This is a genomic window from Methanofollis aquaemaris (assembly GCF_017357525.1).
GTDB classification, from domain to species: domain Archaea; phylum Halobacteriota; class Methanomicrobia; order Methanomicrobiales; family Methanofollaceae; genus Methanofollis; species Methanofollis aquaemaris.
The window spans coordinates 458,034-512,863 of record NZ_CP036172.1; the positions used below are offsets into that span (position 1 = coordinate 458,034).

General features: G+C 61.0%; 58 protein-coding genes and 2 pseudogenes (2 of these 60 cut by a window edge). 15 read left to right on the forward strand and 45 right to left on the reverse strand.

What is annotated here, in order from left to right; genetic code table 11:
* Positions 1-562 carry the 3' portion of a cardiolipin synthase gene (cls, locus tag RJ40_RS02110; protein ID WP_265581706.1) on the forward strand. Its footprint begins 869 nt before the window's first position, so the window shows 562 of its 1,431 coding nt (coding positions 870-1,431); its start codon lies beyond the left edge, outside the window; its stop codon occupies positions 560-562.
* A 240-nt stretch (positions 563-802) separates the two neighbouring features.
* On the opposite strand, the gene RJ40_RS02115 is transcribed toward cls, so the two are convergent.
* From RJ40_RS02115 to RJ40_RS02135, 5 genes are all read right to left on the reverse strand, one after another.
* Positions 803-1,648: a PHP domain-containing protein gene (locus RJ40_RS02115; RefSeq protein ID WP_265581707.1), complete on the reverse strand. Its 846-nt coding sequence runs from the start codon at positions 1,646-1,648 to the stop codon at positions 803-805.
* 75 nt (positions 1,649-1,723) lie between these two features.
* Positions 1,724-2,902 (reverse strand): anaerobic sulfatase maturase, encoded by a 1,179-nt coding sequence (locus tag RJ40_RS02120; protein ID WP_265581708.1) that lies wholly within the window; start codon positions 2,900-2,902, stop codon positions 1,724-1,726.
* A gap of 32 nt (positions 2,903-2,934) precedes the next feature.
* Positions 2,935-3,393, reverse strand: a complete 459-nt coding sequence (locus RJ40_RS02125) for an LURP-one-related/scramblase family protein (protein WP_265581709.1) — start codon at positions 3,391-3,393, stop codon at positions 2,935-2,937.
* Positions 3,394-3,463: 70 nt separating this feature from the next.
* The gene (locus RJ40_RS02130) at positions 3,464-3,985 is read right to left on the reverse strand and encodes a DUF1269 domain-containing protein (RefSeq protein ID WP_265581710.1); all 522 of its coding nucleotides are present in this window, start codon (positions 3,983-3,985) and stop codon (positions 3,464-3,466) included.
* Positions 3,986-4,053: 68 nt separating this feature from the next.
* Positions 4,054-4,908: a bile acid:sodium symporter family protein gene (locus RJ40_RS02135; protein WP_265581711.1), complete on the reverse strand. Its 855-nt coding sequence runs from the start codon at positions 4,906-4,908 to the stop codon at positions 4,054-4,056.
* Between the two features lie 170 nt (positions 4,909-5,078).
* On the opposite strand from RJ40_RS02135, the gene RJ40_RS02140 reads away from it, so the two are divergent.
* A complete protein-coding gene (locus RJ40_RS02140) occupies positions 5,079-6,263 on the forward strand; it encodes a hypothetical protein (RefSeq protein WP_265581712.1) in 1,185 nt (394 codons plus the stop codon).
* Between the two features lie 122 nt (positions 6,264-6,385).
* Here the strand turns inward: RJ40_RS02140 and RJ40_RS02145 are convergent, their stop codons facing one another.
* From RJ40_RS02145 to RJ40_RS02155, 3 genes are all read right to left on the reverse strand, one after another.
* On the reverse strand, positions 6,386-6,982 hold the full coding sequence (locus RJ40_RS02145; RefSeq protein WP_265581713.1) for an HAAS signaling domain-containing protein: 597 nt from the start codon (positions 6,980-6,982) through the stop codon (positions 6,386-6,388).
* Positions 6,983-7,000: 18 nt separating this feature from the next.
* Positions 7,001-7,330, reverse strand: coding sequence for a PadR family transcriptional regulator (locus RJ40_RS02150; protein WP_220681877.1), 330 nt, complete (start codon positions 7,328-7,330; stop codon positions 7,001-7,003).
* Between the two features lie 264 nt (positions 7,331-7,594).
* Positions 7,595-8,143, reverse strand: coding sequence for a YIP1 family protein (locus RJ40_RS02155; RefSeq protein ID WP_265581714.1), 549 nt, complete (start codon positions 8,141-8,143; stop codon positions 7,595-7,597).
* Positions 8,144-8,430: 287 nt separating this feature from the next.
* On the opposite strand from RJ40_RS02155, the gene RJ40_RS02160 reads away from it, so the two are divergent.
* Both RJ40_RS02160 and RJ40_RS02165 read left to right on the forward strand, forming a co-directional pair.
* Positions 8,431-9,222 carry a winged helix-turn-helix transcriptional regulator gene (locus RJ40_RS02160; RefSeq protein ID WP_265581715.1) on the forward strand — a complete coding sequence of 264 codons (792 nt, stop codon included), beginning with the start codon at positions 8,431-8,433 and terminating at the stop codon, positions 9,220-9,222.
* Between the two features lie 226 nt (positions 9,223-9,448).
* Positions 9,449-9,889 (forward strand): annotated as a pseudogene (locus RJ40_RS02165) (transposase); the annotation flags it as partial.
* Here the strand turns inward: RJ40_RS02165 and RJ40_RS02170 are convergent.
* A pseudogene (locus tag RJ40_RS02170) lies at positions 9,864-10,352 on the reverse strand (IS5/IS1182 family transposase); the annotation flags it as partial. The pseudogenes RJ40_RS02165 and RJ40_RS02170 overlap by 26 nt on opposite strands.
* 275 nt (positions 10,353-10,627) lie before the next feature.
* Here RJ40_RS02170 and RJ40_RS02180 point away from each other — a divergent pair.
* Positions 10,628-11,683: a transposase gene (locus tag RJ40_RS02180; protein WP_265582593.1), complete on the forward strand. Its 1,056-nt coding sequence runs from the start codon at positions 10,628-10,630 to the stop codon at positions 11,681-11,683.
* A 324-nt stretch (positions 11,684-12,007) separates the two neighbouring features.
* Here the strand turns inward: RJ40_RS02180 and RJ40_RS02185 are convergent, their stop codons facing one another.
* The 5 genes from RJ40_RS02185 to RJ40_RS02205 form a co-directional block, all read right to left on the reverse strand.
* Positions 12,008-13,030, reverse strand: coding sequence for a cytochrome c biogenesis protein (locus tag RJ40_RS02185; protein WP_265581716.1), 1,023 nt, complete (start codon positions 13,028-13,030; stop codon positions 12,008-12,010).
* A 52-nt stretch (positions 13,031-13,082) separates the two neighbouring features.
* Positions 13,083-13,367, reverse strand: coding sequence for a hypothetical protein (locus tag RJ40_RS02190; RefSeq protein ID WP_265581717.1), 285 nt, complete (start codon positions 13,365-13,367; stop codon positions 13,083-13,085).
* A gap of 44 nt (positions 13,368-13,411) precedes the next feature.
* Complete coding sequence (locus RJ40_RS02195; protein WP_265581718.1) at positions 13,412-14,350, reverse strand: hypothetical protein; 939 nt, start codon at positions 14,348-14,350, stop codon at positions 13,412-13,414.
* Between the two features lie 477 nt (positions 14,351-14,827).
* Positions 14,828-15,457 carry a uracil phosphoribosyltransferase gene (gene upp / locus RJ40_RS02200; protein WP_265581719.1) on the reverse strand — a complete coding sequence of 210 codons (630 nt, stop codon included), beginning with the start codon at positions 15,455-15,457 and terminating at the stop codon, positions 14,828-14,830.
* Positions 15,454-16,656 carry a uracil-xanthine permease family protein gene (locus RJ40_RS02205; RefSeq protein WP_265581720.1) on the reverse strand — a complete coding sequence of 401 codons (1,203 nt, stop codon included), beginning with the start codon at positions 16,654-16,656 and terminating at the stop codon, positions 15,454-15,456. Before RJ40_RS02205 ends, upp begins: the two co-directional genes overlap by 4 nt.
* A 154-nt stretch (positions 16,657-16,810) precedes the next feature.
* On the opposite strand from RJ40_RS02205, the gene RJ40_RS02210 reads away from it, so the two are divergent.
* From RJ40_RS02210 to RJ40_RS02220, 3 genes are all read left to right on the forward strand, one after another.
* Entirely contained in the window at positions 16,811-18,166 is a 1,356-nt protein-coding gene (locus RJ40_RS02210; RefSeq protein WP_265581721.1) for a hypothetical protein, read from the forward strand.
* 72 nt (positions 18,167-18,238) lie between these two features.
* A complete protein-coding gene (gene dps, locus RJ40_RS02215; RefSeq protein ID WP_265581722.1) occupies positions 18,239-18,790 on the forward strand; it encodes a DNA protection during starvation protein in 552 nt (183 codons plus the stop codon).
* A 6-nt stretch (positions 18,791-18,796) separates the two neighbouring features.
* Complete coding sequence (locus RJ40_RS02220) at positions 18,797-19,609, forward strand: ZIP family metal transporter (protein ID WP_265581723.1); 813 nt, start codon at positions 18,797-18,799, stop codon at positions 19,607-19,609.
* Between the two features lie 294 nt (positions 19,610-19,903).
* On the opposite strand, the gene RJ40_RS02225 is transcribed toward RJ40_RS02220, so the two are convergent.
* Positions 19,904-20,251 (reverse strand): DUF5518 domain-containing protein, encoded by a 348-nt coding sequence (locus RJ40_RS02225; RefSeq protein WP_265581724.1) that lies wholly within the window; start codon positions 20,249-20,251, stop codon positions 19,904-19,906.
* A gap of 116 nt (positions 20,252-20,367) precedes the next feature.
* On the opposite strand from RJ40_RS02225, the gene RJ40_RS02230 reads away from it, so the two are divergent.
* Together RJ40_RS02230 and RJ40_RS02235 are read left to right on the forward strand one after the other, a co-directional pair.
* Positions 20,368-21,018: a hypothetical protein gene (locus RJ40_RS02230; RefSeq protein WP_265581725.1), complete on the forward strand. Its 651-nt coding sequence runs from the start codon at positions 20,368-20,370 to the stop codon at positions 21,016-21,018.
* A gap of 148 nt (positions 21,019-21,166) precedes the next feature.
* Positions 21,167-21,337, forward strand: coding sequence for a CxxC-x17-CxxC domain-containing protein (locus RJ40_RS02235; protein ID WP_265582594.1), 171 nt, complete (start codon positions 21,167-21,169; stop codon positions 21,335-21,337).
* A gap of 106 nt (positions 21,338-21,443) precedes the next feature.
* Here the strand turns inward: RJ40_RS02235 and RJ40_RS02240 are convergent, their stop codons facing one another.
* Positions 21,444-22,247 (reverse strand): 4Fe-4S binding protein, encoded by an 804-nt coding sequence (locus RJ40_RS02240; protein ID WP_265581726.1) that lies wholly within the window; start codon positions 22,245-22,247, stop codon positions 21,444-21,446.
* A 105-nt stretch (positions 22,248-22,352) separates the two neighbouring features.
* On the opposite strand from RJ40_RS02240, the gene RJ40_RS02245 reads away from it, so the two are divergent.
* Complete coding sequence (locus tag RJ40_RS02245) at positions 22,353-23,798, forward strand: GNAT family N-acetyltransferase (protein WP_265581727.1); 1,446 nt, start codon at positions 22,353-22,355, stop codon at positions 23,796-23,798.
* Between the two features lie 330 nt (positions 23,799-24,128).
* A complete protein-coding gene (locus RJ40_RS02250; protein ID WP_265581728.1) occupies positions 24,129-25,544 on the forward strand; it encodes an MATE family efflux transporter in 1,416 nt (471 codons plus the stop codon).
* Between the two features lie 9 nt (positions 25,545-25,553).
* Here the strand turns inward: RJ40_RS02250 and RJ40_RS02255 are convergent, their stop codons facing one another.
* The 13 genes from RJ40_RS02255 to RJ40_RS02315 all read right to left on the reverse strand — a co-directional run bounded on the left by RJ40_RS02255 (position 25,554) and on the right by RJ40_RS02315 (position 38,401).
* Positions 25,554-25,892 (reverse strand): cupin domain-containing protein, encoded by a 339-nt coding sequence (locus RJ40_RS02255; protein WP_265581729.1) that lies wholly within the window; start codon positions 25,890-25,892, stop codon positions 25,554-25,556.
* A 16-nt stretch (positions 25,893-25,908) separates the two neighbouring features.
* Positions 25,909-27,813: an anaerobic carbon-monoxide dehydrogenase catalytic subunit gene (cooS, locus tag RJ40_RS02260; protein WP_265581730.1), complete on the reverse strand. Its 1,905-nt coding sequence runs from the start codon at positions 27,811-27,813 to the stop codon at positions 25,909-25,911.
* An 81-nt stretch (positions 27,814-27,894) separates the two neighbouring features.
* Positions 27,895-29,268 carry a DUF1254 domain-containing protein gene (locus tag RJ40_RS02265; RefSeq protein WP_265581731.1) on the reverse strand — a complete coding sequence of 458 codons (1,374 nt, stop codon included), beginning with the start codon at positions 29,266-29,268 and terminating at the stop codon, positions 27,895-27,897.
* Between the two features lie 92 nt (positions 29,269-29,360).
* Positions 29,361-30,053 (reverse strand): PIN domain-containing protein, encoded by a 693-nt coding sequence (locus RJ40_RS02270; protein ID WP_265581732.1) that lies wholly within the window; start codon positions 30,051-30,053, stop codon positions 29,361-29,363.
* A 93-nt stretch (positions 30,054-30,146) separates the two neighbouring features.
* The gene (locus RJ40_RS02275; protein WP_265581733.1) at positions 30,147-31,694 is read right to left on the reverse strand and encodes an MFS transporter; all 1,548 of its coding nucleotides are present in this window, start codon (positions 31,692-31,694) and stop codon (positions 30,147-30,149) included.
* Positions 31,695-31,723: 29 nt separating this feature from the next.
* A complete protein-coding gene (locus RJ40_RS02280) occupies positions 31,724-32,281 on the reverse strand; it encodes a DUF1269 domain-containing protein (protein WP_265581734.1) in 558 nt (185 codons plus the stop codon).
* Positions 32,282-32,315: 34 nt separating this feature from the next.
* Entirely contained in the window at positions 32,316-34,667 is a 2,352-nt protein-coding gene (locus tag RJ40_RS02285; RefSeq protein WP_265581735.1) for an arylsulfatase, read from the reverse strand.
* A gap of 50 nt (positions 34,668-34,717) precedes the next feature.
* Positions 34,718-35,254: an HdeD family acid-resistance protein gene (locus RJ40_RS02290; protein WP_265581736.1), complete on the reverse strand. Its 537-nt coding sequence runs from the start codon at positions 35,252-35,254 to the stop codon at positions 34,718-34,720.
* 155 nt (positions 35,255-35,409) lie between these two features.
* Positions 35,410-35,943, reverse strand: coding sequence for a small multi-drug export protein (locus tag RJ40_RS02295; RefSeq protein WP_265581737.1), 534 nt, complete (start codon positions 35,941-35,943; stop codon positions 35,410-35,412).
* Between the two features lie 138 nt (positions 35,944-36,081).
* Positions 36,082-36,516, reverse strand: a complete 435-nt coding sequence (locus tag RJ40_RS02300) for a hypothetical protein (protein WP_265581738.1) — start codon at positions 36,514-36,516, stop codon at positions 36,082-36,084.
* 106 nt (positions 36,517-36,622) lie between these two features.
* Positions 36,623-37,498 carry a pirin family protein gene (locus RJ40_RS02305; protein ID WP_265581739.1) on the reverse strand — a complete coding sequence of 292 codons (876 nt, stop codon included), beginning with the start codon at positions 37,496-37,498 and terminating at the stop codon, positions 36,623-36,625.
* Positions 37,499-37,526: 28 nt separating this feature from the next.
* Positions 37,527-37,796 carry a hypothetical protein gene (locus tag RJ40_RS02310; RefSeq protein WP_265581740.1) on the reverse strand — a complete coding sequence of 90 codons (270 nt, stop codon included), beginning with the start codon at positions 37,794-37,796 and terminating at the stop codon, positions 37,527-37,529.
* A gap of 53 nt (positions 37,797-37,849) precedes the next feature.
* Entirely contained in the window at positions 37,850-38,401 is a 552-nt protein-coding gene (locus tag RJ40_RS02315; protein ID WP_265581741.1) for a TVP38/TMEM64 family protein, read from the reverse strand.
* A 191-nt stretch (positions 38,402-38,592) separates the two neighbouring features.
* On the opposite strand from RJ40_RS02315, the gene RJ40_RS02320 reads away from it, so the two are divergent.
* Positions 38,593-40,398 (forward strand): hypothetical protein, encoded by a 1,806-nt coding sequence (locus tag RJ40_RS02320; RefSeq protein ID WP_265581742.1) that lies wholly within the window; start codon positions 38,593-38,595, stop codon positions 40,396-40,398.
* 8 nt (positions 40,399-40,406) lie between these two features.
* Here the strand turns inward: RJ40_RS02320 and RJ40_RS02325 are convergent, their stop codons facing one another.
* The 5 genes from RJ40_RS02325 to RJ40_RS02345 all read right to left on the reverse strand — a co-directional run bounded on the left by RJ40_RS02325 (position 40,407) and on the right by RJ40_RS02345 (position 46,405).
* Entirely contained in the window at positions 40,407-41,843 is a 1,437-nt protein-coding gene (locus tag RJ40_RS02325; RefSeq protein ID WP_265581743.1) for an aspartate ammonia-lyase, read from the reverse strand.
* Positions 41,836-42,606: a succinate dehydrogenase/fumarate reductase iron-sulfur subunit gene (locus tag RJ40_RS02330; protein WP_265581744.1), complete on the reverse strand. Its 771-nt coding sequence runs from the start codon at positions 42,604-42,606 to the stop codon at positions 41,836-41,838. Before RJ40_RS02330 ends, RJ40_RS02325 begins: the two co-directional genes overlap by 8 nt.
* On the reverse strand, positions 42,606-44,318 hold the full coding sequence (locus tag RJ40_RS02335) for an FAD-dependent oxidoreductase (RefSeq protein ID WP_265581745.1): 1,713 nt from the start codon (positions 44,316-44,318) through the stop codon (positions 42,606-42,608). Before RJ40_RS02335 ends, RJ40_RS02330 begins: the two co-directional genes overlap by 1 nt.
* A 26-nt stretch (positions 44,319-44,344) precedes the next feature.
* Complete coding sequence (locus RJ40_RS02340) at positions 44,345-45,562, reverse strand: NAD(P)-dependent malic enzyme (RefSeq protein WP_265581746.1); 1,218 nt, start codon at positions 45,560-45,562, stop codon at positions 44,345-44,347.
* Positions 45,563-45,652: 90 nt separating this feature from the next.
* On the reverse strand, positions 45,653-46,405 hold the full coding sequence (locus RJ40_RS02345; RefSeq protein WP_265581747.1) for a glycerophosphodiester phosphodiesterase: 753 nt from the start codon (positions 46,403-46,405) through the stop codon (positions 45,653-45,655).
* A 110-nt stretch (positions 46,406-46,515) separates the two neighbouring features.
* Here RJ40_RS02345 and RJ40_RS02350 point away from each other — a divergent pair, with 110 nt between their 5' ends.
* Both RJ40_RS02350 and RJ40_RS02355 read left to right on the forward strand, forming a co-directional pair.
* Positions 46,516-46,920, forward strand: a complete 405-nt coding sequence (locus RJ40_RS02350) for an NAD(P)/FAD-dependent oxidoreductase (RefSeq protein WP_265581748.1) — start codon at positions 46,516-46,518, stop codon at positions 46,918-46,920.
* A complete protein-coding gene (locus RJ40_RS02355; RefSeq protein WP_265581749.1) occupies positions 46,857-47,939 on the forward strand; it encodes an FAD-dependent oxidoreductase in 1,083 nt (360 codons plus the stop codon). The genes RJ40_RS02350 and RJ40_RS02355 overlap by 64 nt, the downstream gene beginning before the upstream one ends.
* Positions 47,940-48,047: 108 nt before the next feature.
* Here the strand turns inward: RJ40_RS02355 and RJ40_RS02360 are convergent, their stop codons facing one another.
* From RJ40_RS02360 to RJ40_RS02410, 11 genes are all read right to left on the reverse strand, one after another.
* Positions 48,048-49,247, reverse strand: coding sequence for a GntT/GntP/DsdX family permease (locus tag RJ40_RS02360; RefSeq protein ID WP_265581750.1), 1,200 nt, complete (start codon positions 49,245-49,247; stop codon positions 48,048-48,050).
* Between the two features lie 60 nt (positions 49,248-49,307).
* Positions 49,308-49,574 (reverse strand): DUF504 domain-containing protein, encoded by a 267-nt coding sequence (locus RJ40_RS02365; RefSeq protein WP_265581751.1) that lies wholly within the window; start codon positions 49,572-49,574, stop codon positions 49,308-49,310.
* 117 nt (positions 49,575-49,691) lie between these two features.
* On the reverse strand, positions 49,692-49,838 hold the full coding sequence (locus RJ40_RS02370; RefSeq protein ID WP_265581752.1) for a hypothetical protein: 147 nt from the start codon (positions 49,836-49,838) through the stop codon (positions 49,692-49,694).
* Positions 49,835-50,830 (reverse strand): hypothetical protein, encoded by a 996-nt coding sequence (locus RJ40_RS02375; protein ID WP_265581753.1) that lies wholly within the window; start codon positions 50,828-50,830, stop codon positions 49,835-49,837. The genes RJ40_RS02370 and RJ40_RS02375 overlap by 4 nt, the downstream gene beginning before the upstream one ends.
* Positions 50,803-51,000, reverse strand: a complete 198-nt coding sequence (locus tag RJ40_RS02380; RefSeq protein WP_265581754.1) for a hypothetical protein — start codon at positions 50,998-51,000, stop codon at positions 50,803-50,805. Before RJ40_RS02380 ends, RJ40_RS02375 begins: the two co-directional genes overlap by 28 nt.
* Entirely contained in the window at positions 50,997-51,410 is a 414-nt protein-coding gene (locus RJ40_RS02385) for a hypothetical protein (RefSeq protein WP_265581755.1), read from the reverse strand. The genes RJ40_RS02380 and RJ40_RS02385 overlap by 4 nt, the downstream gene beginning before the upstream one ends.
* Entirely contained in the window at positions 51,407-51,787 is a 381-nt protein-coding gene (locus tag RJ40_RS02390) for a hypothetical protein (protein WP_265581756.1), read from the reverse strand. The genes RJ40_RS02385 and RJ40_RS02390 overlap by 4 nt, the downstream gene beginning before the upstream one ends.
* 4 nt (positions 51,788-51,791) lie before the next feature.
* A complete protein-coding gene (locus tag RJ40_RS02395) occupies positions 51,792-52,196 on the reverse strand; it encodes a hypothetical protein (protein ID WP_265581757.1) in 405 nt (134 codons plus the stop codon).
* Positions 52,193-52,330: a hypothetical protein gene (locus tag RJ40_RS02400; RefSeq protein WP_265581758.1), complete on the reverse strand. Its 138-nt coding sequence runs from the start codon at positions 52,328-52,330 to the stop codon at positions 52,193-52,195. Before RJ40_RS02400 ends, RJ40_RS02395 begins: the two co-directional genes overlap by 4 nt.
* A gap of 9 nt (positions 52,331-52,339) precedes the next feature.
* Complete coding sequence (locus tag RJ40_RS02405; protein ID WP_265581760.1) at positions 52,340-53,230, reverse strand: hypothetical protein; 891 nt, start codon at positions 53,228-53,230, stop codon at positions 52,340-52,342.
* Positions 53,227-54,830: the 3' portion of a hypothetical protein gene (locus RJ40_RS02410; RefSeq protein WP_265581761.1), read on the reverse strand. 388 nt of this gene lie beyond the right edge of the window; only the last 1,604 of its 1,992 coding nucleotides appear in the window; its start codon lies off the right edge, out of view; its stop codon occupies positions 53,227-53,229. The genes RJ40_RS02405 and RJ40_RS02410 overlap by 4 nt, the downstream gene beginning before the upstream one ends.

The window sequence follows — 54,830 nt, forward strand, 5'->3', positions numbered from 1 at the left end:
CGACGTCGCCGGCACCGTCCCGGTCCAGATCGTCTCGGGCGGCCCCGACACCAGGTGGAGCCCGATCAAGGAGGGCTACATCAAGCTGATCAACTCGGCCAGGTCGTCGGTGTACATCCAGAGCCCGTACTTCATCCCTGACGAGAGCGTCACCGACGCCCTCCGCCTCGCGGCGCTCTCGGGCGTCGACGTGCGGGTGATGATCCCCTGCAAGCCCGACCATCCGTTCGTCTACTGGGCCAGCCTCTCCTTTGTCGCCGACCTCCTCGACGCCGGGGTGCGGGCCTACACCTACGACAACGGGTTCATCCACGCCAAGACCATCGTCGTCGACGGGACGGCGGGTTCGGTGGGGAGCGCCAACTGGGATGTGCGGAGTTTCAAGTTGAACTTCGAGGCGAACGCCTTCTTCTACGACGCAAACGTCGGGGGCGAGATGAAGAAGCGGTTTGTCCGCGACCTGGAGGTCTGCACCGAGATCACGCCCGAGCGGTATGCCGCCCGGTCCAGGTGGGTGAGGATGAAGGAGTCGGTCTCCCGTCTCTTCTCGCCGCTGGGGTAGGGGTTTGGGGTGAAAAAGATCTGGACGAATCTTTGTGCGGAGGGGGGCAGCGCCCCCGGCACGAAGATGGGGGAAAGCACGCCGTTCACATTCGCATCGAGAAGAATCAGTGAGACCGAACGGGCCGCCCTCAATTGTAGAATTTTCCCCGTCATCTCGTGCCGGGGGGCTTTGCCCCCCGGAACCCCCCACGACGAAGATAGCCGAGGGGCGGCAACACCCTCCTCCCGGAGATCCCCTCTACCTCCCCATCCCCTCAAAAAACGTCTCCCTGATCCGCGTCCTGAGAATCGGCAGGGCGTACGGGAGGTGGTGGGGCAGGACCGCCGCCCCCATCATCGCCTTCTCGGCGAGATTGCGTTCCCGCCCGACCACGACGCTCTCGCGGCGCACGATGGCATCCAGAAACTCTTCCACGCTCTCTGCCCTGGCACAGGTGACGACGCCGCCGAGTTCGCGGAGAAGGTGGGCGTCGGTCCCGCCGGTCCGGCCGAGATCGTGGCTCCGGGCGAGGTCGGCGGCGACGAGGTTGTGGGTGCGGCCCATCCCGCCGCAGATCACTTCGAGGGCGTCGAGACGATCGAAGGTCTCGGCCTCGATGCATCCTCGTTCGATTCCCTGCTGCATCCCTCGGTTCAGGAAGGCGTAGCCGCACGGGTGCGCCTCGACGGCGACGCAGTGGTAGCCCTCGCGGGCGTCCAGGATCTCCGCCGCGGTCATCTTTATCGCGAGGCACGGGCCGTCCCTCTTCTTCTTCTCGATGTGGCGACGATAAAAGTCGGTGAGGTCTGAGAGTGCCGGGAAGTAGAGGAGGAGATGCGGGCCGTCGTCGGCGCTCACCTCGATCCCCGGAATGACCGGGACTTCGGTGCCGGCCCGGCACGCCTCGACGGCCCCGCCGACCTGGTTGTGGTCGGTGATCGCACACCCGATCCCCTGCCTCGCGGCCGACCGCAGGACGTCGCGCACTCTGGTGGACGAGTCTGAGTGGTTGGTGTGGACGTGAAGGTCGGCGGCGATGAAGCCGGGGCGTGCGGTCTCCTCGGGGGTCGGGGTCTTGAAGAGGATCGCGGCAGGTGTGGTCATCGGTGTGGTGATCGATCTCTTCTGTCTGTTTTCGGTGCGAGAAAAAAGGTCTCATCGTACCGGTCGGAGGGGCGCTCAGGATCCGCTTTTGTGGGGAGCCGTCTCCCCCATGACCGCCGCCGCCGGCTTCCCCGCCCGGATCAGCGCCGCCATCCGGCGCATGGGCCGATCGATATGAGCGAAGTACGCCTGATACCCCTCGCAGAGATAGTTCAGGCCGGGCTCGCCCCCCGGCGTCCCGACGACCCGGTTCTTCGGGCACTCGCCATGACAGGCAGGCCGCCACCGGCACGTCAGGCAACGGGCAGGGAGGTTCTCCAGTTTCATGCGGCCGAACCGGGCCTGCCGCGCCGATGCCGCCAGGTCGGCGAGCGGTTGTTCCATGATCGAGCCGAGGCGATGGTCGGGGTCGACGAAGTGGTCGCAGGCATAGAGGTCGCCGGTGTGTTCGAGGGCGAAGGCCGTCCCGCAGGTGGGGGCGAAGATGCAGGCCGCCGGCGGGTACCCTGCCCAGGCGGCAAGGGCGGCGTCGAAGTGGCGGACAAAGACCGAACCCACGTCACGCCGCACCCACTCGTCAAAGACGCCCCGGAGAAACCGTCCCCACTGGACCGGGCGCACCGAAAACTCGGCCGCGCCTCCATGCCCGTCGGGTTCGACGACCGGGATGAACTGGATGAACCGCGCCCCGGCCTCGTCCCTGAAGAAGCGGTAGACCTCGCGGGGGTGGTCGGCGTTTGCGGCATGGACACAGGCGAGGAGGTTGTGCTCGACCCCATGACGCTGCAGGAGACGCAGGCCCGCCATCACCCGCTCGAAGGAGCCCCGGCCCTGCCGGTCCACTCGAAAGACGTCGTGATATGCCCGCGGCCCGTCGAGACTGATCCCAACGAGGACGTCATGCGCCCTGAAGAACCGGCACCACGCGTCGTCAAGGAGCGTGCCATTGGTCTGGAACGTATGCTCGACCCTCGTCCCGGGCCGGCGGTACTCCTCCACGAGTTCCATCGCACGCTCGAAGAAGGCCAACCCCATCAGGGCGGGTTCGCCCCCCTGCCAGGCGATGGTGACCGAGGGCCCTTGCTGGCTCCGGAGATACTGACCGATGAACGCCTCCAGCACCTCCTCCGACATCCTGAACCGGCCCTCAGGGTAGAGACGCGCTTTTGCAAGATAGAAACAGTACCGGCAGGAGAGGTTGCAACGCGCCCCGGTCGGTTTGACGAGGAGATGGAAGGGAGGCGACGGACGCATCGGCTCCTTCCCCCTTCTCTTCTGCGTCTCGTTCACTGCATCAGGTCCAGCGCCGCCGTGACGGCGAGAAAGAGAGCGGCGTCCTCTCCGGGTGCCACCTCAACGCCGTACGTGTCCCTGACGCGAAACCACTTCCTGGAGACCTCCGCAACCTGCTCGCGTCCTCTTTTGATCTGGTACTCGTGGTCCAGGATATTGCCCTGCACCGTCAGGTCGGGCCCGCCGGCGATCTCGACCGTCCAGCGATGGCGGAGCGGGGAGACCAGCGCTTTTTTCACCGTGGCCGCGACCTCGTCGCCCCGATAGATCTCCATCGTCTCCCGCACCCTGAGCACCTTCTCCCTGATTGTGTAGCGTTCCTCTCCCGCCACGGTGCGAAAGACCAGCGTATCCCTGAGCCTGAGGGCCTTGCCGTCCACATAAAAGGCCCTTGCACCCGCATCGTCCTCGATGAAATAGTCGTCCCCGATGGAGACGAGTTTCTCGCGCATCTTATACCGATGACTTCCCCGTGAGCGGCGCACCAGGGCGCCTCTCCCTTCCCTTCCTCTCATGTTTTGCTCACGCCGCAGGTGCTGCCACCTTCTTCTTCTCTTCGGGCGCCTCCCCGAAGGCCTCGCGGAGTTTTGCCTCGCTCTCCTCGGTCAGCGAGGTCTTGATCACCGTACCCCTGAACTCCTCCATCTCCTTGAGGAACTTGTCGGGGGTGACCTCCTTGATCAGCATGAAGACCGCCGAACCCCCCGGCTTTACGGTCTCCGAGACCTCCCTGATGAAGGCGTCGTCGATCCCGTAGTCGGTGAGGTGCCCGGCCAGCGCCCCGGTGACGGCCCCGATCGCCAGTCCAAGGAGCGGCATCAGGAAGATGATCCCGATGAGAAGTCCCCAGAAACTCCCGCTCAGCGCCCCCACCCCGGCAAGACTCATCGACTGTTTGATGTCGGCCTTCCCGTCCTGGTGGCGGACGACGACGACCAGGTCTTCGAGCCCGATGAGGTGCTCCTTGCTCATTCGGGTAAGTTTGTCCCTCACCCGGAACCCCGTCTGTTCGTCGTCGAACGCCACGACCACTAAATCACTCATGATTTACCCCTCCGGTCAACCCGGACAGGAAGCGGATCGCGCCGGCACGATATATAGGCATATGCCTCTCAGGCCCGCCTGCCCATCTCGCCGCCGACGACCATCAGGATCACGAGTCCGATCAGCCCGACTACCAGCACCATGACGATGACGTCGGGGTCGGTGAAGTTGACGGCCGCCACCGCCGTCGCCGCCGCGAGGTTTCGCTGCGCCGTCCCGACGGCAAGCACCCGCCGAATCCCACCGATCTTCCCGCCGAGGACATACCCAACGGCGCAGGAGATGAGGAGAAAGATCGCCGCGGCGAGGACGGCGGTGCTGCCGATGACTCCGAGGAGGTCGCTGAGATAGGCCACAAAGAAAGCGATCATCAGCACGACCAGGGCCAGGCCTGACGCCCGGGACATGACAGGCGCCACACCCGTTGCGATCGCCTGGTACCTGGCCCTGACGCCGAGGGCGAGAGCGAGGGGGAGGAGCATCAGGAAAACAAGTGACCGTGCGATCTCCCATGGGCTGACAGCGATTCCAGGCAATGCCAGCGGGAGGACGAGGGGGAGGTAGGCAATGGTCACCACCATCAGGAGTACCATCAGACCCACCGAGAATGCGCGGTCCCCCTTCGCCACCTCGGCGAGTTTGGGCAGGAAGGGCGCACCTGCGGCACACCCGATGAGGAGCAGACCGATGGCGAGGCCTTCGGTGAGTGGAAAGATCACCAGGAGCACCACCGCAAGGAGAGGGACCAGCACAAAGTTTGCCGCCAGGGATCTCGCCACCAGCCGCCGGTCTCTGAGCGGTTCGAGGATTTCAGGCACAGTCAGGGTGAACCCCATCGCCAGCATGCTGCAGACCACAAAGACGAGTACGGCGAGATACCCGATACTCTCAAGGAACTGGATGAAACTCACGGTTTCGACCATTCTCCCGTCACCTCGTTTTCTGGTGTTCGGTCCGCAGTGGAGGGACGGTGCATGGCCGTGCATTTATAGATATGGATGAACCGTGCGGAACATGGTGGCCCCCAAGGCTCTACAGATGCCAGGAATATTCGATCGATCCGAATAAATATCATGAAATTGTTTTCTAATCAATGCGATCGCCGGAGCGGTACTTTTCAACAGCGATTTTATCAAAGAGAAACCTATTCGCCTGCATTATCGCCTTAATCGTCCTGATATCCCCCGGAGCGGCGGACCCCTGGGAGGTCACCAGGCTCTCTCCACAAGAGGATGTCTGGGATGAGGTGGCGATCTCCGGCGACCGTCTCGTCGCACGCGCCTCGCTTCCGACCGAAGGGATCGTCCTCTGTTCCCTCTCGACCGGCGAGTGTCAGTACCTTGACCGGGAAACCGAAGGTTTCGAGAATATCACACCCAGGGAACGGTATTCCCCTGGCCCCCCCGATATCTCGGGCAACTATGCCGTCTGGCTCAGAACTCCCGGCGACGAACCGGAGAACTTCACGACCGGACGCGGCCGGGTGGTCCTCGCCGATCTCGTGAACGGCACGCAGCAGGTGATCGACGAGGGGCACCGGTATGACGGGCGGGTCAGGATCGCAGGCGACCGCGTCTGCTGGATGGAGCGCGAGCACGCGGGGGCGGCCGTCACCTCGACGCTCAGGGTGTATGGGATCCGTGAGGGCCGGGCCTGGAGCGTAAAGACCTTCAACGGTTCCGCGGTTCTCGGCAACATCGAGGGGGACCGGGCCATCTATATGAACCCTGAGCAGAAGAATGCGGTCGTGGCTCTCAATATCACAGACGGGAGCGAAGTCGTCCTCTCGGGCCCGGGTCGAAACCCGGACGATTTTTCGATCTCAGGAGTGTGCGTGCTCTGGGCGAAGAAAGACATCAACGGACGATTCAGCAAGAAACCCGGGGCGCTCCAGAAAATCTCGACAGACTCTCTCCTCTCCCTCATCTCTCTCCCGGACGGCGGCATCATTGACCTGGCGGCCGCCTCGCTCTCCGGCGAGGGCAGAGGGCCGGGAGATTTTGTGATGAACGGTGCCGATCTCGGGAGCGCCGCCATCGAGGGCGACCGTGCTGCATGGGTATTGAGAGAGTATGCGGGCCAGAACAGATCATCTGCGATCGTGGTGCGCCGGATCTCCGACGGTGCGGAGAGCAGGATCATAAGGAACGGCACGGTCAGGGCGTTGACGATCGCCGACGGGAGGCTGGTCTGGCAGGAGAGCGCGGGTCAGGTGTACCTCGCCGTCCCGACTGCTTCCCCTGACGATCCCTTTTGCAAGATGGCGATGAGGGGGTGACGCCCCCCCCTCAGATCCCGAGAAAATCGAAGAGTGTTGCGGCTGCGACGGCGGCGCAGAACACGACAAAAAGCCAGCAGATCAGACGTCGCATCCGCGGGTCGGGCTCGATCATAGCGGGATCACATCTCATTGCCGTACGCCCTCCTGACGACCGAGAGGTTCATCCCGACGTACCGGGCCATCGCCCGCACGAAGAAACGTGCCGGGTAGACGCTCCCGACGGTTACCAGCAGGCCGGAGGCGATGAGCCCGACGGCCGTCGCAATCCTGGCAAGCGGCGTCTCGAAGGGCATGACCACCGTCATGCCGGCCGGTATGATCGAGGGCACGGCCGTGACGATGAGGGCCACGATGCCGCCGAATACGAGGGAAACGCCGGTCATGAAGATCGCGAAGATGATGGAGGCGACGACGACGATCGGCGCCAGGGCGATACAGAAATTGAAGAGCCCGAGGCCGAGCGTCGCCAGTGCGGCGCGGCAGAGGGCGGAGAACGATCCGGTCCGCTCGGCGTTCTCGATATGCGAGGCGGCGAGCAGTTGTTTCCCGAGTTCGTCCGGGTCTCCGAGGGCGGCGGCGATCGCCGCCTCGGTCCGTCCGGCCTCGACGCCGGCGGCAAAGTGTTCTTCGTAATCGGCGACGATCTCTTGCACCTCGTCGTCGGGAAGACTGTTCAGGCGCGACTTCAGTCTTTCAAGAAATTCGGATTTTTCCATCTATCTCATCTCTCAGTATCACTCGAAGGTTCTCTCATCTTCATCCCCGAGAAATCGGTTGACCTCTCCGACGAAGGAGAACCACTCCTCCCGCAGGCGATGCTCGAAGGCGCTCCCGCTCTCGGTGAGGCGGTAATATTTCCTGGGCGGCCCTCCGGTCGATTCCCGGATGTACGTCTCAAGATGCCCTTCCTTCTTCAGGCGCCGCAGGAGCGGATAGATCGTACCCTCCGAGATCTCCACGGTCTCTGAGATCTCCTGGACGATCTCGTACCCGTAGCACGCTCTCCTGGAGAGGAGCGAGAGGACGCAGAGGTCGAGGACTCCTTTTTTAAACTGGACATTCATGGACTCATCTCGTGCACTCCATTGTAGTGTGTGTCACACAGTATCGTGCAATGTACAATAGCGTATGACGATGCCATATTTACCCCTTTCTCCCCTCGACCTCTCCGATTCTGCGAAGGCCGGGCCGGGGGGCGGCGAAGTGCTCGGTTCCCGGCACCCCCAAGGCCGGGAGAAGAGGAATCGAGGGTTTTAACAGAGCCGAAAAAAAGGTTTCGTCAGGATCGAATCCCGGCACTCCATCCGGCATCCCATAAAATGGCGAGCCTACACCCAGGTGACCCATCCCGGCGCAGGCCAGAAGACCATGAAGCCCGGAGTCGTTGCGAGGAGGGCGAGGAGGAGGAGCGGGATGCCGAAGACCAGTGCCAGCGCCAGCACCGCCCTTGCCTTCGAAATGTCCTGGAGTTCCTGGAGTCCGAAATACACGATGACGATAGACCAGAGGAACCCGATGAGGCCGACGCCGGGGATCCATCCCAGGAGTGCGGTCGGCGTCAGCCCGAAGATGACCACCCTGAAGGTGGCGCCGACTCCGCTCCGGCCCCCGAGCCCGTAGACAAAGAGATGGAGCCAGAACCCCCCGAGACAGACGGTCAGAAGCGATGTGATCACCATCGGGAGCATGAGTTCGGGGGTGAGTCCGCTCATCGCGGCAAGGGCGGTCATGACGAGGTTGAAGAGGACGATCACGAGGCCGTACGCAAGGACTGTCCCTGCACGCTCTTCCCTGATCTCCTGAAAAGTCCCGGTAGGATGGATGAGGGTTCGTACCGGCAGATGAAACAATTTTGCAACAAGCGTTGTGTGACCCATACATATCCCTCAGAGTGTTTCAGATTCAGATTGAAGTGTCCGGCCCCTGCGGGACACCGGTTCCGGGATCTATCGGACAAACTCTAATTCTGCGATTATATATCGCCTCCGATCGGGGTGTCTATCATTCGGAGGACAATTAGACGATCTGTCCACAAAGTTTAAGGTTCCAGTCCCATACTCAGAGTATGCCGATACCATGCAGGCCCATCGCCGCGACACCCACTGCTGCGCTCGCTCACGATACGAGGGCACGGAACGCCGATCCGATCACCAAAAGATGAGCCATGCATCATAGAAACACCGCCGCCGTTTTTGTACTCGTCCTGACGCTGCTCCTCGTCTGGAGTCCGGCGGCGGCGAAGATCGTCGTCGAACCCGGACCGTCAGAGATCCCCACCGACGGGATCAATATCGACGACGAAGAACTCGTGCCGATCTGGACCGTCCCCCCGATGCGGCTGCTCACGTATTACACCCTCATCTACTGCCCCGCCCTCGCCGTCCCGGTCGGCCTCCTCTATTCGTTCAGCACCCTTGCATTCCTCGGCTACCGTCGCGCCTCGCGTCAACGTCCATCCGAGAATACCACCAGGCGGCAGATCTTTGCGTGCATCAGGGAGAACCCGGGCATCTCCATCCCCGAGATCGCCGCTGCAATGGATGTCAGCCGCACCACCGTGAATTACCATCTTTTCCGTCTGCAAAGGAGGAATCTTGTCCACAGAAACATACAGGGAAACACCTTCGGCTACTTTGCATACACCGACGACCTCGACGCAACCGAGGAGCACCTCCTCATGCACCTCAAAAACCGGACCAAAAAGGATCTGCTCGCTCTCCTGCTGGAGGCGCCGGGGATTTCCCAGTCAGATGCCGCAGAGGCGATCGAGGTATCGAGGGCGACGGTCTCCTGGCATATGAAGCGGCTCATCAGAGACGGACTCGTCGAGGCCAGGAGAGAAGGACGGACGGTGCACTACCGGCTCACCGATGAGGGCGGGGAGGTGCTCGAAAAAGAGATGGAGAATGTCGGAGCAGAAGAAGAGATGGGCGATGCGGGGCCGGCGGCGGCCTGAAGGGGATCATACTCGCGGTGGGGCCGTGCCGGATCTCAGAAGAAAAATAGCCCCGCAGAATTCCTCTTAAGACGCGATTGAGATGAGAAGACAGGCGATCAGAGGAACCGCCCCACCAGAAGGAAATTCTCAGTTGATCTCTTCCGCCGGGGGGCGGCGAAGTGCTCGGTTCCCGGCACCCTCAAAGCCGGGAGAAGAGGAATTGAGGGTTTCAACAGAGCCACAAAAACCGGTACATGACATAAAACATGCAGAAAAACTCTTGAATCAATGTACCAGAACGAGGAGAACAGAATGTTACTGCATGGATCGGGGATATGACTCCGAAACACTCCATCAAAAGATCAGGGAAGAAATCGGAGCGTATTCACTTATCCCGGTCAGAAAATGGAAGGGAAAGATAGACTCGGGACACTATAGACAAGAGATGTTCGACGGGTTTGATCGAGAGAAATATCATTAGAGAAATAAGGTCGAAACAGCCTTTTCAGTTCTCAAAAGAAGATTCGGAGAGAGTCTGAAGGCGAGAAAATTTTACTCACAGGTCAAGGAGATCAAGATCAAAATCATACTCCACAACATCATGAAGGCTGTCCAAAATGAGATTTGTGTGATTGTGATAAAGGGATTCTACAGAGCCGTTTTTGTGAGATCTTACAGAAGATGATGATCTGCTTTGCTGTATCGACTGCAATCGAAGTCTTCAGGAAGTTTTTCCGCGTTTTTCCCGTCCTCCAGGAATAATAATGACTTGCGTACGAACTGGTGAACCCCGATGAATCGATCGCGGTTATGGGGATTATGTCTCCTCTTGAATAAAAGAGATCCAGAGTTTTCTTGAGGATTTTGGTGAAGATTATTGAGGGTACTCTCTGGCTAAATTTGTGAAGAGTCGTATAGTGTGGAACGTGATCCAGCTGAAGAATTTCTTTGATTCTATCCATCAGATCGACGAGTTGGACCGTATCGCGGTAGCCTTCTCCGATGATCTCCCGGAAGATGATGAGAGACATCAGTTGAGGTTGAGTATAGGTTTTCCTGGAGAATTTACAGGAATAGAGAGGAATATGGGCGTTTCTGATAACGTTGAGCGTAGTCTCAAGAAGGTTGATATAACTGTTCGTTGACACTGATTACTGCTCCTTGCGGTTGGTTTGGTCACTTACGCAAGAAGCAACGATTTTATCGATCTTTCGCTTTGGGAGTGATCACTCTACAGGAGGATAGCCCCCTCCAAAATCCCCCCTCCCTTTATGCCTTTACGATGCGCCAATGCTCCATCTCATTGTTGAAATATTCTCCCCCTGCAAAAGTACATCCGCAAATATTCCTATTCTTGAAAATGTACCGGATAAAATCGTAAAATTGATCGTACTCGCAGGGGAAATCATGTTTGGTGAAACAAATGAAATCCCCACTCATTGTTGATCGTGAAGATACAAAATGGCTTCTCCTTGATCAGGTTCTCTCGATGACAACTTCTCGTCGTTCCAGACAGGAGATGGCAAAACAAGGACTTATTCCTGTTCAGAATACTGGTTCGATTCAGAGAATCCTTCTGATTACTCTCTTTTTCTCGTCTGAGATCACGTATGTCATTGATGAACTCACCAACCGCAAAGAACTCCGAGCCTTTGCCCATATCGAAGAGGTTCCTTCCGCTGATGATGTGTACCGGTTCATCAGCAGGATCGATGAAAGACAATTCATCGGGTTGATCAATGCTCTTCTCCATACCAACTGCAAACCACAGAGACGAACGCATCGAACCATTATCGTAGACGGTTCGGCACTCGTCCTTGACCTCAACATCTTCAAGAAGAAGATCCGCAAAGCCGATCTGGTTGAAAAAGACTACAAATGGGGCTACTGCAACACGAAAGGATACTATCTCGGATTCAAACTCACCCTTGCGATCGATTACCCATCACTCATACCCCTAGCCTTTCTCGTCCATCCGGAATCACCTGGCGATGCGCGGTTGTTTGCCGAGATCATGGACGAACTGAAACGGCGAAAGATCATCAGAACCGGGGATACTGTGCTGTTCGACCGGGGATATTACTCATACAACAACTATGCTCTAGGAATCACGAAATACAAGATTGTTCCGCTGATCTTTCCCAGAAAAAACTTTGACCCTGAGAAGATGATGAGAAAAATGAACTGTCCTCTCTCGATATTTTCCAGTCACCAATACCGGAAAAAACAGCAGGAATACAGGGGTCTCGTCCAGGAACTCAGGGAGAAGGTGAAAAAATGGAAAGAGTATCCTCCCATTCGATCGATCATCGAGGATCTCTTCAAAGTGGCGAAAGGAGCGTTCTCACTTCATAATTTGCACCGATATTCGGGCATATCGGTCACAAAATTCGTTGCATTGAATGTACTTTTGCTGGGGGCAGTAGTTACGGCGGGCGTTAACCAGAAGATCCAATTACAGAGATTGGCAGAGGCATGAGATCTGGAGGGGGCTATACAGGAGGATTTCTACAAAGCCAATTTTTCTGTTCGTATGCTACCGTCACCTCCAGATCTCCCCGTGATCATGTATCCATTATCAACGATAGGATCAATCGCCTTGACGTGGTTCATAGGCTTCAATCCCACGGTGCGGTCCTAGGCCTGATGACCGGCCATATCAAATTTAATGAGGCGCATGTACGAAGGCCTACCGTCAGAGGCATAGGAAACTAAATACCTCCAATAGCCTCGTACTGATATATATCTGGCAAAAATCTATATTTTATTCAAAAAAAATGTTTTAAATGTACAAACGTTCTGTTCACATCAACATAATCATCCAAAATCCAAAGCCGATCAAAATAATGCCACTAATGATTTTTATAATGTCTCTGTGTTCTTTGACTCTTCTTGATGAACTATATCCCCCGATCATACCTACCCCAATAAACGGCGTGAGTAAACCAACTCCGAAAACCAACAAGAGTGATAGATCCTGTATTGTACCATCAACTAGGATTTTACTCAGCAATATGAGTATCATTGGTGCAGCACAGGGGGCCTTAACAATCGAAAACAGCACCCCCAATATAAATAAACCTGGTAGGGTAGTTGAATACTTCCATACAAATGACTGAATATAGTTGCCTGTGTCAATAGGAGATCTTAAAATTCCTATCAGATTCATTCCGACAAGTACTACGATCAACCCTGCCGCGATCGTGAGATATCGACTATAACCGTTTAATGACATTCCCACCAGAAGGACACAGCAACCCATGATAATATATGTAGCAACTAGCCCCAGGCCGAATACCAGTGAGTTCAGGACACTACTTCTCAGCCCCTCTCCAGAACCAGTGACATATACCAGTATAAATCCCAATATCGCCATTAAACATGGTGAAAAGCCAGAAAAAAGACCTAATGAGTAAGCAAGTGGAATGTTCCAGTTAATTGTTGGTAAGTTCTCCTTAGGCTCGATTCCAGAAAATGATTGCTCAATCGCTGCCCTAATCCTCTCTTCGGTGATTTCATCTTTGGGAATTTTTGTATTGCCATCCACAACCACTGCCGGGACTTCACGAAATCCATACTGTCGCCACCGATCTAGACCCTCTGGCGTGCGGACATCGATATAGGTGACTGACACAGACTCATCCAGATCGCACTCGATATCCTCTATCAAAGGCTTAACAAGGTCACAGTCGGAACATCCTTCAATAGAATAATACTCAATGGTGAGAGGAGATGCGCCAGCACAGTGAATCAAGTAGGTCAAGAACAGGATCAGGAACAATCCGGTACGAATGCTTTTGACTCCACCTCCTTCTGGTTTATTCAAGATAGATCCCTCAAGATCACCCACATCCTATAATAGATCAGTTGGTTTGCCACTACTTCTCAAGAGCTTTAAGCCGCTCTTCAATACTGGCGAGAGACGTCTGGATCGAAAGCAGCAAATCAGTGTTATTCGCAGAACCAAGTTGGTTTTTCTGTAATATCTCTAAATAATGTTTATCTCTTTCTTTTGTCCATGACTTAAGGCTGCTAACAAGACTTTCAATAACCATCAATGTAATCACAAATCCCCAGACCAGCCATAAGCCGGTAGTAACACCAATGATTGTCACCCCTATTGCTGCAAGAATATACAGAGTATTTTTTTTCTTTTCTTCCATTTTATCGAACTCCTCACCGTTAATCTAACAAAAAAGGGGAATAATTATGATGAACAGCCATCATCGATCACGGACACCCAAGCATTCTGAGAACCACCATCGTCTGTTGTTAGCCATGCATTGCAACTAACCCATCCATCCATCTGGGCACGGTTATAGAGCATCCCAATTTTTAGATGACCATCCACCTGACCCGAGGTTGAACCTGAACCCGATGATGACGAACTATATTCACACTTACTCCATGGAGTATAAACATTCCATGTGGTTTGATCAGTGATTCCAGCAACTTTTTGTCCATAATCTACGTAGAAGACTCCTTTCGTTACGAGTTTGCCTCTAACCATAAGACCATCTTTGTATTCATCAGTTCGGGTTTTTGTTACCGTATATTGATCTGCCATTGTAGTATCTGAATCAGGGGATCTGATAGGAACAGAGTAAAGACGAGTAAGTGTTTCAGTCGTGAAACAGAAATTTTCAGTATTCTTTCCTTCTATCGACACTTTTTTTGGGCTGTAAGACAGTTTTTTTTCGCCTAACAATTCTGGAATGACATCATATGTTGTTACAGAATCTCCATCATAAATTGCTTCAAGCATAGTATCTCCACGATCGATGAGAAGGATCTGATACTGATCCATATCGTAAAGCCCTATGACGGCCCCAGGATCGATATTAAACTTTGATTTTTCAATGATTTCATCTACAAGGTCTTTAGCTTCATCATATGAGCGTAAGGACACATTAAAAGACGTTTTCGGTTCGCCAATACCAAATTCCCTCAGCAAGTTGTCCTCAGATCCAGATTCGTACGAGACAAAGCCACCGGTTTCTGGAATGGAGCACGAGGTGCACTCTCTGTCCTGAACTCCGAGAATCCCTTTTCCGGAAGTAATGTCCTGTGCAACTGCTAAAGACACTACTACCGACATCATAAGAAGTAACACCAATAAGGCTACTCCTATTTTTTTCAATTTCATAGACTATTTTCCTCCAAATTGTCACATCCCCGATTAAGCAGCAGAATCACAAAGGATATCACCTATGAAAGCCAATAGTCCCACTGCCTTCGGGCACGTTATAGGAGTCTGGATCCTGTCTCCACAACTGGTCCAGACCCCTGCGGGACACCGTTCAGGCATCCACAGTAACCATACTATTTTTATTGCTATATAGTATTTGCTGCACATTTATTCATAAATTGGAGCCCAATTAGACAACCGTACCACAAAGATTAAGGTAAAGGATTTTGGTAAGGGGTATGCCGCGACCATATGGGTATATTACCGTTGCATTCCCTGCGCCTATGACCATAGCCATACTATCAAACCAGATCAACAGTATCTCTACACAGCGGGATATGCCTATGAAGAACCAATAAACTGCGAAAATCTGGTAATCACTAGAACCAGAGTAAAAGGTCAAATAAACCCCAAAAAACCTCCAGGAAAAAAAGATTATTTTGTCCCGAAGAGACGGTCGCCGGCATCGCCGAGACCGGGCATGATGTAGCCCTTCTCATTGAGGTGGTCGTCGACCACCGCCGGGATGATCTCGACGTCGGGATGGTCCGCCTTCATCCGTGCAAGTCCCTCGGGCGCCGCAAGAATGCAGAGCACCTTGATGCTCTTCACGCCCGCCTTCTTCAGCATCGAACAGACCGCGGAGGTGGTCCCGCCGGTGGCGAGCATCGGGTCGAGGACATAGTTCCTCCTGAGATGCACGTTCTCCGCCAGTTTCGCATAGTAGAGTTGCGGTTCGAGCGTGTCCTCGTCGCGGTAGTAGCCGATGTAACTGATCTTGGCGCTCGGGATGATGCTCAGGAACCCCTCCTGCATCCCGATACCGGCACGGAAGACCGGGACGATGGAAGGGTCTTCTTCCAGGAACATCTCGACCTCCATCTTCCGACCCTGCCACCCGTCGATGGTGGTCTTCTCGAGTTCGAGGTCGCGGGTCGCCTCGTAGGTCAGCAGCGACGTGACCTCGGTCACGATCTGCCTGAAGTCCTTGGGCCTTGTCCCGGCGTCACGAAGCATGTTGATCTTGTGCGTGATGACCGGGTGGGAGACTGGCCGTACGGTCATTCCGCCGCCACCCCCTCGGGTTCGGGGATCACCAGGTTGAGGACGACACCGATGATCGCCGCGAGGCCGATCCCGGCCAGTTTGAAGTCGCCGAACGGGATGAACAGCCCGCCGATCGCGGTGATCAGCACGATGGAGGCGATGACCGCGTTCTTCTGGGTCGTCAGGTCGACGTGGTTCCTGACCAGCTGGTTGATACCGAGACTTGCGATGAGCCCGAAGAGGAGGATCATCACGCCGCCCATCACCGGGATGGGGATGCTGTGCAGGGCGGCGCCGATCTTGCCGACGAAAGCAAAGCAGATCGCAAAGACTGCCGCGGCGGTCATGATGAGCGGGTTGAACTGCTTGGTCAACGCCACCGCACCGGTCACCTCGGAGTAGGTGGTGTTCGGCGGGCCGCCGATGAACGAGGCGACGAAGGTGGCGATGCCGTCGCCCAGCATGGTGCGGTGGACGCCGGGGTCTTCCAGATAGTTCTTGCCGGTGACCGACCCGATGGCCAGGATGTCGCCGAAGTGCTCGATGGCCGGGGCGATCGCGACCGGGACGATGAAGAGGATGGCTTCGAGGTTCCACTCAGGCAGGGTGAAGGCCGGGATCGCAAACCAGGCCGCGGTGATGATCTCTGAGTAGTTGACGATCCCGAGCGCGGCCGAGAGGGCGTAGCCTGCCGCAATCCCGCAGAGGATCGGGATCAGTCTGAGCCATCCCTTCGTGAAGGTGAAGACCACCAGCGTCGTCAGGAGCGAGAAACCTGAGATGAGCAGCGCCGTCTCGACCGGCACGACCTGGACCCCGCCGGCGATCCCGAGCGCCATGTTCACGGCGGCAGGGGCGAGGGAGAGACCGATCGCGCAGATGACCGGACCGACCACCACGGGCGGGAAGAGCCTGTTGATGAGGCCCACGCCGGAGACCCTGATGACAGCACTCAGCACCACATAGAACAGACCTGCCGCAGCAAGGCCGCAGAGGGTGCTGGGTATGCCCCATGCCGCGACACCATAGGTGATCGCCGGAATGAACGCAAAAGAAGAGGCAAGAAAGATCGGTACTTTCATTCGTGTAATCAACTGGAAGATCAGAGTCCCGATACCCGCCGTGAAGAGCGCGACATTCGGGTCCAACCCCGTGAGGAGCGGGACGATGACAAGCGCACCGAAGGCGACGAAAAGGATCTGAACCCCCAGGAACATTTCTTTTATACTTATAGTCACTCGTTCGTGGCCCATAGGATTACCTCAGTCTGATGAACTGTGAATAGGAACGAGTCTGCACCGGCATGACGCATCAGACGCGGTGCTCCCAAACTTCCTGCTGAAATTTTTGCGATTCGTGATGAATATACCTATGCATCTCCTTTTCCGGGCCCTCTCTGATTATCGGTCTGATCGGCGGGCCGGGACGTCGGGATGGCGCGCGCTTCTCCAGGCATGCAGGTGGATCCGACTCCGACAGAGCGCCCGGATCGGAACGGCGGCGGGGGGGGCCGGAGACCGACCCTTCACCGGAGTTCTTCTCATCCCCGCGCAGGGGCGGGAAGAACTGCGGGTCGATTTCGGAAGATATATGGTGCTGCGGGCAGAGGGCACTCTGAAGCGTATGGGTATGAGAATCAATCTTATCTGCGCCGCCTTCCTCCTGCTGGCCGGTCTGGTCGGTACTGCTGCCGCCGGCGACCTGCCTCAGGCGCCGGGCACCCTCGTCGCCCTCACCGACGGCGACGACCTCGTCGGCAGGCACTGGCCGGCGATCGACGGCGACCATGTGGTCTGGACATGGTACGACAGAGAGGACCGGACCGGCATCGCCCTCCGGACCCTCTCGACCGGCGAGGAGGTGAACTTCTCCCGGCGGTTCCGTGCGAACAACAATCCCCGCGTCTCGGGAGATTTTCTCGTCCGGATCGACGACAGCGAGCGCGAGCGCGACCCGCCGGGGCGCAGAGAGGACGTCTATCTCTATTCTATCTCGTCCGGGGAGACGACCTGCATCAGTTCAGAGACTGCCGGGCCGCGGAGTCTTGCCATCTCCGGGGATTATGTTGTCTGGGAAGACCTGCGGGACCGGCAGGGAGACATCTATCTCTACCAGATCAGCACCGGGGAGGAGCGGGCGGTCTGCACGGATTGGGCCTCGCAGAGCGGTCCCGATGTCTCAGGCGATCGGATCGTCTGGACCGACCGGCGCTGTGAGAATGACGACGTCTATCTCTATACCATCACGACCGGCGAGGAGCGGGCGCTCACCTCTGCGCCCACCGACGAGAGCGGACCCTCCATCTCAGGCGACCGGGTTGTCTGGGTATCATCGTCCGGTGAAGTGCGCTTCCACAATCTCACCACCGGCCGCGAGCGCGTGCTCGCGAATTCATCGGCCACGAAGAGCGGCCCCTCCATCTCAGGCGACCTGGTTGTCTGGACCGAGTATGTCTTCAGGGAGAGCGACGTCCCCGACGCCGACACCCATCTCTTCGACCTCATAACCGACGAAGAGATGATCGTCCATCCCTTTGGTTCTCATTCCATGAGCGACGACCCCATCTCGGGCAACCGCATCGTCTGGGAAGAAGGAAATTCTGTCATGCTCTTCACCTATGAGCGCGACGGGACGCCGCCGCCGGCGCCGACGACGGAGTCCCCGGCCTCGCTCGCTGCGGTCCTGGCCGCGCTGGCCCTGGTCTTCGCGGCCCGGCGGTGGGATTGAGTGCCGCAACCCATATATCCGGCGGCCACCTCTCCACCTCCAGTCCTGTCAGGGACACGGGAGGGGAATCGAGTGGCAAAAGTTGCACGAGAAATGGTTGAGAAGGCGGGTATCGACGTCGACAAACTGCTGGAGATGCTGGTCAAGAACGCTGCGGCTGAACTGACCACCTTTTATTATTACACCATCCTGCGGGCCAACCTCATCGGCCTGGAGGGGGAGACGGTCAAGGAGATCGCGGAGACCGCACGGATCGAGGACAGGAACCACTTCGAGGCGCTGGTCCCGAGGATCTACGAACTCGGGGGGAAACTTCCCGACGACATGGTGGAGTTCCACAACATCTCGGCCTGCCGGCCGGCGAGGTTGCCCCCGGACCCGTCGGACATCACGGCGATGCTCACGGTGCTCGTCGAGGCCGAGCGGTGTGCGGTCCACGGGTATACCGAGATCTGCAATTACACCGCAGGCAAAGACCACCGCACCTATGACCTGGCGCTGGCGATCCTCAACGAGGAGGTGGAGCACGAGTCCTGGTTCTCCGAGTTCCTTGGCGAGGGGCCGTCGGGTCATTTTCTCAGGAGAGGGGAGACGTCGCCTTTCGTCTCGAAGTTCATGCGCTGAGATCTGATGCAGATGATGCCCCTGCTGGAGGGCCTCGGCCCGATCTGGCAGGCCTTGCTTGCCGGGTGCTTCACCTGGGGGCTCACCGCCCTCGGGGCGGCGACGGTCTTTTTCACGCGGGGGGTGGACCGACGGGGGCTCGACCTCATGCTCGGGTTTGCCGCGGGGGTGATGATCGCCGCCAGTTACTGGTCGCTCCTGGCCCCGGCGATCGAACTCTCGGCCGGTCTTCCGGTGCCGGTCTGGCTCCCGCCGGTCGCGGGGTTTCTTGCCGGGGGGCTCGCGATGTGGGGGGCCGAGGCGCTTCTCCCCTATCTGCACCTCGACGCCGTCGACGATACGGGAGGCGGTGGCCGGGGGATGCGGCGGGGCAGTCTTATGCTCATTCTTGCGGTGACCATCCACAACATCCCGGAGGGTCTGGCGGTGGGGGTGGGCTTCGGCGCCCTGGCCGCCGCCCACCCGTCGGCGACCTTCGCCGGGGCGGTGGGGCTTGCCATCGGGATCGGGCTCCAGAACTTCCCCGAGGGGATGGCCGTCTCGATGCCCCTGCGGCGCGAGGGGGTCTCGCGCCTGCGGAGTTTCTGGTACGGCCAGCTCTCCGGCGTCGTCGAACCGGTGGCTGCGGTCGTCGGAGCGGCGGCGGTCATCGTCGCCGCACCGGTCCTCCCGTACGCCCTCGCCTTTGCGGCCGGGGCGATGATCTTTGTCGTGGCGGAGGAGGTGATCCCCGGTGCGCAGGGGAGTCCGCGACTCGCGACGCTCGGGGTGCTCGCCGGGTTTGCGGTGATGATGGTGCTGGACGTGGCGCTGGGATAGTTAAAATCGGGCATATTGGACTCCGCTTTGGGAAGGAACGCACCGATCCCGATTCATATCATGGAGGTTTGAGTGCCTTACCGGTATGAAGCCTGTTTGGAAAAAATCCGCACGATCCATACTTTATCCCTGCTCCCAGACCCTCTGTAAATCCGAAGAGGATGGTTTCCTATCCCGACCCCAAAAGACAGGATAGAGAACCCCTAAAAAAACACCAGAAATCGCCCCGATCTGACGACGATCTCCCACAGAACCATCGCCACAGATCCCGAAAAAAACCAAAAAAAAGAATCCTCACCCCGCGACCGCCCCACCGATCGCCCCGCCGATGAAGGCGAGGATCCCGTTGACGATGAAGACGCTGATGATCAGGAGCGTCCCGACGGCGAACCCGGAGATGAGACCGATCCCCCCCAGGAACGCCGTCGCCCCGATGAGGATGAGGATCGCGATGATCACCGCCCCGATGATCCCGGCGACCAGCCCGGCCACGCCGCCGTTCCACAACCCCCCCTTCGCGATGTATCCGGCCGCAAACCCGCCGACCAGGGGCCCGATAACCGGGATGAAGATATTGACGATCATCATCAACACCCACCCGACGACGACACCCCACCAGAAGTTGCCCTCATTTTCTGCCATACGACACCACCTGCCCGCCGATAGGGAGAGTGGCAATATAAAAGTATGCGGGGTCGGGCACCTGCCCGGTGTTTATATGGCATGGCCGACATCCCATCCCATGAGGTGCAGATATCATGAAAGAGCGGCGGGGGGTCGTTTCGGTCATTCTCATCATCTCTCTGTTTCTGCTCAGCCCGGGGTGTGCCTGGGTCTGGGGGAGCCCCGAACAGATCGGCGGGGGGCCGCCCTCGCCGGGAGCGCTGGGGCCCGGACCGGCGGGCGGCGGGGTGGCGGCACTCTACGAACCCGACGCCCGCCCGGTCTCTGAGACCGCGGCGCGGGAGGCCCTGGAAACCTATGCGGCGGAGTTCGGTCCCACAGTGGAGGTCAGGAACTTCACAGCCTTCACGCAGAATTATTATGCCGTGCTGGTCGACCGGACCACCGGCCAGGCCGTCGGCGAGGCGATCGTCGACCGCTACACCGGCGAGGCCGGACCTGACCCTGGCCCCGCCCTGACCTGGCGGTGCTCGGTCCAAAACGGCGCGGCCCGATATGATCTGCACGCCGCGGAAGAGACCGCGGCGACCTTCCTGCGCACATTCCTGCCCGGAGCGACACTCCTTGAGAGCCGGACCTTCTCAGGCTACCACACCTTCGCGTATGGGCGCGGCGAGATGGAAGGGATGCTCAGCGTCAACGACCGGACCGGCCAGGTCTGGGTGCACACCTGGCACGGGCAATACCTCGGCGGTGAAGAGGAAGGCGGGCGCTCAGGGACATGAAGACGGAGAAAAGACTGCCAGGACTCGTCTCATATGATGAGCCCCGTCCTCGCGGCCTCCGGTGCCATGCTCTGATCCCGATGCACACCTTCATATCCTCAGCGTGCAATTATTCATGTGCAGCGCACACGTCTGCATGAGTAACCGTATGAACGGAAGAGACAATTTTGGTGGGCGGAGAGACTTCGGCCCCCGTGAGATGCACAAGACAGTCTGCTCTGACTGTGGCAAAGAGTGCGAAGTTCCATTCAAGCCCACCGACGGAAGGCCAGTCTACTGCAACGACTGCTTCCCGAAGCACAGAAAGCCCAGGTACTAATCTGAAATCCTCTGATTTCAGAGATCTTTAAGATGGAGCGGTCCCCCGGATCGCTTCTCGATTTTGATCCGCACGTTTTTATCACACTGCCATAGATGACAGTGCGTCACTTCCCACCATAGGAGCGCACATGCTCCCAGGCGCGGTGCAGGTCTGGCCGGCGTTCACTTCTTGCATAGACCGAAGCGTCCTCTCTGCCGTAGAACACCCGGTCCTTCCCGATCGGGCAGACCTTGATGCAGATCCCACACGGGGCAAGACGCCGCTTCTCCAATTCGGCACTGTTTCTCGCGCAGGCCCCCCGATCGGTCAGGCCCGCGGGATAGTCCTCGCGGTCGAGGGCGCTGGCCGGGCACATCTCCACGCACCGCATGCAGTGATTGCAGACCTCTTCGGTCATCACGGGGTCGGGCGGGAGGGGAGCGGCGGTGAGGATCGAACCGAAGCGTACCCGCGGGCCGTACTCCGGAGTGAGGAGCATGTTGTTCACCCCGAACGTCCCGAGCCCTGCGAAGTATGCGGCGTGGCGGTGGGAGAAGAACGCCACTGGTTTTTTTATGAGCGCCCCGATACCCCCGTACCCGTCCCGCGGCACAAAGACCGAGGGATACCCCTCTTCGTTGAGATATTCGGCCAGACGATAGGTGTACTGGTCCAGGAGAGCGTTCACCGTCAGGTAGGTCTCGCGGTACCAGATCGATGGAGCGCTCTCCAGGGCCGGGAGGTGGACCGGGAGACCGATCACGATCACCGACCGCGCCTCAGGGAAGATGCGCTGCGGGTAGAACTCCTCCGGCATCCAGGGCCGGAAGGGCGGGTTCTCCCACCGTTCGACATCCGCCACCCCGACAAGAGGTATCTCCATCGCCCGGCACCGCCGGAGGAGGGCGGCCTTCAGATCGCTGCTCATGCTGATCCGATATCTTCTCCGGAGCATGAAAGATATTGTGCTCAGACGCGATTGAGACCAAACACTCAAGAACCCCCATGCCATAGAAGAGCAGAAGGTGGTCGTGTGCCTGAGCGGTGTATATTCAGTATCCCCAACGATATCTCACATCTGCCGCTGGTCGGATCCGCCGTCGCTCACATCTCCTCTCTCGCCGGGTGCTCGGGGGAAGAGGCGCACCACATCGGCCGCTGTGTCGAGGATGTCGTCGCCCATATCATCGGCCATGCCTTCCCGGCCGGCGAGGAGGACATCATCACGCTCACCGGTGAATGGACGGATGAGAGGCTTGAGATCTCCATCAGGGAGAAAGGAACACCCTACGACCCTGGAGTCGAAGCATGCCCCGACAAACTCCAGGGGTGGAAGGGCGTGCTGGACGGCGTCTCATTCCACAATCTCGGCGCCGCGGGGAAAGAGACGCGGCTGTGGAAACGCCCCTCCTCATCAGGAGAAATGGAGGCTGACCCTGCTCCAGAGACCGGGGATGCACCCCCACCCAGTCTCGACCGGCCGTTCGCCTGCGAGATCAGACCGACCCGCATCGACGAGGCCGTGGAGATCACCCGGCGCGCCTACACCTGCTACGGTTACTCGTACGGTTACGAGGAGGTCTATTATCCTGACCGGCTCAAAGAACTCATCAGGAGCGGGCGGCTCAGTTCGTTCGTCGCCGTGCACGACGGTGCGGTGATCGGCCATGCCGGTCTGCTCTTCGGGGACGACCCCGGCATTGCAGAGTTGTCGCTCGGGTTTGTGGACCCCCCTTTCCGCAAGCACGGGATCTTCAAGAGACTGATGGCGACAACCGTGCAGGAGGCCGAGCGGCGGGGCCTCATCGGGGTGAAAGGGCAGGGCGTCTGCACACATCCGTACTCGCAGAAATCTGTCGCCTTCCTCGGGATGAGCGAGTGCGCTCTCCTCCTCTCCCATTATCCGGTGATGCAGTTTACCGGGATCGCCACCGGGAACCAGGTCAGGGAGAGTGTCGTTGTCCTGTATCGATATCTGAGAAGACCGGAGCCGCGGACGTTTTTTGTGCCCGAACACCACGAAGGGGCGGTCAGAGCGATCTACCGGCGCCTCGGGGACGTGCCCCTCTTCGGGACGGCATGGGAGTGCCCGGCGCCCGGAAGCGATGCCGGGGCCGGCCTTGCCGTGGAGACCGAACCGTACGGCTCGGCCAGGATCCGCGTCCATTCCTATGGTGCCGATACCCTCCCCTCGCTCAGGACCGCCCTTCGAGACCTCTGCACCCGACGCCTGGAAGTCGTCTACCTCTCGCTCCCGCTCACCGACCCGATCACCAGGTGGATCACCGGCACGATCGAGGAGATGGGCTTCTTCTTCGCCGGGGTGGAACCCTCGTCCACCGGCGACGACCGTCTCCTCCTCCAGTACCTCAACAATCAGGTCATCGACTATGACCGGGTGTTCATCGGTTCTGCGTTCGGAGAAGAGGTGAAGGAATATGTGTGCCGGTGCGATCCCGGACAGGAGAGGGATGCATGATCCGCCTCATTTTCTCATCGATCTGATCTGATAGAGAAATCCACAATTACTATATTGGTTCGGCCACAAATATAGTGACGGACATCGGCCAATAGTTTTGTCTGGTGGCACAGGCTCAGTCTATTTGACGTCCGTGAATCTCCCGGCACCCAATAGAACATTCAAAATATCATCGACGATATTTTTCGGACCCCACCGGGACGGTCATTCTGTCCTGATCGTTCCCATTCTGCGATATACGCCTGTCCGTGCTGTCGGTTATAAATAATCCTTAAAAAGAGGGATACCAGGAACAGAGAAAAAAACCAGGAAAATTACGAGACAAATGGTGTGGCTCTCCTGAAAGGAGACCCCAGAACCGCAATCCGGAGACTCTCGGGTCCGTTGATCGTCTCCATGCTCCTCCTCTCGGCCTTCAACATCGTGGACGCCATCTGGGTGGCAGGTCTCGGTGAGGAGGCCCTTGCCGCCGTCGGACTCGCCTTCCCGCTCTATATGATCATGGTCGGGTGCGGCGAAGGTCTGGGCGCCGGCGTCGGGACGGCGATAGCCAGGCGGATCGGCAGGAGCGATAGAGTCGGAGCCGAGGGTGTTGCGGCGCAGGGTATGATCCTTGCGGCCCTTCTTGCCGTAGTCTTCACGATCTCGATGCTCCTCTTCTCCGACACGATCTTCGGACTCTTCGGGGAGGGCGAGGCCGCCACCCTTGCCGCGACATATGGGACGATCATCTTCGGGGCCTCGACGATCGTCTTCTTCTCCGAACTTGCCTATGGCGTGTTGAAAGGCGAAGGGGACACTAAAAGAGTGATGAAAGTCATCGTCGCCGCCGAGGTGATCAACTTCGTCCTCGATCCGGTGCTCATCTATGGCGCCGGGATGGGGGTCGCCGGGGCGGCGTGGGCGACGGTGATCTCCCTGGTCGTCGAATTCCTGGTGATGGTCTTCTGGTTTGTCGTCAGAAAAGACACCTATGTCCCCCTCCGGGTCAGACGGACTCCGGTCAGGTGGCCGGTCGTCTCCGAGATCGTCAGGGTCAGCATCCCCAACACCCTCGGATGTTTCCTGGTCTCAGGCGTCGTCATCGTGATCAACGCCATCCTCACTTCCATCGCCGGGGATACGGCCATCGCGGTCTACACCTCAGGGTGGCGGGTCGTCACCTTCGCGCTGGTCCCGCTCTTTGCGCTCTCCTCGGCCGTGATGATGGTCGCCGGCGCCGCGATCGGGGCAAGGCTGTATCAGCGACTGGAAGAAGTCTTCAGGTACGCCGTACGCCTGGGCGTGGGGATCGGTGTCCTGATGAGTGTCGTCGTCTACCTTTTCGCCCCCCAGATCACCCTGATCTTTACCTACTCTGAGGCCTGCTCGGGCATCGCCCCGGAGATCGTCGTCTTCCTCAGGACCGTCTGCCTCTTCTTCCCCGCCGTCCCGCTGGGAGTCATGGCCGGAGCGTTCTTCATGGCCTCAGGCCGGGGGACCGCCTCCCTCATCGTCACCTCTCTGGGGGTCGGCATGGTGGGCTGTCTCGCCTACCTCTTCGGGAATGTCATGGGCCTCGGCATAGACGGCGTCTGGTGGGGGATCGTCGTCGGCGAAGTGCTCGGCAATGCCGTCGGGTTCCTCTGGATGAGACACGACCTCGGCACGCTGGTGGTGAGAAGCGAGGAGCGGGAGTACGCCGCGGCCGCAGGGCGTTCATCAGCCACCAGGACCAGAGCTCCCGCTCGTCAGAGCGACCTCTGACCGCGACGTTCAGAGCAGTTTCGTCCCTTCAGTCGGGCGCGGCACCTTGACCACCAGCACCCTGAAGTCCCGGTCAGAGTCGTTGGACCACCGGTGCGGAACTCCGGCCGGACTCTCGACGAGATGGTCTCTCTCCACGCGCGCTCCTTCGTCGCCGATCTCGACGACGCCGGTCCCCTCAAGGACGTAGAAGAAGACGTCCACCGGGGTGACGTGCCGTTTCAGGGCCTCTCCCGGTTTGAGGGCGATGACGACGGCGACGGCGTCTTTTGAGTCATAAACTTTCCTGGCGTCTACTCCATGGGGGTTGGGGTGGACCGGCACCTCTGCGAGATTGACAATTTTCATCTCATTTCACCTCCTCTCATATGCCAAGTCCCTCTCTCTTCTTCTTGATGTGACCGGCGATCCCCTCGGCCGCCGCCCCGGCGTCCGTCTCAAGGGCAAGCACGCCGCCGGTGAGTCCCTGGATCTCGTCGGTGAGCAGGGCCACCAGGTTCGGCGCCCCGGTCACGGTCGGGACCGGGTTGACATAGGTGTACAGCCCGAAGGCAAGGGCGAAGATGGCGTCGACCGTCGCCTTCTGCTCCATGTACTCGGGCGCCGCCACCGCCACCGGGAGGGCGGTCACCGGCACTCCGCCGAGGGCGGCGGCGATCGTCGCGACGAGGTCGGCGCACCGCCCGGTGTCGGTGCAGGTCCCAAAGGAGAGGACCGGCGGGATGCCGAGCGCCGTGCAGATCTTTTTCAGCCCCGGCCCGGCATCCGCGGCGGCCTCAGGAGAGCAGAGGCCCGCGACCTGCATCGCCGCGTTCCCGCACCCCATCGAGAGGACGAGGATGTCGCGTGCGATCAGTTCCCTGGCCACCGCGACCGAGTGGACGTCCTGCCCGCTGTCCCGCAGGGTGGTGCAGGAGACGAGGGCGGTGACCCCCTGGATGCTCCCTCCCTTGATGGCGTCGAGGAGGGGAGTGAGACTCCCGCCGAGGGCGGCGACGATGCTCTCGGGCGAGAACCCCGCGACCGCCTCGCCCATCGGAAGGCCGGCGAGCGGTTCGACGGTGCCGTGTCGCTCTTTGAAATTCTCGATCCCCATCCGGAGCAACCCGGCCGCCTGCGCATCGGCCTGCACCGGGTCATAGTCCACCCGTTCCTCGACCCCCTCGAAGGCGACGAGTTCTGAGACCGGGACCAATTTGAAATGATACTTCTCCGCATACGCGGGGTCGAGCGGGAGCGAGCAGTTCATGTCGGCCACAAAGACGTCGACCGCCCCGGTGGCGAGCACCGCCTCCTGCATGATCCAGTTGCCGGTATACCCCCAGAAGACCTCGTCCATCCGGAGACGCTGGACCATCTCCTGCCCGGTCTCGATGTTGGCGATGACCCTCAATCCCTTCGCCCCTGCCTCCTCTGCCGCCGCCTGCCAGGCCGGATCCCTCGCACGATCCACCAGCGCGAAACCGAGGAAGGGTTCGTGGCCGTTGGGGAGGATGTTCACATAGTCGGGGTCCAGGACGCCGAGGTCGACCCGGATCGGGTGGGGTGACGGCGTCCCGAAGAGGCAGTCCTGCAGGGTTTCGAGAACGACCTGGCTCTGGTAGGCCATCGCCACCCCGAGGCGCAGCGCCTTTTTTGCGAGGGAGAGATAGGAACCGTCCACGTTCGTGAGGCACGAACTGGTGGTGCGCATCATCTCCCCATAGATTCCGCCGGGAAAGATCCCGAGGTCGCGCCAGACTTTCTTCCGTTCGGCCGGTGCAAGCCGCGTCACGATCACGCTCTCCTCCTCGGAGTGCCGGTGGAAATCTTTCTCCAGGATATCGCAGAGGCGCAGCGCCACCTCCGCATCCTCGCCGCCGGTCAGGACACCGAGTCGTCTGGCGAAAGTTACGAGTTTTTCAGGCTCCCGGATCCGGTACGGCGTCCTGCCGCGGGCCGTCTCCCGCAGGGTCCGCACCGTCTGTTCGCAGTGGTAGTGGTAGGTCGAGGCGCCCATCACGTTGCGCAGGAGCATCATCCGCATCGCCATGCCGTCGGCCGAGATCCCGCAGACCCCGCGTTTGTCCTTTGCCGCGTCGGCCCGGCATGGCCCGTTGGAGCAGAAGTCGCAGCGGACGCCGCCGGTACAGAAGGCACAGCGTTGGTCGGGGTCGCCGCCCAGTCCCTGGGCCTCGTACCGGTCCCAGACATTCGAGATGCCGTCTTTTTTCAGGCGTTCATACGCCGTCTTCACCGACGCATGATATGAGATCCGTTCAGGTTCCATTCTTGAAGTCCCCCCGTGATGGTGGAGAAGAGGCGGGGGAGATGATGGTTGTTTCGCTCCACCTGGCGGCGGGGTGCCCTCTCACCCGACCCGGCGGATCGGTGGGAGGAGGTACGACCCGTCCAGCACCGCCCGGTCAGGCTGGTACATCCGCATGATCGGCCGAAACTCTCCTTCAGGCGCCGGCAGCCAGTTCGATTCCTTCTCCGGGCCCGGCGAGTCGTGCTGGATATGGATGTCGAGCGAACCGTCGTCATGATACTGCACTCCGGGCGTCCGGTCGCCGATGGAGTAACGGCCGATGGGATTTTCGACCAGCATATAGTCGGGCGAGGAGTACATCGTCACCGACCAGAAGGCGCCGACCGGGGGGAGGCGGTCGAAGTGGAGGAGGTAACGGCGCTTGCCGGTGAGGAGTTCACCGGCGACGTCCTCGTAGGTCCAGGGATACGCCGCCTCGTAACCGTGGTTGCCGAAGAGCCCGGCCCGTGCCGCCGCCGCACGGCGCATGAAGTCCTCGGCCATCCAGGACTTCTCCTGCACTGTCCCGACCTCGAAGAAGCGGGTGTTGTAGTCCCAGAGGTGCGTGGTGTACAGCCATCCGTTCATCTTCTTGAGGGAGGTCCGGATATACGCCCTGATCGCCTTCTCGGCCGCCATCCGTCCCATGGTCAACGCCGCGGCGATCTCGGGTTCGGGGTCGAGGTACGGGCTCTCGGGATCGGTGAGCCCCAGCGGGGCGAAGCGATCGAGGTACTCGCGCTCCGCGGCAGGGGGCGGGCAGGCCTGCATCCAGACCCGCATCTCCTCCCATACCAGGAGGTCGGCCCTGACGCCCGGACGGGGTGCGGGCAGCGGCCAGTCTCCAGGGCGCCGCTCACCGGCGTCGGGGGCGGGGCCGGGCCAGGCGCGGAGCGGGGTGAGGGTATACTGCTGCTGGAGGGCACGGACCGCGGGGACGTCTTCAGCCCCGCTCACCGCCGTCCGACCGATGATGGCCAGCAGATCGGTCGGCGCCCTGACCATGGCCACGCCCTCAGGGAGACTTCCTTCCCAGTCGGGGCCGACAAAAGCATAGACCCCCTCCTCCGTCCCGGTCCCCCGCCGGCCGACATAGGCGAAGTTGTTTGTCCAGGCGTCCACGCACTGCATGACATAGTAGCGCCCATGGGTGTCGGGGACATGGAGGACCATCGGTTCGGGCCCGAGGTCGACGACGGCGGTCGAGTACAGGGTGTCGTTGTTGGGCGAGACCACCTGCCTGAACGCAGGACCGAGCAGTTGGTCGGCATGCCAGAAGGTGTTCACCGGGGCGCCCATCGCCCCCTCGGCCCCGCGGGTCATCTTCGCCAGCGTGCGGACACACTCGGTCAGCGGGTAGCCGTACAGGTAGGCCTCCCCCGCCAGGTCTACAAATTCCTCATATCTCCTCTCTTCTGCCAGTACAACTCTCACTCTACATCCCCCCGATGTGAGAGCCTTGACGCCGGAGTATATGAAAGTTCACCGACCGCGGCGGGGGGTGACGGCCAGGTCTCACTCTGTGTCTATCCCCCGCCTTCGAGCCTGAGCAGCGCCTCGGACGGTTCCCTGCCGGTCGCCAGCAGGGCCGCGGAGATCCGGTCGTCGACGATGAGGCGGTGGCCGGTCCGCAACTTGAACTCATGGATGAGAAAAGAGAGGTGGTTCTGGTAGGTCTGGTCGCGGGTGATGACAACGAGGTCGTCCTCCGCCTCGTCGAGGAGGATCTCCCAGATCACCTCGTCCCCGACGGTCTGGCCCCGCTCGTTCTTCGGGGGGTTGCCGACGAGTTTGCGGCTCTGGGCCCGGCCCAGATGTTCGCCGGTCCATCTGATCACCCGCACCCCGGAATCGGTGGCAAGGCGTTCGATGGCCGCCCAGACCGGGTCTTCCTTCTTATCGGTGATCATCGCCTCGATCTCGTCGGCGAGTGCCAGGAGAGAATGGCTGTACCGTTCGGCCGCCTCCTCGAAGGCGGCGGTCTCCGGCGAGTCCCTGAGAAAAGAGGGCGGGCTCTGGACGGCCCCGGCGGCGTTCCTCAACGCTTTTGCGTGGTGTCCGAGGAGCCGGTCCCTGTTGCGGAGGAACTCGTCGAGGACGGTCTCGGGGAGGAGCAGGTCGGGCTTCAGCCGTTCGATCTCCGCTATGACTGTCTGAAAATCCTCGCCGGCATCGTACAGCCCCAGGAACAGGTTGGTGTCGATGAAGACTCTGGTCATCCTTTTCGGGTGTCCAGTTGCACCGGGGGGTGATAAGAGTTTTGAGGGGTCTGGAGAAAACTTCTCGACCCCCTCCCGCCGACTCTCACCCCCTCACCACCCTCCCCCTCTCCTGGTCCGCGGGATCAGAAGAGATGCAAAGAAACCGATGAGGAGGAGGGCCGCGATCGCATCGAACGAAGATCGCATCGCCTGACTGATCGAGGCGTCCGCGACCCGCTCGGCCTCCGCAAGCACCGCCTCGGGGATCTCCTCAGGCGCTCCGGTCTCCATCTTCTCGACCCACCGGTCGATCTCGACCGCGATCTCCTCCTTCTCCATCCCCTCGAAGTACCCCGAGGCATCGAGACCGGCGAGCAGGCCGGAGAAGATCGAGATAAGGAGGATGACCCCGATGAGGGCGGTCCCCACCGAGGTGCCGAGTTGCTTGGTCGTGTTCAGCACACCAGAGGCGTCGGTCTGCTCCTCTTCAGGGGCGGCCGAGAGGGTGAGGTTGGTGATCTGGGAGAGGACGAGCCCCATCCCGACCCCGAAGACCAGGGAACCGGGAACGATCATGGCGGCGGTTGTGTCTATCCCGAAGACGTCCCTGAGCATCACCGTACCCCAGATCCCCAGCGCCATCCCGATGAGGACGAGGTACTTCGGGTCGATCATCGACGAGAACCTGGCACCCCCGATCGAGACGATGAAGACTGCCATCGAGATCGGGAGCAGAGCGATCCCGGTCTCGAAGGCACCGATGCCGGTGACCGACTGGAGAAAGACCGGGATGATGAAGAGGAACCCGGCGAGCACCGCGGTCTGGAGACTACCGACGATGTTGCCGACGAGAAACATCCGGTCGAAGAAGAGATCGATCTCGACGAGCGGCGTGCGCCCCATCCGTTTCAGCCGTCTCTCCCACCAGAAGAAGATCGCCAGCAGGAGGAGGCCGCCCCCGATGAAGAAGGGGATGACCCGCCACACCCCCAGGTTTTTGAGCTGGAGGATCCCGATGACGATGAGGAAGAGCCCGGCGGAGGAGAGAAGAGTTCCGACAAAGTCGAGGTTCCGGAATTTCTCGGTCGGCTTCGAGCCCGAGAGGAGGACCGAGGCGAGGAGGATGACGACGACGACCAGGAGTTCGAGCCTGAAGGCCCATCGCCAGGAATAGAAGGAGGTGAGGTACCCCCCGATGATCGGACCGAAGGCCGCCCCGGCCGCGGCCACCCCGCCCCAGACCCCGAAAGCGACGGCCCGGTCCCGCCCCGAATACGCGGCGGTGAGGAAGGTGGCCGTCGCCGGCATCATGAATACTGCCCCCACTCCCTCGAAGACCGACCACCCGACAAGCAGCACCCCGAGGTTCCAGCTCATCGAGGCGACGAAGGTGCCGATGCCGTACAGCACCACCCCGAAGAGGAAGGCGCGTTTTCGCCCCATCACGTCCTGCATCCTGCTCCCGAAGAGCATGAACGAGGCCATGATCAGGGCGTAGATCGCGATGACCGACTGGATCGCCGGGACCGTGGTGTCCAGTTCGACGACCAGGGCCGAGATGGAGACGTTCATGATGGTCGTGTCGATGACCATGATGAAGACGGCCAGGCAGACGACGACGAGGACGCCCCATTTCTGTATTCCTGTCTGCCTTTCCATCTCTCGCTCCGGCCTGTCCTGGTCTTCCCTCAGCGTGCGGCGAGCGGCACCTTCATCTTCTTCTTCTCCTCTTCCTCGGCCGCCGCCACCGCCTCGGCGAGTTCGGCGCCGACACTCATCAGGACTTCGGGCGTCAGCATCCCCTGCGTGAGGACCACGCCCCCTGCCGACCTCACCGCATCCCGCAGGTCGAGCGCCCACCTATGCTCGACGAGCATGATCGCCGCGGCGGAGTTCGACGGGATCGAGAGACTGATGTCCTCAAGGTCGTCCTCGGTAAGCCCGAGATCGCGCTCTGAGACGGCCATCGCACCCATCTTTGCGCCGGCCCGCGCCCCTTCCCGGCCGGCGGCGCCGTACCCGATGAGCCCACCGATGACGGCGCCGAATCGTGCGGCCTCCTCATCGGAAAGATCGGTCGCCTCAAAGGAGGAGATGTTCCCGTCCTCGTCCTTCCAGACAAACTGGAGATCGATGAGCCTGAGCAAACCCTCCTCCCGCACTTTTCTCAATTGTTCCAGGATCTCTCCGTGAAAGTCGGGGTTCTCAAACCCGATCACGAAGAGTTGTACCGGTCCGAATGCCATTGTTTTATTCCCCCCGTATGAGACTCCGAGCCGTTCATTCGCGGCTCATCATCGCCTCGCCTTCGGTCTCCAGGTGGACGTAGGGCTCCCCGCTCACGTCCACCAGCACCTTCCTGACCGTCCCGGTGAACTGCCAGGGGCGTTCGCCAGGATAGTCCGCGGTCACCGGACTTCCCCGCTGGAGCCCGACACTGATCCCGCCGCCGCTGAGCGAAAATTTTCCGGGCTGGGTCTTGATCTCTCCCTCACCCACCATCCTGTCGTCGATGTACAATGCAAGCCTGCCGTGGGCCGTCCCCTTCGGTTCCTCGCCGGTCTTGGTGAAGACGGCCGAGAGGATGCACGCTCCCTCGGTCACCTCGACGACGCTGCTGACCTGCTGCACGGTGCTGCCCGCAAAGTTGTAGACATAGTGGAGACGGTTCTCCCTGAGATAGAGGGCGTGCCCGCCGAAGGTGTCGCCCTGGGTAAAGAGCACGCCCTCGGCGCCGCCGTCCGGGATCTCCACATCGGCGGCGATGGCGTACGACTGGTTGCGGATGTTCACCCCCACCGCCTGGGGCACCGGGTTTGTACCCGGATAGTAGGCGAAGAGGTTTCGCCGCGGCGCTGGCTGTGGTCTGGGCGAGGTGAGCACCTCGATCGCCGGCCGGTCGTCGAGCGGAAGCCCGCCGTACCGTCCGGCCTCATGGAACCAGAGGGCCTTGAGGTGTTCGAGCATCTCTGGATTTCCTTCCGCGAGGTTCCGCACCTCCGAACGGTCGGTATCGGTATGATAGAGCTCCCAGGTGTCCTCCATGAACCGGCCCCAACCCGAGAGCGTCGGGTGGGTGGTGACCGCCTTCCAGCCCCGGTGCCAGATCCCCCGGCTCCCGAGCATCGTGTAATACTGCGTCTCTTTGCGGCTTCCGGCACCCGGTGCGTCGAAGGAGTAGCGCATGCTCATCCCTTCGAGCGGCCACTGGGTGACGCCCTTCACGGTCTCGGGCATCTTGAGCCCGATACATTCCAGGATGGTCGGGGCGATGTCGACTGCATGGTGGTACTGGTGCCTCACCTCGCCCCTCGCCCGAAACCCCTTCGGCCAGTGGATGACGAGGGGGTCGGCGATCCCGCCGGCATAGCAGTAGCGTTTCCACATCTTGAAGGGCGTGTTGAAGGCCATTGCCCATCCGTTGCAGTAGTGGTTGTAGGTCTCCGGGCCGCCGAGGAGGTCGAGCATCGTGAAGTTCTCTTCCAGGCTCTCGGGAATCCCGTTGAAGAACTTGTTCTCGTTGACCGAGCCGTACGGCCCGCCTTCGGCACTGGCCCCGTTGTCAGAGAGCAGGACGACCAGGGTGTTCTCCAGTTCCCCGGCCTCCTCCAGGTAGGAGATGAGCCGGCCGATCTGGTGGTCGGTGTGGCTGAGGAACCCGGCATAGACCTCGGCCATCCTGGAGAAGAGTCTTTTTTCCTCGGCTGAGAGCGAGTCCCAGGGGATGGTGTGGTCGGTCTCGGGGAAGGGATTCCCGTCAGGCCCCTCTCTGCTCTCAGGCGTGCCGATCGGGTTGATGGGCGGGAGTTCGGTCTCGTGCGGGACGATCCCCATCTCCTTCTGTCGCGCCAGCACCTCCTTGCGGTAGTGCTCGTAGCCCTCATCGAACTTCCCGGCGTACCGCTCGATCCATTCCTTCGGGACATGGTGCGGGGCATGGGTGGCGCCGGGAGCGTAGTACATGAAGAAGGGTTTGTGCGGATCGATCTGCCTGAGGTCGCGGATGTAGGTGATCGCCTCGTCGGTGAGATCTTCGGTGAGGTGATACCCCTCCTCAGGCGTCGCCGGTTGGTCGACCGATTGGTTGTCCGAGACGAGGGCCGGGAAATACTGGTTTGTCTCGCCGCCCAGGAAACCGTAATACCTCTCGAACCCCCGGCCGACCGGCCAGTTGCGCCGCGTCGAGGCGAGGTGCATCTCCTCTTCAGGACAGAGATGCCACTTGCCGAGCATGCAGGTGCCGTACCCCGCCTCGACGAGCACCTCGGCGAGGGTGGCGCACTCGAAGGGGATGTGCCCGTTCGAGTTCGGAAAACCGGTGGTCCCCTCGGCGATGCAGGCCATGCCGGCGGTGGTGTGGTTGCGGCCGGTGAGCAGGCAGGCGCGGGTCGGAGAGCAGAGGGCGGTGGTGTGCCACTGGGTGTACAGAAGTCCGTCTCCGGCGAGGCGGTCGATGTTCGGTGTCTCGATCAGGCCGCCGTAACAGGAGAACGCAGAGAACCCGACGTCGTCGAGGACGATCATCAGGATGTTCGGTGTATCCTTCGGCGCACGGGGGGCCTCGTAGGGGGTCCAGTCAGGGACCGAGTCCCTGATGTCCAGGTTGATCACTCCCTTGAACTGTTCAGGCATGGTCTCTCCTCCACGATCGCCTCTGCCATGCGTTCATCTCATATATCATTTCACCTCGCCTTTATCCCGGCCGCGATCGCCACGATCCCGCCGACGACGGCGAAGGCCCCGAAGACGAACGGGAGCGTCACGGCGCCGATGAGCGGGTTGATGATGAGGATTACCCCAAAGATCAGGCTCAGAAGTCCGAGGATGCCGGTTCCCACACCCCCGCCCCGCATGGCCCAGGCAAGTCTGGTGATCCCGTACACGATCCCCCAGATCCCGAGCAGGATGATCAGAAAGGTCAGGAGCACGAACGGGGCGTAGACAGGATAGAGCAGGATCACGATCCCGGCGAGGATCCCGAGGACACCTGATAGGATATTCCATCCCCTGTTTTCACGGATCGATACCGCGCCGATGAGCGCCAGGACTCCTCCGAAGAGCCACAAGATCCCGAGAAACTGGACAATCACGACCATCGTGATGCCAGGACTGGTCAGGAGGAGTATCCCGATGACGAGGGCCGCGATTCCTTCGAGCACCACGGCCCACCATGGCAGTTCAAAGCCCCCATATTCGAGAGGGGCACCAGTTTCTTCCATTTTTTCCCTCCGGCGTACCGTTCTCCAGACGAAAGGTGTGTCGGGTGCTGAAAGACGGCGGTCCGGTCGGTCGGTGATGTTCGGTGCGGTCAGGTCTGGTGATGGACGGCCTCACTGGGTCGGGCCCGTGAATAAATCTTTCCCGCCTCCCGGCCTCAGAGGAAGATACTGACGAAGCCGAGGGAGGTGAGGAGTACGGCAAGGGAGGCGAGGAACCACCCGACGAGGATGAAAAGCACCGAAAACTTCCGTTCCCATCCGAAGATCCAGGCGATGACCGGGCAGGCGTACAGTCCCAGGCCCGGGATCCACGAGATGAAGATGAGGGAGTAGACGCCGTATTTGTCCAGGATCGTGATCTTTTTCGCTTTCTCGCCGATCCCCTGGATCCACCGGTTGACCCGTTCGGACTGTTCCGAGGAGGTGTCGCAGATCTGGAAGATTGCAAGCACCATCCCCAGGGCGAAGGAGGTCATGACCAGGAGGATGAGGGCCGGGTGGAGGCCGAGCGAGACCCCGACGGCGGCCGCGGCCGCCTGAAAAATAAGACTCGAAGTGACCAGGCCGAGCAGCGGAGCGCCCTGGAGACCCAGCACCAGGTCAAGAAGAATAGGGATGCCAAGAGAGAAGACGAGGACATAGGAGAGTGCTCTGGAGACCTGGACCAGCAGGGTGATGAGACGGTGCATCGGACTCGCCGGTTCATGGGAAGTGCCGATGGCATAAAAGGATTGGGTGGGGAGAGGGGCGGCGATTGAGTGGTGTTCCCGCCCGCTACTCTGTCATGAGAAAAAGTGATCAAGGGTTTTCGGACAGCCGAAAATAAGTTAGAAGGCCCTGGTCGCGATCCCGTTCAACTCGTCGATGAGTTCGGCCAGTGCCGGGGGGACCGCCCCGTCCTCTGCACGGACCGTCTTTCCTGCGGCCGTCACCTCATACGAGAAGAGGTCATAGCCCCGGGATGCCGGGCGATACTCCGGCCCGAGACTCAGGTAGGCCTCGGAGGCGATGATCCCGGTGATATTGTCCATGGTCCCCTGCTCAAGGGGGACGAGGGTCTCTTCGCCGTGCCTGGAGACGACAGCGGTGTTGTTTGCATAGACGACGACGGTCTCGTTGGCGCCCATGATCCCGCCGCTGAGGTGGTACTCGACGAGCGTCCCGTCTACATTCTCGGGGGCGCCGGCCGCTGAGGTGCACCCGGCCGCGAGGAGGGCGAGGAGGAGGCAGCCCGAGATGAGGATAGTGTGGATCGTTTTCATACTCTGAGTATGATCCGACGTCCTCTCCGATAACCAATCCTGTGACTGCGATATTTTTCGCAGTTATCAGGGGAGTGCCCGTGAAGCCCTCTCAGAAGATCCCGGATCAGGTTCCGACCGCCTTACCTCCGTTCCCCCCCTTCACAAACGTCCCTTCCCGGTACTCCCTGAACGCCTCCCGCACCTCCTCCAGAGTGTTCATCACGATGGGCCCCACCCAAGCGACCGGTTCCCCGATGGGCCGGCCCGAGAGGAAGAGGAACCTGAGAGGAAGATCATGAGCGCTGACGGCCACCTCGTCGCCGTCGCCGTAGAGGACCACCTGACGGTTGTGCGCCTCCCTCTCTCCGTCGTCGAAACTCCCCTCCCCGTCGATGACATAGGCAAAGACCGTGTAGCCCTCCTTCACCGGATGGACGAACATGGCGCCCGGCCCGACCGTCACGTCGAGGTACACCGGGTCGACGACGATCTCTTGCACCGGCCCGACGGCCCCGGCACAGTCGCCGGCGATCACCCTGACGGTCACGCCGGGGCCGGAAGAGACCGCCGGGATCTCGGCGGCCCGCACCTCCTGGTAGCGCGGGGCCATCATCTTCTGCGCCCGCGGGAGGTTCACCCAGAGCTGGAACCCTCCCATCGCCCCGTCGACCGGCCCCGGCATCTCCTGGTGGACGATCCCGGAACCCGCGGTCATCCACTGGACGTCCCCGGCACCGATCGTCCCGGCATTCCCGATGCTGTCCCCGTGCTCCACCCGCCCCGCGAGCATGTACGTGACGGTCTCGATCCCCCGGTGCGGGTGCCAGGGGAAACCGGCGAGATAGTCCTCGGGCCGATCGGCTCGGAAGTCGTCGAGCATCAGGAACGGGTCGAAGAGCGGCACCTCCCTCGCCCCGAACGCCCGGTGCAGTCTCACCCCCGCGCCCTCGACGGTCTCGTGCGCCTCCAGCACGCGCACGACCTCTCGTCTATGGTTCATAGTCGGGAAAACGAGAAACGTGGACCCCTTACCACCTGAACCGCTCCTGTTTCTTCTTCAACTCCCCGAAGGGGACCAACTTGTAACTGTGAAGTTTGCCCTCCCTGTCAAGGGAAAGTTCGAGGTACAACCCCTGCCCGGTGTGTTCCATCGCCACCGTTGCCGGGTCGCCGCCCTGCTGAACAAAACCCATCCTGATCAGTTCGTCCTCGAAGAGCCGGATCGGCGTCCCCCCGTAGCGGTCGAGAAGAGCCTCCGCGTCTTTCATCACATCGACCTGGAGTGTCTTGATGACCATGTCTGCCGATACTGCGCCGACTCCTATGAATAGATGCCGGTCAGGATGGGGAGTCAGGCCAGGAGCATCCCCCTGATGATCAATATGTACACGGAGAGCAGGACCCCCTCACCCGCCCCCACCCCGACCAGGCACTTCCAGAGCGGAACCCTGAGCGTGGAGGCGAGGTAGACGACGAGGTCGGTCGGGACAATGGGGCAGATGCTCCACCCGGCGATGACGGGAAACTGGTGTTCCATGAGGTGGGCTCTGATCTGCTCCGATTGTTCGGGATACCGCTCCTCGAGGACGGCGTCGAAACCGAGGCGGCGTGCGCAGCAGTGGACCAGGGTGGAGGAGGTGAGGATGCCGAGCATGCTCACGACAAATGCCTCCAGGGGATCGAAGAGCACGATCCCGGATAGAAGGAGGGGCGTCGAGGGGACGAGGACCAGACCCCTGACCGAGAGGATGAGGAAGTAGAGAATGAGGGCGACGGCACGGTGCTCGTCGGTGGTGCCCTCGAGGGCGGCGAGGCTGAAGTACCCGGGGTGCAGCACATACGCCGTCAGGCCGAGGACGATCACGGAGGCCCAGATGAAGGGGACGGCCCGTCGCAGCCACATGCGTCAGGCCCCCCGCCGTTCGGTGCGGGAGGGTGCGGGGTGCGGGGCGTCGCTCTTTTGTCCTGCGGATGTGGCCATGTGCTGGTCACCCCTCTCTTCTCTCACCCCTCATCATGCTTTTGCCGGGGCCGGCATCTCGACCTGAGAGTGACACGGAAAAAAGATAAATAGAGAATATCCGAATGTGCACAATGGATCCAGGAAAAAATGTATCTCATGGAATGGAACTCCTCGCTCTTCTCTCAGTACTGTTTCTTCTTTTCATCTCGTCCGGTTGCACCACGACCGGGCAGACGCAGGCCTCGGTCGCCGGCACCGTCACCGGCGACTACACCGCAGGACCGGTCTATGTCGTCGCCCTCGATGCAGACCGGTATGGTCCCCCGGATATCAGGGTGATGGAGACCGGCGAGCATCCCGAACAGTCGGAGTATGTCACCGCCTTCACAGCCCTCGCGGCGCCCGGCGCCTTCAGGATCGAGGGGTTGCCCGCCGGCAACTACACCCTATACGCCTGGGCCGACACCGACGACAACGGCTGGATCGACCATGCGGCATACCGCGACCCGACCGGATGGCACAGCAGCGGAGAACGTCTTGGGCCCGGGACCATATCGCTCGCTCAGGGCGATTCTCTCCGGGACGTCGGGATCAGGCTCGTCGCCCCCTCAGCATACCCGGCCGAACTGAACATCTCGGTCGGTGAGGGGGGTGGGAGACTCACCGTCATGAAGGGCCGCCCTGTCCTCCAGCTCTATGGCACGCCCGACGAGCGGGCATATGCGATGGGGTATCTGGCCGGCCCGCAGATCAAGGACTGGATCGAGTACGTCCTCCTCGAGACCTTCTATCCGTCGGCCGAGGAGTATGACGACATCTTCATCCCCTATCTGAAAGCACACATGACAGGCGTGCTTGCAGGACGCGGCGACGAGTTCGATGCGGTCATCGACGGGATGGAGGCGAGAGGGGTCGACCTCTATTCCGATGCCCTGGGTCGAAACCTCACCCGCGAGGACATCCTCGCCGAGAACGCCTATTCCTTCCTCCTGTACTTCAGGCTCTACGGCCTCGCCATGGGCGACCTCAACCTCGGAAACAACAGCGTCCAGGACGGAGGGCTCTCACCGCACCTCTGTTCGAGTGCGATTGCATGGGGGAACAGGACAGAGAACGACGAACTCGGCGGCGGGGTCATCCACGGCAAGAACATGGACGGCGAGACCGACCTCAGGAAGGTGACGGTGAACAGTCTCCTGATCGTCGCCTCTGAGCCCCCGGCCGGGTCGGGACAGAAGCGTGTGGTGGGGTTCGACTGGCCAGGTTTCATCGGCACCTTCAACGGCATGAACGAGGACGGACTTGTCCTGGTCCCGCACTCCTCCCCCTCGGTCCCGGCCTGGAACGAGACAGACCTGCTTCCGTACGTCCTGCTGTACATGGACACCCTCCGGGGGGAGAGCAGTGTTGACGGTGCATGGGAGTACTGGCAGACGATGAACCGGACGCGGACGGGCGGGCATAACGCCGGGGTCTCGATGCCGTACCTGAACTCTTCGGGAAGCGCCGCGGTCTGCTTTGAGGCGGACTCCTACGGCGGGGCCGAGCGCAAAGCCGGGTTCATCGAGCCGGGAGATCCCTTCTCCCTCATCATCACAAACAACTTCTACCAGTATCAGGGCGCGAACCCGGAGGCCGTCTCAAAGGTGCACGGCTACCACGAGACGATCGAACCCGGAGATTACCGGTATCTGGCGATGCTCGACCTCTTCAACCAGTACGAGGAGGAAGACCGGACCATCGGCACCCCCGAGATGATCGCGCTCATGCAGGTGGCGTCGACCTCAGAGGAGTACCAGGGGATCACCGAGTACACCTTCATCGCCTACCCGGACCGGGGAGCGTTTGCCGTGGCGACCGAGGATCTCGTGAACCACACCCTCGACGCCCCGTTTGCACCGTTCACCAGGTATTCCTTCGAGGAGGTCTTCGGGTAGTCAGGGATTCACTCTTTTTTTTCCCGGTGCGTCCAGGGGTACCCGGCATACAGACTCCGCGCCATCCTCTCCATATCGAAGAGTTCTGCCGCCTCTTTCTCGGTGAGGTACCCCTTCTCCACGGCGAGGGCCGGGACCGCCACCCCCCGGCGCATCGCCTCCTCGGCGAGTTCGGCCGCCCTGAGATAGCCGATCCGTGGCGAGAGGAGCGTGGCGAGGGCCGGGTTCTTCATCAGGGAGGCGCGGGCCTGCCCGCGGTTCGCGCCTATCCCGGCGACGCACTTCTTCTCGAAGAGCGGGAGGAAGGAGATGAGGAGCGAGAGGGAGGTGAGGATGTTGAAGGTCATCACCGGCGTCATCACGTTCAGGTCGACCTGCCCGGCCTGCGCAGCGAGGGCCACGGCGGTGTCGTTGCCCACCACCTGGAAGGCGACCATGTCGAGGCACTCGGCCATCACCGGATTCACTTTCCCGGCCATGATCGAGGAACCCGGCTGGACGGCCGGGAGGGTGATCTCGGCCAGGCCGCTCGTCGGGCCTGAGCCAAGGAGCCTGAGGTCGTTGGCGATCCTGATCAGTTCGAGGGCGAGTTCTCGCAGGGCGCCGGAGAAGGCCGCCATCTGCGCGCGGCTCTGGAGGGCCTCGAAGGAGTCGCCGGCCGGAACGAGTCCGAGGCCGGTGAACCGGTTGAGGTCGGCGAGGACCGTCTCGCGGAACTGCGGGTGGGCGTTGGCCCCGGTGCCGTTCGCCGTCCCGCCGATGGCCACCTCCATGAGATCTTCCCGCCGCTCCCTCACCCGCCAGGCCGCCCGGCGGAGCGCCGCGGCATAGGCCGCAAACTCGTCGCCGAGGGTGAGGGGCAGGGCGTCCATCAGGTGAGTCCGCCCGCTCTTCTGGACGTCGGAGAACTCCTCCCCTTTTGTGGAGAAGGCAAGGGCCAGCGAGTCGAGGGCCGCGAGGAGACGGTCGGCCTCGGTGATGATCGCGATATGCGAGGCCGTCGGGAAGGTGTCGTTGGTCGACTGGCCCCTGTTGACATGGTCGTTTGGGGAGAGGTAGGCATAGTCCCCTTTCTCGCGTCCGAGGAGTTCGAGGGCGCGGTTTGCCAGCACCTCGTTGACATTCATGTGAAAGGACGTCCCCGCACCGGCCTGGAAGACGTCCACCGGGAACTGGTCGTCGAAGCGCCCTTCAAGCCCCTCGTCCGCGGCCCTGACGATCGCCCCCCCTCGTTCCCCGTCGACCTCGCCGAGGGCCATATTTGCATAAGCCGCCGCCTTCTTGAGCACGAGGTACGCCCTCACCAGTGCCGCGGGTTCCCGCACGCCGCTCACCGAAAAATTCTCGACCGCCCGCAGGGTCTGGATACCCCAGTAGACCTCTGCCGGCACCTCCCGCGTGCCAAGCGAGTCGCGTTCCTGACGGGTGGACACCCTCTCACTCACCCCCCTTCTTTCGTCTCGTCAGTTCGGCCCGCGCCCGCCCGATGGCCACGTTCGGTTCGATCCCCCGCGGGCAGACCCGCCGGCAGTTGGCGTGGAACTCGCACCGCCACCACCCATCGGGAGTGTCCGCAGTCCTGAGGCGGCGGCCGTTCCCCGCCTCCCTGGGGTCGAGGTGGAAGCGGTACACCTTTGCCAGGGCCGCGGGGCCCGCGTAGGCGGGATCGTCTCCGTCGACCGGGCAGGCACCATAGCAGGCCCCGCAGAGGAGACAGGCGGTGTAGACCTCAAGGGCTCCGGCAGTCTCAGGCGCCATCGACCGCTCGCGCTCGGGTGCCCGGTCCGCCGGGGCGAAGGTCGGCCTCATCGCCCGGTAGTGCGCGAAGAAGGGTGCCATGTCCACGACGAGGTCGCGGAGCACCGGCAGGTGGGGGAGAGGTTCGACCAGCACCGTCGTCCCGGCATCCCACGCCTCGCCCCCCTCGATCGCCGGATAAGGCGCGAGCGGTTCGCGCTCCTCCCCGGCGAGCAGTCCGGCCACCTGCGTCCTGCAGGCCAGGGCCGGGTACCGGTTGACGAGCATCGCGCAACTCCCGCAGACCGCACCCCGGCAGGAATACCTGAAGGCGAGGGAATCGTCGTAGACCTCTCGTACCCTGAAGAGCGCACCGAGCACGGTCATGCCTGGTTCGGGATCGATCTCGAAGAGGTCATAGTGCGGCGCCGTCTCTGGTCGGCCGTCGTGCCGCAAGACCTTCAGCATCATCAGTACACCCGCTCCTGCGGTTCGAAGGTGCCGGGGGTCACAGGTGCGTACGAGATGACCACTTCGCCGTTGGCCAGACGCGTCATCGTGTGCCTGAGATAGCGTCCGTCGTCCCGCGCCGGAAAGTCGGTGCGAGTGTGCGAGCCCCGACTCTCCTGGCGCATCAGTGCCCCGCGGGCCACCGTCTCCCCGACGAGGAGGAGGCCCTCCAGTTCGAGGAGGTTGACAAGCGCCAGATTGAACCTCCGGCCCCGGTCGCCGACCGAGGCCCCGGCGGCACGCCTGCGAAGGTCCATGAGGGCCGAGAGCCCGTCCTGCATCTTCTGCTCTTCCCTGAAGATCCCGAAAGAGCGATACATCGTCTCCTTCAGTTCGCGCAGGAGGGCCGGAACCTTTTCTCCTGTCTCGCGGGCGCGGAGTGCGGCGACCCGCCGTTCATCGGTCGCGGCCGCCTCGACGACCGGGCCGGGGTCAGGCCTCGCGCTCTCTCTCACCGCGGCGACGATGCCGTCCGCGGCACGCCGCCCGAAGACCACGGTCTCCAGAAGCGAGTTGCCACCGAGACGGTTCGCCCCGTGGACGCTGACACAGGCGCACTCGCCCGCGGCGTACAGCCCCGGCACCCCGCTTCTCCCCCGGTCGTCGACGGCGATCCCGCCCATCGAGTAGTGCTGGGCAGGCTGAACCGGGAGCGGTTCGACGACAGGGTCGATGCCTGCAAAGTCCAGGGCGATCTGCCTGATGCCGGGCAGCCGCACCATGATCTTTTCGGCACCGAGAGCGGTGAGGTCGAGGTGGACAGAGCCCCCCGGAAAACCCCGGCCTTCGGCGACCTCGGTCTCGATCGCCCTGGCGACGACGTCGCGCGGGGCGAGGTCGAGGGAACGGGGGGCGTAACGCGCCATGAACCGTTCCCCTTCCCGGTTGAGGAGAATTCCTCCTTCCCCCCGCGCCCCCTCGGTGATCAGGATGTTCGTCCCGACAAGCGAGGTCGGGTGGAACTGGACGAACTCCATGTCCTTGAGCCTCGCCCCGGCACGGAGGGCAAGGGCCGCCCCGTCGCCGGTATTGATGAGGGCGTTGGTCGACCGGCTGTACAACCGCCCGAACCCCCCGGTCGCGAGCAGCACCGCCTTTGCCGGGAAGGCGTGCATCTCGCCGGCGGGGAGGGAGAGGGCCGCGCACCCGGTGCACCGCCTTCCGTCGGTCACCAGCGAGGTGACGAAATATTCCTCATAAAAGGCGACGTCGGCCGCCATCAACTGTTCATATAGGGTGTGCAGGATATTGTGGCCGGTCCGGTCGGCGGCATAGCAGGTCCGCGGGAACCCGGCCCCGCCGAAGGGGCGCTGGGCGATCTTCCCCTCTTTTGTCCTGGAGAAGACCGCGCCCAGATGTTCGAGTTCGATCACGGCCGCAGGGGCCTCCCGGCACATCACGGCGACGGCGTCCTGGTCGGCAAGATAGTCCGAGCCCTTCACGGTGTCGAAGGCGTGTGCCTCCCATGTGTCCTCCTCGTAGCCGGGTGCGTTCCCGAGGGCGGCGTTGATCCCGCCCTGGGCGGCGACCGAGTGGGACCTGAGCGGGTGGACCTTGGAGACCACCGCCGTCTCCACCCCGGCCCGGCAGGCCCGGAGTGCCGCCCTGAGCCCGGTCAGTCCGCCGCCGACGATGACCAGGTCATGGGCATGGATCTCAGCATGCACGCTCATCTCTCCCCCCTCAGACCTTCTCGTCTTCAAACCCTTTGTGCCGGTGCGTGCCGCCGGGCGCACCCGCACCGCACCGCCGCCTCCTGCACCCCGGCGGCGACGGCACCCGCAACCCGGCGGTCGAGGACGTCGGGGAGTATCCGGTCGGGGCGGGGCCGATCGACCGTGGCGGCGAGGGCGGCGGCGGCCGCCAGTTTCATCTCGTCAGTGATCCCGGACGCGGCGGCGTCGAGGGCGCCCCTGAAGATCCCGGGGAAGGCAAGGACGTTGTTGACCTGGTTCTGGAAGTCGCTCCGGCCGGTCCCGACGATCGCCGCCCCCGCGGCCGCCGCCTCGCCCGGCATGATCTCAGGCACCGGGTTGGCCATGGCAAGGACGATCGGGTCGTCGTTCATCGACCCGACCATCTCTTTGGTTACGATCCCCGGCGCCGAGACCCCGATGAAGACGTCGGCGCCGACCAGCGCATCGGCGAGGGTGCCGTCCAGGTTCCGGCGGTTGGTCTCATGGGCGAGGATGTATTTGTGCGGACGCGTGAGGAGGTCGGACCGCCCGCGGTACAGCGTCCCCCTGCTGTCGCAGACGATGATATCCCCGACCGGGGTGCAGAGGGTCCGGTCCATCCCCAGGCAGGTGAGGAGACGGGCGATGCCGTACCCGGCCGCACCGGCCCCGCTGACCACGATCTTCAGGTCCGCAAAGTCCCTGCCGAGGACCCGGCAGGCATTGACGAGGGCCGCCAGGACCACCACCCCGGTCCCGTGCTGGTCGTCGTGCATCACCGGGATCCCGAGATCCTGGAGTTCTTCTTCGATCGCAAAACATCGCGGCGCCGCGATGTCCTCCAGGTTGATCCCGCCAAAGACCGGGGCGATATTTCGGATCTGCCCGACAAGATCCTGGTCTTTGTCGGCAAAACAGATGGGAAAGGCGTCGATCCCCGCGAACTCCTTGAAGAGCAGGGCCTTGCCCTCCATCACCGGGATGGCCCCGGAGCCCCCGATGTCACCGAGCCCGAGGACCGCCGAACCGTCTGAGACGACCGCCACGGTGTTGGCCTTGAGGGTGTAGCGGTAGGCGAGGTCGGGCTCGGCGGCGATCCGGCGGCACACCCCGGCGACACCCGGCGTGTAGGTGAGGGCCAGGTCGTGGGCCGTCCTGACCGGCACCTTCCCCCTGATACCGATCTTTCCATGGTGGCGTTCATGGAGGTCCAGCGATTCGGCGTAGATGTCTCGCCCCATAGTGCGCCATGGTGTCCGCCGCACGCATAAAGATTGGCGTCACTCCTGCCCGGTCACCAGCATGCCGAGGCCGAGGCCGGGAACCGGACTTCACCGGGCCGCCTCCACCATGAGGAGGCCCTCGACCCATCGCCGCGCCGCACACGGGTTGTCGGTGGCGAAACCGTCCACGCCCATGGCCGCCGCCCGCCGCACCTCACCCTCGGTGTTCAACACCCAGGGGACGACGAGGAGATAGTGGGCATGGGCCTGCTCGAAGAGGTCGCGGTTGAGGCGGTCGGCGCGCGGGAGGAGGGCGCTGGCCCCGACCGAGAGGGCGAGGCCGATGGAGTCCTCGATGGGCCGCGAGAAGATGAGCCCGGTCGTCACCTGCGGGAGGATCTCCCTGACCACTTCGAGGCTGGAGGCATGGAAGGAGACGATGAGGATCCGGTCGGTTCCATGTTCCCTGATCGCCTCGCAGACCGACGCCTCGGTCCCGATCTCTTTGATCTCCACCACGAGCCCGCACCGCCGCAGGACGAGGTCGAGCACCTCCTCAAAGGTCGGCACCTGCTCGCCCCCGCCGGCGTCGAGGCGCCGCACCTCGCGGAGGCTGAGGGCCCCGACCGCACCGTGCCCGTCGGTCGTCCGGTCGACGGTGGGGTCGTGGACCGTCACCAGGGCGCCGTCTTCGGTCTGGCGGACGTCGACCTCGACAGAGTCGGCGCATGCCATCCCCTTCCTGAGCGCCGCGAGAGTATTCTCCGGGGCGACGGCCCGCGCCCCCCGGTGGCCGATGATGAACATGCCGGGAGGCATGCACTGCGATAATATAGAGGTGACGGTCGGGGGAGGGGACATGGGGGCAGAACTTCCGAGCCTCCGGATCTGTCTCCTCTCTTTTCTCCATGGTCGTGAGGATGCCAGAAAAATTTATCCCGCCCCCCTGCATCCTGCCCCGCGGTATTCCCATGGAAGAGTACGACCTCATCGCCGTCGGTTCGGGCTCGGCGATGCCGGTGGTGGAAGCCTATCTTGAGGACTGCCCGAAGGCCAGGGTTGCAGTCATCGACAGAGACGAACCCGGCGGGATCTGCCTGACCCGCGGCTGCATCCCCTCGAAGATGCTCCTCTACCCGGCCGAACTGGTGCGGACGGTCGAGCGGGCGGGCGAGTTTGGGGTGAAGGCCGGACTGGAGGGGGTCGACTTCGCCGCGGTGATGGGGCGGATGCGGACCTATGTGCAGGAGGAAGTCACCGGGATCAGGACGAGTCTGGAGGCCTCCCCTGCCATCGACTACTATACCGGGAGGTGGCCGAGTTCACAGGCCCATACACCCTCTCGGCCGGCGGGACCGGGATGCATGCCCCGATGATCCTTCTCTGCACGGGATCGCGCCCGGCCGTCCCGCCGGTCGCCGGCCTCGAAAAGGTCGGATATCTCACCAGCGACACGCTCCTCGGACTGGAAGAACTTCCCGAAAGCGTGGCCGTCATCGGGGGCGGGTACATCGCTGCGGAGTACGGCCACTTCCTCGCGGCCATGGGCGCGGAGGTGACGGTCATCGGGAGAAACCCGAGGTTCCTCCCTGCCGAAGAGCCCGAGGTCTCCGCGCTCGCACGGCGAGAACTCGGCCGCCACCTCACCATCGTCACCGGCCACGAGGTGCGGCGGGCCGGGAAGAACGCGGCCGGAGAGATCAGGCTCATTGCCAGAGACCGGCTCGGCGGCAAAGACGCGGAGTTCGTCGCCGACGCCGTGCTGGTCACATCAGGACGGCGCCCCAACACCGACCTCCTTCACCCGGAACGGGCCGGGATCAGGACCGACGCTCACGGGTGGATCGCGGTGGACGAGTATCTCCGGACCTCCAGTCCCAATGTCTGGGCGTTCGGCGACGCAAACGGGAAGTACCTCTTCAAGCATGTCGGCAACTACGAGGCAAAGATCGTCTACCAGAACGCGGTCCTCGGAGAACGGGTGAAGGCGACATATGATGCCGTACCGCACGCCGTCTTCACCGACCCCGAGATCGCCGCCGTCGGCCCGGGCGAGCAGGAGGCCGCGGAACGATATGGGGAGGACGGGATCCTGATCGGTTTCCAGCGCTACGAAGAGACGGCAAAAGGAGTGGCGATGGGAGTGAAGGACGGTTTTGTGAAGGTGATCCTGGAGCGTGCGACCCTCAAGATCCTCGGGGCGCATATCATCGGCCCCTTTGCGTCGATTCTCATCCAGGAGATCGTCACCGCGATGTACTTCCCCGTGGGGACGGCGGAGGCGGTGATGGAGAGCATGCATATCCACCCCGCTCTTCCCGAGGTGGTGCAGCGGGCATGTCTCAACCTGATGACCCCTCACGAGTATGCCGGCGTCATCGGGCGGCATGTCTGATCGTCTCGCCTTCCCACACACTCGCACAGGGGGAAGGCACGCCGATCAGACGGGCCGCCCCCATCGTAGACTCTTCACCGCTGTCTCGCACCTGGGGGCGGTGTGGGCTCAGAGGAGCACGCCGGCCAGCACCCCTGCAATGGCGACGATCACAGATACTCCCATCAGCGGGAGGGTGTAGCGTCTCAGCACCACGGTCGGGGAGTCTCCGGTCGTCCTCCCGACCAGCCAGAAATAGGGGTCGCTGAATGCGGAGATCGAGAGGGCCCCCGCGGCAATGAGCAGCACGAGGGCGACCGGATGCAGGGGAACCGACGAGGCGACGCCCGCAGTCACGACGGCGGTCACCACCCTTGATCCCTGCGCCGCCTGGACCAGGACGGCAAAGATGAGGGGGAGGAGAAGGAGGGGCACGACGCCGTCCAGCAGTCCGAACGCATCCTGTGGGAAGGAACTTGCCAGGATGACGCCGCCCAGCGCACCGGCGCCGCAGAGGTCGTAGATGATCACGCCGGCATGTTTTGTTCCCCACTTGAGGGCGGTGTGCCGCTCTTCGCCGGGGAGGAGGAAGAGGGCGCCGGCCATCCCGAAGAGCAGGGCCGCCTGGACCGACCCGTCGCCGAAGACCGGCCAGATCAATGCCGCAGCGGCACAGACCAGAGGGAGGAGGAGCGGCACCCATGCCTGCCGACCGACGGTCGGGGCCTGGGAAGGAGGAACCGTCTGAGCACTGCCCCGGCCCATCGCCGCACCGACTCCGATGAGAAGGAGCAGCACGAGCGGGAGGGCGACTATGAGATAGTCGCCGGCGGAAAATTCCGGTGCCGCCGCCGCGGCCGCAAGGGTGACCGGGGTCGGGTAGATCAGCGTGAAGGAGAGAGCGCTCCCGATGGCCGCGGCATAGAGGGCACTCTTCCGGTCGGAGAGGCAGGAGAGGATGGGGGAAGAGACGATGAACGCGGTCATGCAGCACATAAACGGGACGGCAAGGATGGCACCCGTGATCGCACCGACCCAGGTGGGCCGTCTGAGCAGGACGGAGAGATCTCGTACGATCTGCTCGCGGTACCCCGGAGTTTCGAGCACGCCGGCGACGACCGATCCGGCAAAGACGACCACGGCCAGGAGGACGAAGACCTTTCCCGCACCGGCCGCGGCGGTCCCGACGACCTCGGATGCCGGGATGCCTGCAAGAAGACCGTACAGGACCGCCGCAGAGAAGAGGGTCAGGAAGGGGTTGAGGCGGTATCTGACAGTCGCGACCGCGATCAGGAGGAGCACGACGATAAATGCAAAGAATGTCTGCACAATTATCCGTCGCCGCAGTATGATATCATCTTTGCGTTCTGGAAGAACTCCGGGAGAATATTATTCCAGCACAACTCCTCCCACCGCCCGTTCCCAGAGTCGCCGGCCACGATACCGGATCTCGATGAGGCGGTGGATGGGGATGTACTTCTCCTCCCCCTCCGGGCGGACGATGAAGTGCCCGCCCTCGATCGCCCTGATCTCGCTCCCCCTCACCGTAGAACGATCGGCCGGTGCCCCGCGGTCGAGGTACGTCACCTCCACCTCATCAAAGTCGTAGTCCGGGTCGTGGAGAAGACGGAGGAGGAGTTTGTGACTTGTCCGCATGGGAGGTGGAATCAGACTTCTGGTATATAATGTGGGCGGTGCACGGGCCCCACGAGTGTTCTCGGGGCCGTCATGGCACATTTAATAAAAGATATTGATGTGTAGATGACTGCATGTTTATTTCTCTTCCAGAAGGGCGATCCTTTCTTCCAACGCGGTAATCCTCTTGTCTAAGGCATTCTCATGTTCTTCTACGGTTTTAAATCCCTCCTGGATAGAGGTGAAAGCGTCCTTAAACTGCTGAATGATCTGGTTGTTCTTCATTCTTCATCCCCTTCTTCTTCCTCTTCTTTTTTCTTTTTCGATTTCTTCTTCTTTGATGGCTTGGGGGGCTCGTAAACGCCATCATAGGCAATATAGCCAAGTTTGTTCCCCTCCTTGTAGTGAGGGAATTTCAGTTTGGACGAGAATGTGCCATCGGGGAGAACCAGATAGCCATATGGAGTCTGGATTTTTCGCCATAGCCCGTTGAAGTCTGATAGGCGATCGGTCGATGAGGTGATCCGGCTGCCGCGGCGCAGGACCATCCATTCAAACGCGGACCTGACGCCGGGGTGAAGTTGAGTCCAGTCGTGGATCGTGACCATGAGCCGGAGTTGCATGGCCCTGAGTTTCTGAGCGTTCTGCCGGATGAGGTTGATGCTACGGGTCTGAAGCATGGCCTCCTTGCCGGTGCCGGCATAGCCGTAGCCGGGAGCGGGACATATGTTCTGGAATTCATCCTGGATGATGGTGGCCGGGGCGGTGATCTGTCGGCGGTGTGCGCGGTGAGAGAGGGCGTGATACATGAGGGCCGACTGTTCGACGGCGACGAGGGGCTCCTCGATGAAGGGATCGAAACTGGCGATCGTGATCTGTCCCGGGATCACGTAGTCCCACACGTCAGCGGTGCGAGCGACGGTCACGAAGTCGAGGTCTAACCCTGCGGGCCCGTGGATGTCGATCTCACAGCCCGGAAGAGTTACGATGGTTGCGGGTTCGTGCCGGAGGTAGGCCCCATAATACAGAATGGATAAGATTTCATCACCCTTACCAATATCAAAATACAGGATCGCCTCATCGGGTGAATATTCCCGGAAATTGTCGATGCAATAATACAGGAACTGGGTTTTTCCCGACTCAGGTTTCCCGATTTCGAGCAGGTGGCGACCAGGATACTGGATCACATTTTTGATGAAATACTTCTCCCAGTATTCCATCTGTTCAGCGGTGGCCTCCTCGGCCGGGGTCAGCAGCCCAGGATCGCATATTCCCATACACGCCTCGCGATATTTTTCCATCCATAGGCGGTACCCATGCCCAGGACGAAGACGACCACGATACCGATGTTGACCAGCCAGTAGGGGGCATAGAACGATCCTGCCGGGACCATCATCACCTGGAAGGCCCGGACAGCCGGATCTACAGGGGTGAGCATATCAATCATTGAGTTTTCCTCTGAATGGGGGAGGTCATAGTCGCTTCGGCCATATCGGCCTTATCGACCAGACCATGATTTTCGATGAGCGATACCAGTTCCGTTCTGATTTTGGAGAGTTCTTTTTCAAACTCTCCCCGTTTCCCGAAGGTGTAGGGGGAGAGGTCAATGGCAGATTCGTAATTCTCCCTGAGATAGATGATCTGCTTCAACTGAGCGTTCAGGACGTCAGAAACCTCCTTCCTGGCGGCTTCGCTTTTGATGCCGTCGAGTTTTGAGGCGATGTCAGACCAGAGTTCGTCTACCAGGTTCAGACGGAGGCCGACCGGGCCGCCAGCGTTACGGGTGAGGGTGAGCAGGACCACGGCCATATGATACGAGACGGGAGACAGGGGATACTTTGGGGAATAGGCCATCATTCATCCCCCCGCTTCCAGAATTTCCACCAGGATCGCTTTTCCTCCGGCGGGTGCATCGAACTTGGAACCCCGACATGCTCCACGTTGGTTTTGCCGCCCGATGTAGTGCCGATGAGGGCCTGGAGGAATTCTTTTCGACCCTTCCGGTCCAGAGACACCCGGTTCTCCCGGAGTGCTTCGATGAATTTGATGCACCCTGGGATCTCGATGATCTTCTGATCGTTGAGGGCTTCGAGGATGGCGAAGTCAATCGCTTCTTGATTTGTTAACTCAGTCATCCTCGGGCCGGAGGAGTCGGCAAGACGATCCACCTTCTCCAACTGCTTCAGGCGTGGGTCGAGGTCTGAGACTTTCTGTTCTAGGATGGCGTTTGGCATGATATCACCCGATACTGAGAGCGACAGAAATCCCGACGCAGAACGCGGTGATCGCTGTGAGGATCAATGCACCGAAACGCACTTCCCGGTTCACGGCGTCGGCGAGCATTCGCTTATCGATCAGGCGGTTCATGAGCCTTGGATCGGTTTTCAGAGTGAACACGTCGTCAGACCGGGTGATCCAAAGCGGGGCGCCGGTGTCGGCGTCGAAGGGGTAGAGAGGGCCGTGGTCCTCGCTCAGGATCGCAGGTTGTCGGAGCGGACCGTACGTGCGGTCCTTGGCGTAGTCGTGCACAAATTCCCCGTCAATCCTGAGTTTTTTTATGTCACAGGTTGAGGCGTCCCGTCCGAACAGGATCACGTTGATCGGTTCGGCTTTCCTGATGATTTTCAAGGGGTTGAGTGTCATACTTTCCTCCGTTTTCTTTGATCCTTTTCGTTGACTGACTGTTCCAGATCCCGCAGGGCTTCGTGTGGGGTTCGCCCGAGGCCCTGGGCGACCTTTACGTTGTTATTCATCAATTTCGCCTTCCAGATGTCCATTATATCACCTCAAATCGGTTTCAGCGCCCGGATGATGTTGTAAAATAACGTCACTATGCCGAAGATGAACTTGAAGAAGATGGTGAATAGCCGCTCGTTGTAACGAACCATCTTCCTGGAGAACGCTATGATGTCTCGGGAGTGACTTGCCGCGTACGCGATGAGGACAGATTCGTACAGGGCGAGTACTGCCAGGAAGTGATCGAGGAAGATGAACTTGAACACCGAGATGACAACCCAGATGACGGACCAGACTTCCCCTGCAAAAGAGAGCAATTGAGAAAGCCAATCCATCGCAGATGTCGTATCAGATCCCTGATCGATATGGTCCGACACCGCTGAAGCTGATGAATAATGCACCACTGCCCTGATCTCGTCACTTGAGCCAGTAGACAGATGAATTCGAGTGATGGGAAGATGGTTAATATAGGGAATCTGGACGTAGCAGGCTTCAGACGGATCAGAGGGCAGGTCGGCCAACGCAACACCAGAGGTTTCGGCGTCTGGATCTGAAGCGTATCCGATCCAAAACATGCTATCTGCGGGGAATATCCGCAGATATTCATGGGACGACGAAGATGATCCCAACGTGTATGTCACGTTCCCAGTGGTTCCCATGATTCCTAAGACGCTGTGGCTATAAGAGCCAGTCCAGATATCCCCATTAGGGCGGGAGAGTGTTACAGATACAGTCGTGCCGGGGGAGACATCATACACGTATGCCTCGATTATCGCACTCCCAGACGCGACCTCGATAACATCAATGTCCAGATCTGACCCCGACACCTCTATTGTTTGAGATCCTGCGACGCCGAGGTTGTTCAGCACGATCGCAGATCCTGGGGCCACCAGACAAGCAAAAGCCACCCCGAAAATGACCAAAAGGGGGAGGGCCTTCATCTCGTTCTCCCACCAGGGACCAGCCAGTCGATCATAGCCATCAGCAATATCAGACCGGCCAGGGTTGCGAACAACTCCAGATTATCAAAAAGGACAGAAAACGCCGATTCTGCTTTCTCCTCTGGGGTCCTGGTGTCGGCCGTTGGGGTGGCGGTGACGCCTCCGGGCGGCGATGTGGTGACCTCCGAGGAGATGAGCATGAGTTGGATCGTGATCGCCGAGTTTTCGGTGATGGGCATGATATAGCCGCTGGACGAGTAATACCCCGATTTTGAGATGGAGTACGAGACCGTGGAGTTTGCCGGGATCGCGATCCGGCAGGTGCCCATGGAGTTCGTGACGGCGGTCCGGTCGCCAGCCTGCACCGCCGCCCCTTCGATATAGGTGCCGGTGACGGTCGTCACGGTGAAGGACATATAGACCTCGTCCTCGGCCGGCGTCTCGGAGGGCATGAGAGTGATGCTGATCGGCATCTGGTTTCTCGGCAACGCTGTCGGTTGGACGAAGTCGGTTTCGGTGTGGGTGACATAGCCGCTCCTCGTCGCCGTGATCCTGATCTGGTCCCCGAGCGGGGCGGTGAATGTGGCGACGCCGTTTGTCGTGCCCGACGCCCCGACGATATACTCCCCGGTGGAGTCATAGATCACGGTGCTGTTGCGACTGAGATCCCAGACCGTGACGCCGACACCGGAGAGATGGGACGGGTTTGACTTCGCCCCGTCGAAGATGCTGACGATCACGTCCACATCACCGGCCTTTCGGGAGACGTCGCAGGAGGTGGAGACCTCCGCAAGAGCGGCCCCGGTAGAGGGAGGTTGACGGTCCCGGACGACTGCGGATACTCTCCAGGTGCCGGCGCTGGTCGGCGTGAGGGATAGAGAGTGTGCAGCGGCCTCGGTGGAGTCCTCCATCAGGAAAGAGGTTTCATTGTAGTGCTGCCAGGTGGACCAGTCCGATGAGGACAGAGAATATAGTTCAACGTCAGCGTTGCCATCGGGATCGGTGACAGTCCACGCGATCTCTGAGTATCGCGGGGCGCCGGCGGCAGGGGTGAGGGAGGCTTGGATTGGTTCGTAGACGGCGGCAGAGGCAGGAGAGAGGTTGACGACAAACCAGCCCTCCGGGGGCCTCTCGGGGATTGGATCCGGGTGAGGGCCGAAATACGTTCTGTTCCACCATTTTCCATCCCCAAAAATCGAAACGTAGACGGGGGTGCCGTGGGCGGGGATCTCTAGATCGTCGTATCCGGTATTGTCGTATTTTGTGAGACTTTGACTGTCCCGCACATGGACCTCGGAATAATACCCGTACCGATTGAGGGTGATCAAACTATTGTTGCCGAGATAGGACGAGCCAGTGATCTCGGCGGTGATTTCGTGGCGCCAGGAGTGGCGATAATTGATAATATAATCCCCAGGGATGTTATAGAGATTGGGATAGGCGGCGACCTTAGTCTGGACCGTAACGGGGACATCAGGATTGTTCGTCCCCGCGATCGTGATGCCCGGCATGTTTGGGCCCGCCCCATCTAGTCTGATCGAGCGTAGGCCGGTGTGCGAGCCGGGATCCCAGGAGTCCAAATCTAGCCAGACTATTACCG

What these genes read in the sequence shown, in the direction of transcription:
- RJ40_RS02115 (WP_265581707.1), bottom strand. Translation starts at nt 1,648, where the DNA reads ATGACCACACCTGCCGCGATCCTCTTCAAGACCCCGACCCCCGAGGAG.
- RJ40_RS02120 (WP_265581708.1), bottom strand. Translation starts at nt 2,902, where the DNA reads ATGCGTCCGTCGCCTCCCTTCCATCTCCTCGTCAAACCGACCGGGGCG.
- RJ40_RS02125 (WP_265581709.1), bottom strand. Translation starts at nt 3,393, where the DNA reads ATGCGCGAGAAACTCGTCTCCATCGGGGACGACTATTTCATCGAGGAC.
- RJ40_RS02130 (WP_265581710.1), bottom strand. Translation starts at nt 3,985, where the DNA reads ATGAGTGATTTAGTGGTCGTGGCGTTCGACGACGAACAGACGGGGTTC.
- RJ40_RS02135 (WP_265581711.1), bottom strand. Translation starts at nt 4,908, where the DNA reads ATGGTCGAAACCGTGAGTTTCATCCAGTTCCTTGAGAGTATCGGGTAT.
- RJ40_RS02140 (WP_265581712.1), top strand. Translation starts at nt 5,079, where the DNA reads ATGCGATCGCCGGAGCGGTACTTTTCAACAGCGATTTTATCAAAGAGA.
- RJ40_RS02145 (WP_265581713.1), bottom strand. Translation starts at nt 6,982, where the DNA reads ATGGAAAAATCCGAATTTCTTGAAAGACTGAAGTCGCGCCTGAACAGT.
- RJ40_RS02150 (WP_220681877.1), bottom strand. Translation starts at nt 7,330, where the DNA reads ATGAATGTCCAGTTTAAAAAAGGAGTCCTCGACCTCTGCGTCCTCTCG.
- RJ40_RS02155 (WP_265581714.1), bottom strand. Translation starts at nt 8,143, where the DNA reads ATGGGTCACACAACGCTTGTTGCAAAATTGTTTCATCTGCCGGTACGA.
- RJ40_RS02160 (WP_265581715.1), top strand. Translation starts at nt 8,431, where the DNA reads ATGCATCATAGAAACACCGCCGCCGTTTTTGTACTCGTCCTGACGCTG.
- RJ40_RS02180 (WP_265582593.1), top strand. Translation starts at nt 10,628, where the DNA reads ATGAAATCCCCACTCATTGTTGATCGTGAAGATACAAAATGGCTTCTC.
- RJ40_RS02190 (WP_265581717.1), bottom strand. Translation starts at nt 13,367, where the DNA reads ATGGAAGAAAAGAAAAAAAATACTCTGTATATTCTTGCAGCAATAGGG.
- RJ40_RS02195 (WP_265581718.1), bottom strand. Translation starts at nt 14,350, where the DNA reads ATGAAATTGAAAAAAATAGGAGTAGCCTTATTGGTGTTACTTCTTATG.
- upp (WP_265581719.1), bottom strand. Translation starts at nt 15,457, where the DNA reads ATGACCGTACGGCCAGTCTCCCACCCGGTCATCACGCACAAGATCAAC.
- RJ40_RS02205 (WP_265581720.1), bottom strand. Translation starts at nt 16,656, where the DNA reads ATGTTCCTGGGGGTTCAGATCCTTTTCGTCGCCTTCGGTGCGCTTGTC.
- RJ40_RS02210 (WP_265581721.1), top strand. Translation starts at nt 16,811, where the DNA reads ATGCATCTCCTTTTCCGGGCCCTCTCTGATTATCGGTCTGATCGGCGG.
- RJ40_RS02220 (WP_265581723.1), top strand. Translation starts at nt 18,797, where the DNA reads ATGCAGATGATGCCCCTGCTGGAGGGCCTCGGCCCGATCTGGCAGGCC.
- RJ40_RS02225 (WP_265581724.1), bottom strand. Translation starts at nt 20,251, where the DNA reads ATGGCAGAAAATGAGGGCAACTTCTGGTGGGGTGTCGTCGTCGGGTGG.
- RJ40_RS02230 (WP_265581725.1), top strand. Translation starts at nt 20,368, where the DNA reads ATGAAAGAGCGGCGGGGGGTCGTTTCGGTCATTCTCATCATCTCTCTG.
- RJ40_RS02235 (WP_265582594.1), top strand. Translation starts at nt 21,167, where the DNA reads ATGAACGGAAGAGACAATTTTGGTGGGCGGAGAGACTTCGGCCCCCGT.
- RJ40_RS02240 (WP_265581726.1), bottom strand. Translation starts at nt 22,247, where the DNA reads ATGAGCAGCGATCTGAAGGCCGCCCTCCTCCGGCGGTGCCGGGCGATG.
- RJ40_RS02255 (WP_265581729.1), bottom strand. Translation starts at nt 25,892, where the DNA reads ATGAAAATTGTCAATCTCGCAGAGGTGCCGGTCCACCCCAACCCCCAT.
- cooS (WP_265581730.1), bottom strand. Translation starts at nt 27,813, where the DNA reads ATGGAACCTGAACGGATCTCATATCATGCGTCGGTGAAGACGGCGTAT.
- RJ40_RS02270 (WP_265581732.1), bottom strand. Translation starts at nt 30,053, where the DNA reads ATGACCAGAGTCTTCATCGACACCAACCTGTTCCTGGGGCTGTACGAT.
- RJ40_RS02275 (WP_265581733.1), bottom strand. Translation starts at nt 31,694, where the DNA reads ATGGAAAGGCAGACAGGAATACAGAAATGGGGCGTCCTCGTCGTCGTC.
- RJ40_RS02280 (WP_265581734.1), bottom strand. Translation starts at nt 32,281, where the DNA reads ATGGCATTCGGACCGGTACAACTCTTCGTGATCGGGTTTGAGAACCCC.
- RJ40_RS02285 (WP_265581735.1), bottom strand. Translation starts at nt 34,667, where the DNA reads ATGCCTGAACAGTTCAAGGGAGTGATCAACCTGGACATCAGGGACTCG.
- RJ40_RS02290 (WP_265581736.1), bottom strand. Translation starts at nt 35,254, where the DNA reads ATGGAAGAAACTGGTGCCCCTCTCGAATATGGGGGCTTTGAACTGCCA.
- RJ40_RS02295 (WP_265581737.1), bottom strand. Translation starts at nt 35,943, where the DNA reads ATGCACCGTCTCATCACCCTGCTGGTCCAGGTCTCCAGAGCACTCTCC.
- RJ40_RS02300 (WP_265581738.1), bottom strand. Translation starts at nt 36,516, where the DNA reads ATGAAAACGATCCACACTATCCTCATCTCGGGCTGCCTCCTCCTCGCC.
- RJ40_RS02305 (WP_265581739.1), bottom strand. Translation starts at nt 37,498, where the DNA reads ATGAACCATAGACGAGAGGTCGTGCGCGTGCTGGAGGCGCACGAGACC.
- RJ40_RS02310 (WP_265581740.1), bottom strand. Translation starts at nt 37,796, where the DNA reads ATGGTCATCAAGACACTCCAGGTCGATGTGATGAAAGACGCGGAGGCT.
- RJ40_RS02315 (WP_265581741.1), bottom strand. Translation starts at nt 38,401, where the DNA reads ATGTGGCTGCGACGGGCCGTCCCCTTCATCTGGGCCTCCGTGATCGTC.
- RJ40_RS02320 (WP_265581742.1), top strand. Translation starts at nt 38,593, where the DNA reads ATGGATCCAGGAAAAAATGTATCTCATGGAATGGAACTCCTCGCTCTT.
- RJ40_RS02330 (WP_265581744.1), bottom strand. Translation starts at nt 42,606, where the DNA reads ATGATGCTGAAGGTCTTGCGGCACGACGGCCGACCAGAGACGGCGCCG.
- RJ40_RS02335 (WP_265581745.1), bottom strand. Translation starts at nt 44,318, where the DNA reads ATGAGCGTGCATGCTGAGATCCATGCCCATGACCTGGTCATCGTCGGC.
- RJ40_RS02340 (WP_265581746.1), bottom strand. Translation starts at nt 45,562, where the DNA reads ATGGGGCGAGACATCTACGCCGAATCGCTGGACCTCCATGAACGCCAC.
- RJ40_RS02345 (WP_265581747.1), bottom strand. Translation starts at nt 46,405, where the DNA reads ATGTCCCCTCCCCCGACCGTCACCTCTATATTATCGCAGTGCATGCCT.
- RJ40_RS02350 (WP_265581748.1), top strand. Translation starts at nt 46,516, where the DNA reads ATGGAAGAGTACGACCTCATCGCCGTCGGTTCGGGCTCGGCGATGCCG.
- RJ40_RS02365 (WP_265581751.1), bottom strand. Translation starts at nt 49,574, where the DNA reads ATGCGGACAAGTCACAAACTCCTCCTCCGTCTTCTCCACGACCCGGAC.
- RJ40_RS02370 (WP_265581752.1), bottom strand. Translation starts at nt 49,838, where the DNA reads ATGAAGAACAACCAGATCATTCAGCAGTTTAAGGACGCTTTCACCTCT.
- RJ40_RS02375 (WP_265581753.1), bottom strand. Translation starts at nt 50,830, where the DNA reads ATGGGAATATGCGATCCTGGGCTGCTGACCCCGGCCGAGGAGGCCACC.
- RJ40_RS02380 (WP_265581754.1), bottom strand. Translation starts at nt 51,000, where the DNA reads ATGATTGATATGCTCACCCCTGTAGATCCGGCTGTCCGGGCCTTCCAG.
- RJ40_RS02385 (WP_265581755.1), bottom strand. Translation starts at nt 51,410, where the DNA reads ATGATGGCCTATTCCCCAAAGTATCCCCTGTCTCCCGTCTCGTATCAT.
- RJ40_RS02390 (WP_265581756.1), bottom strand. Translation starts at nt 51,787, where the DNA reads ATGCCAAACGCCATCCTAGAACAGAAAGTCTCAGACCTCGACCCACGC.
- RJ40_RS02395 (WP_265581757.1), bottom strand. Translation starts at nt 52,196, where the DNA reads ATGACACTCAACCCCTTGAAAATCATCAGGAAAGCCGAACCGATCAAC.
- RJ40_RS02400 (WP_265581758.1), bottom strand. Translation starts at nt 52,330, where the DNA reads ATGGACATCTGGAAGGCGAAATTGATGAATAACAACGTAAAGGTCGCC.
- RJ40_RS02405 (WP_265581760.1), bottom strand. Translation starts at nt 53,230, where the DNA reads ATGAAGGCCCTCCCCCTTTTGGTCATTTTCGGGGTGGCTTTTGCTTGT.